The organism is Arcticibacterium sp. (assembly GCF_055134445.1).
Window position 1 is genome coordinate 1 of record NZ_JBSRVI010000110.1, and the last position, 49,814, is coordinate 49,814.

A 49,814-nucleotide genomic window follows, 5' to 3' on the forward strand; every position below is an offset into this window, starting at 1 on the left:
ATGGTGTTCCTGCACTTTCTGGGAACCAAGCAGGAGCAAATGTTCCTTCTAATCCGCTAGGAGATATTAACCCTTCGGATATTGAGTCGATAGAAATCTTAAAAGATGGTGCAGCGACAGCTATTTATGGTTCTAGAGCCACAAATGGTGTCATTTTGATTACCACTAAAAAGGGAGCTAAGAATCAGCCTATGAAGGTTAATTTTGACATGCAATATGGTGTAACGAATCCTGTAAACCGTTTTGATTTATTAAATGCGGAGCAGTTTGTAGAAATTGCCAACGAAAAGGTTAAAAACGCCAATGGCACTACTACTCCAGCTGCTTTGGATGCAAATAACACCAATACCGATTGGCAGGATGTGATACTGAAACAAGGTACTGCTCAAAACTATAATTTGAGTTTTTCTGGTGGTATGGACAAAACCAATTACTACTTCTCTTTGGGATACAATAAGCAAGAAGGAGCGGTAGTTTCTAACGGTCAGACGAGATACAACTTCACGACAAATTTGGATCACAAATTTAACAAGTACGTATCTGTAGGAACAAAAATGCAAGCGGCTCGCACAGAAAATATGGGACTGAACTCAGGCTCGAATGCATTATCTGGTAACTTATCGGCAGCAGCTAGGATGTTCCCTAACGTGCCAATCTTTAGCGATACGCATTCTACAGGTTATAATATCTCTCCAGATGGTGCCGTATTAGGACAAGGTGCTAACACCAGAAACATTGATAATAATTACACAAATATTGCCTTTGTACTTGCTAACAATAAATTTAGCAATCAAATCGGCCGTGTACTTTCTACTAATTACCTTCAAATCAATCCATTCGATGGCTTGGTTTTAAAGTCGATGATCGGAGTAGATTACACAGATCTTCGTTCTTTTGCAGCTCAAGACCCGCGTCATGGCGACGGTCGTGGCTCGAAAGGAACGGTGAACCAAACGTCTAGAAACGTTACAAGATGGAACTGGCAAAATACAGCCAACTATATCAAAGATTTCGGATTAAACGCTCTTAGCTTAACTGCCGGTCTGGAATATCAGAAACAACAGGTATCCTCATTTACTTCAAGTGCTGCCAATTTCTCGGATAAATTTTTCCAAGGAGAGAACATCATTTCTGGAAGCTTTTCTGTTCCAGCGGTGTACGGTGGTGGTGTAAACTCAGGATTCGATTCTTATTTTGGACGTATTCAATACGATTACGACAATAAGTATTTCTTTACTTTTTCTGGTCGTAACGATGGATTGTCTGATTTACCAGCGGCAAGCCGTAGAGGTAACTTTTTTGGAGGATCATTGGCATACAAGGTTTCAAACGAGGATTTCTACAGAAAATCTAGTCTAGCAGACGTTGTTAATGACATTAAATTCAGAGCCAGCTACGCCCAAGTAGGAAACGTTTCTATTGGAGACTTTCCTTATTTAGGACTTTTTGGAGCTGCTCAGTATGGTTCACAAAATGGTGTAGGATTTACACAAGCAGGAAATTCTGAACTTAAATGGGAGTCTAGTACTCAAACCAACTTTGGTATAGATTTAGGCATTTTGGATAACAGAATTTTATTCAGTGCAGAATATTATAAAAATGATGTTTCGGATCTTATTCTTGCTGCTCCTACTGCTCCATCACTTGGAATTCCAAATAACTCGATTTCTAAAAACGTTGGGTCTTTGTATAATAAGGGTTACGAATTCAACCTTTCATTTGATGTGTTAAACAAAAATGATTTCTCTTGGGATATGAACTTAAACTATTCTACTCAAGAGAATAAAGTTACGGGTTTAAACAAAGGCTTGGATGGCAAAGACCAGCCAATTTACCCAAGTGCATATCATATTGTTAGAGTTGGCGATCCTGTCGCTTCTTTGTATGGCTACCAATCTGCCGGAGTGAATCCAGCAAACGGTTTCCCATTATTCTTGAAAGGAGATGGAAGTGTTGTTCAGCGTAATGTAAACAACGGAGCCTATTCGTTCTACGACGCTGCTAACCCAACGGTAACCACAAATACTACTGGTGCTTCTCTAGCTGCGGCAGATATTGCTGATGGTGGAGACAGAACGGTTTTAGGAAATACAAATCCTTTATATTTCGGTGGTTTCACTAACACGTTCAAATACAAAGGTGTTGATTTAGAGATTTTCACTCGTTTCTCTGGTGGAAACAAAATCATGAACGTAACTCGTCAGGAGACACTTTTAAACCAGGACTTCAATAATAACGGTGTAGAAATAATGGATCGTTGGAAGAGCGAAGGTCAGGTAACAGATGTTCCTAAAACGGTTCTTAACAATGGTAACATTATCAACTTGAATGGTAACGCTATCAGTCGTTTTGTTGAAAACGGAAGTTTTGTAAGAATTCAGAATATCGTTTTAGGCTATTCTATCCCTACTTCTATTTTGGATAAAGCTAATATTGGTATTCAGAGTGTACGTGTATATGGTCTTTTACAGAATGCCATCACTTTTACAAAATACTCTGGTCTTGACCCAGAATTGAACGCCAATGGAGATGTAAACCAGTCATTTGGTCTTGATTATAATACCAATCCACAGTTTAGAGCATTCACATTTGGTCTTAACGTGGGACTATAATTCATCAAAAAAATTAAAGAGATAAAAATGAAAATATCAAAATATAGCAAATACTTAGCCTTTGGGCTGCTATTCGCAGGTGCGTCGTGCGACGTGACCGATTTGGCACCGATTGATGCCTTATCTGAATCTACTGCTTTTCAAACTCCAGAGCGTATTGAATTAGTAGTTGCAGGTGTTTACGATGGAGCTCAATCAGGGTATTACACTGGAGGACTTAGTGCAGGTGTAGTAAGAGGGTATCCTTTCGGTGCTGCTCATTTACAGCAGGGCGATTGTCGTGGAGAAGATATGGTAAGCGTTGCCGCTTTCTATGGTGTTACTTACGATGGTACCTATGATGCAAACTCTCCTAATAATGGGTATTTCTGGCAGACCATTTACGCCATGATCAATCGTGCCAATGTGGCTATTGCTGGAGTTCAAGGGGCACCTATCGAGGGTTCTCTTACTCAGGAAGTTAAAAATGGCTATGAAGCGGAGTTAAAACTTCTTAGAGCTATGGGCCACTTTTATTTATTGGTAAACTATGCTCGCCCTTATGGCGATAACCCAACTGCTGCCGCTGGTGGAGTGGTATATCGTACCGAGCCTGTAGGCACTAGTACTGGACTTACTGCTGATGAAGCGGGTAAACTGGGAAGAAATACTGTTGCAGAGTGTTATGAGAAATTATTGGCTGATTTAGATTTTGCGGAAGCAAATCTTGCCGCTACGCATCCTAAGAACAAGATTACTCGTGCTACCAAAGGTGCTGCCATTGCTCTTAAAACAAGGGTAAGACTGCATCAAGGAAACTGGGCACAAGTAATTGCAGAGGCGAACAAGTTGATACCTGCATCTGGTGCCATCACGAGTCCAATTGGTGGATATCAGCTTACAGCTACGCCAATGGGAGCCTTTGGTGCAGCCAATAAAACCAATTTGGAGTCTATCTTATCGATGGAAAACAATGATGTGGACAATGCTGGCGTCAATGGTGCCGCTCCATCTATGTACTCTACTTCTGTTAGTGGTGGACGTGGGATTATAGGCATAAGCCCAGTGATTTGGAATCAATCTTTTTTTGCAGCTGACGACTATAGAAAGTCTAGCAATATGGTGGCTCAAGACGGAGCTACATCTCCCGGTCGTGGAGCTTATTTCACTAAGAAATACGCTGATGCTACTGCCCGTACCGATAATGCACCAATTATTCGTTATGCAGAAGTTATCTTAAATGCGGCTGAGGCTATGGCCCGTGCTTCTTCTGGTGTAGATGCCAGAGCCCTTGAGCTATTGAATACGGTAAGAAACAGAGCCTTACCAGAAGGTTCTGCGGCTAGGTATTCTGCTGCAAGTTTTACTTCTAAAAAGGAGTTGATAAAAGCGATTTTGAATGAGCGTAGAATTGAATTTTTGGCGGAAGGTATTCGTTGGATGGATATTCACAGATTGAGCACAGACACTGACTTTACAACCGGAGGAATTCCAGCAAAAGCCAGCCGTACGCTTACTTTTACGAATTTGTATACCAATGATGCGGCAACAACATTTACTATGCAAGCTGCCGTACCTTATTCAAATTTGAAATTCATATGGCCATTGCCAATTGAAGAAATTAATAATAACCCGACTTTGAAAAGCCAGCAAAACCCTGGTTACTAAAAGTTAAGAATTTATTAAATGCCTTTCCATGATATGGAAGGGCATTTTTTTTGTCCGATTGGGAGATGTCTGGTTTACCGGAACTGCTTATTATAAACCCGCTTTATGCATTAGGCAATCTTCCGATTTTATCGGGACTGTAGCTAAATTGCTTCAAATCAGTACACTTCGTCAAGCTCGGCACAGGCTACAGCCATTTTAACTCAATCACCATAGCCCATCGACATTAGCTCAGGGTAAACGCTCTGCCAATTTTCTTTAATTGTCTGATTTCTTGCACTTTAAAACTCATAACGATTCTCAAACGTATAATCCGTAAAAAAAGAACGTGCGTTAAAAACGCCAGCAAATCATAAATGTCAAAGTTTGCTAAGATAGCCTTTGTTATATTAAAAGGTTACACCATGGATGCCGCTGGAAACAATAATTTCATTAACAATTTTGTGGGTGCAGTTGCCAGATCATGACAAGCTATCTGTTTTCTAAAATATTCTGAATAAAAAAATGGTGCCATATTTTAATTCGTCTCAGACTGCCAATAACAAAATAGATATTTCAACGGAAAACTATTTTTTTTACATATCGTATATAAACTGACAGGGATTAAAAAAGAGGGAAGCCAAAATTCAGTATAAACAGTCTAAAACTTTATAACACATTATGATTCAACTATTAAAAGTATTTTGCTTACTCCATATCTGTTTACTTACTTCCTGTGCCTCAGACCAAGATTCCGGAAAAGACCCCATAGATTCTACCGACGGAAAAGTTGAAGTTTTTAACCAAAAACAATTTGATGATTATTGGTATTCCGGCAAAGCTGAACTGAATAGCTATGAGTTGAAACAATCTCGATATGGAGAAATCCGCGAAGGTGAAGTAGTATTGGTATTTGTGACAGAACCATTTTCATTAAGCAAACAAGTCAAACTAGATAATCCGAAAGATGCAGGAAAAGACATGGTCTCCGTGATGAAATTGAACCATGTTAGGAAGTTTACAACTGGTATTTATGATTACGCTATTGTTACCTCTAGTTTCACACCGGTTGATTTCAAAAAGTATCCACACACATTAAAGTTGAATACCAGCATTCAAGAATGGTGTGGACATACTTTCACACAGCTAAATCTCAAAGAAGAAAACTATCAGTTCAAACAGTTTTCTTACTTCGAAACGGATGGAGATACCGAAAAAAGTATACCAGTAGCCCTATTAGAAGAAGAACTAATGACGCGTATTCGTATAAATCAAGGACAACTACCTCTAGGAGAAATGGATTTGATTTTTTCTACTTTATATAGTCGTTTTGCCTACAAAGATCTGCAAGTCACCAAGGCTAAAATCAGTAAAACAGCATCTGACACATCTTCAAAATATAAAATTGAATACTTAGATTATGATAGGACTTTTACTATCGATGTGCAAAAAGAATTCCCATATAAAATATTGGGATGGACGGAAGACAATGGCGATGGATTGATAACGGAAGCTCACTTGAAAAAAAGTATGAAAGAGCCCTATTGGGAGCAAAAAAGTTTAGATGATGAAGCCAAGAGAAAAGAACTCCAATTGCTGAAGTAAAAGATTTAAAATATAAAATGCCTGTGGCGTTAGATATAATAACTGCTCTGCCTTATCACACTATAGATATTAAACCCGCTTTATGCATTAAAAAGTCTCTCGATTTTATCGGGACCGTAGCTAAATTGCTTTAAATCAGTACGTAAACTTAGTTAAGCTCAATCACCAGAACCCTTCGAAAAAAAGCTCAGGGTAAAATGCTATGCTTATCTCGTTTAAAGGTCTGATTTATTCCACTTTAAAACTCATTACAATCCTCCAATGCATAAACCGGGTTAAAAGAATTACACCCTAGTTATCAACGATTCGATTTTGAAGTTTCATTCCTTCAAAAAATGAATGCATATTTACGGCACGGAAGGCGTACCTCATTTTTTCGAGGTACTTTAAGCCTCAAGATTTCAGGATTTAAGATAATTATGAAGGCATCTAACATTAATAAGTATACACCGTTTCAACCTATAGCTTTAAAGGATCGAGAATGGCCAAATCGCACACTAACACAGGCTCCTATATGGTGTAGTGTAGATTTACGAGACGGTAATCAGGCACTTCCAGTGCCGATGAACATTGAACAAAAGGTCACCTTATTTAAGACTTTAGTGGCCATCGGATTTAAGGACATTGAAGTAGGCTTTCCGTCCGCTTCTGATACGGAATTCAATTTTTTAAGAACGCTTGTAGAAGAAAACCTCATTCCTGACGATGTTCGCATTCAGGTACTGGTTCAGGCCCGTGAACAACTTATTCGCAGGACTTTTGAAGCCTTAGATGGCGTAAAAAATGCCATCGTACATCTGTATAACTCCACTTCTAAACTGCAGCGTAAGGTCACTTTTGGTAACGCCACCAAAGAGGAAATTAAGGCTATTGCTGTGGATGGTACACTTTTGGTAAAATCACTTATCGGAGAATTGCCAAACACCAATATAACACTAGAATATTCGCCAGAAAGTTTCTCTGATACAGAAGAAGATTATGCCATAGAAGTATGCGAAGCCGTGATAGATAGCTGGCAGCCAACCCCTGAGCATAAAATAATACTCAATCTTCCGTCTACGGTAGAATGGAATTTGCCCAATACCTATGCAGACCAAATAGAATACTTCTGCCGAAAAATCAAAAACAGAGACTCCGTAGTTGTCAGTTTACATACCCATAATGACCGAGGTACGGGCATAGCGGCAACAGAGTTAGGTTTATTAGCAGGAGCCGACCGTGTGGAAGGCACCTTGTTTGGGAATGGCGAACGCACGGGCAATTTGGACTTGGTGACATTGGCTCTAAATATGAATAGCCATGGTATTCAAACTGGACTAGACTTCTCCAATATCGATGTCATAAAAAAAGTTTATGAAAAAAACACCGGCATGAACGTTCACAAGCGTCATCCCTACGCTGGTGAGTTGGTATTTACAGCCTTTAGCGGAAGCCATCAAGATGCCATAAAGAAAGGAATGGACCTGAGAGGAGAAGATGAAATTAAATGGGAAGTGCCATACCTAACTATTGACCCAATAGACATAGGTCGTAGTTATGAAGCCATTATTAGAATTAATAGTCAAAGTGGCAAAGGTGGCGTGGCGTATATATTAAAGAGAGAATTTGATTACGATGTGCCTAAGAAAATGCATCCTGAAGTGGGCTTGCATATCAATGGCCTAGCAGATCAATATGGCAGGGAATTGACCTTCCAAGAAATCCAGACAGAGTTTCTAAAAGAATTTGTTAACCGCAAAGATGTTCTTGAATTGAAGAAATATGATATTCAGGAATTGACAGATACCGAAGTTCAATTGTTTATAACACTTACCCATCAGGGAAAAGAAATGACATTGGAAGGGAAAGGAAACGGCCCAATTAATGCGGTGGTTTATGCCATGCAGCAGCAAGGATGGAAGGATTTCCACGTAGATCAATATCGTTCGCATTCCATAGGACATAGCTCTGCTTCTGTTTCGGTTTCTTACGTACAGCTCTCCATGAAGTCTGATCCAACCATAAAGTTTTGGGGTTGCGGTGAGCACACGAGCATTCGTAGATCTGGCGTGTACGCCCTAATATCGGCATATAACAGAGCTCAGATTCTGATGAAGAAATAGAGATTGGTTTTACTGAGTACTACGTCTCTCATGATGTTGGCACGATTTCGACAAGCTCCGTTACCTTGTTAAAAAAATGTCATGTAAATTCTATTTAATGATGAAACTTGTAAAATAAACTTAGGCTTAAACCCAATTTATTCATTAGAAAATCTCCCGATTTTATCGGGACCATAGATAAATTGCTTCAATTCATCAACTTTAAAGGGACAGAATAAAAGCTTAAAGAATAATTGTGCTTCATTTCAACGATTCGCTACATACCAAATGGCAGTCCCATTACTAACCCAATTCACTATTTATACGTGCAAAATTTAAAAACCCATTATCACCCTGAGGTAACTACTTTAGAGCATAAATCCGTTTTTACACGCTTAGCAACAAGGAGTATTGCCATTCAAGGGAATTCCATTCTACTACTTTATACCGAAAGATATGAAGACTACAGTCTTCCAGGAGGTGGCTTAGATCTGGGCGAAGATAAAATAGAAGGAATGATGCGTGAACTTAGCGAAGAAACTGGAGCCAAAAACATTAGGAATATTAAACCCTTTGGTGTTTACGAAGAATATAGGCCTTGGCACAAGCCAGATTTCGATGTTCAGCATATGATTTCTTATTGCTATACCTGCGAAATCAACCCCGAGTTGGGCGAATCAAACTTGGAGCTTTACGAGACAAAAAATGGTATGAAAGCCATCTGGATTAATATTCATGAAGCCATCAATCACAATAAAAAGACCATGGCTACAAGTGCCAAAAAGGGCATGTCTATTGAACGAGAAACCTTTTTGCTCATGCTTATTGCGGAAAGAATTGGCTAGCTAAAACGATTCACGGCAGAGCCAATCATTCACTTCCGTTATATAAAAATCGCTTTAGAATATTTAAAGTAATGGCCGATTTACGGCTAAGCTTCTGTATATTAAACCTTTGCAACAGATGAATGAAAACCATGTCAAAGATTAGAAAATCATCCATTGAGATAGATAAAGAAGCGTTTAGGAAAATCGGGCATCAACTGATAGATGATATTGCCGACTTCCTTTCTTCCATTGATAAAAAACCTGTTACGCCAAACGAAAGTCCTCTTCAGCTCCAAAAACTATTGGGTAATGCCTCCCTACCTGAAAATGGCAGCCCAGTAAGTGAGCTTGTTTCAAAAGCGACATCATTGCTGTTTGAGCATTCCCTTTTTAATGGTCATCCTAAATTCCTAGGCTACATCACGTCCTCTCCTGCCCCACTTGGAGCCTTAGCCGATCTATTAGCCGCTGCCGTAAATCCGAATGTCGGAGCTCATATATTAAGCCCAATGGCCACGGAAATAGAGAAACAGACCGTGCAGTGGTTGGCGGAGTTTATTGGTGTTTCTCCTAGCTATGGTGGCATATTGGTCAGTGGTGGAAACATGGCAAATTTCACAGCTTTTTTAGCAGCTAGAACGGCCAAAGCTCCTAAAAGTATCAAAGAGGAAGGATTAAGCGGTTTACCTAAAAAACTAACTGTTTATTGTTCTAAAAGTACGCATACTTGGGTAGAGAAGGCCGCTATATTATTTGGTTTAGGGACTAAATCTATCCGTTGGATACCCACAGATGACTGCAACAAGATGAACAATGCCGTGCTAGAAGAAACCATCAAAAAGGACATAGAAAATGACTTTCAACCCATCATGGTGATTGGAACTGCGGGTGATGTCAGTACGGGCGTGGTAGATGATCTCATGGGCATTTCCACCATTTGTAAAAATTATGATTTATGGTTTCACATTGATGGTGCCTACGGCGTTCCTGCAGCGGTGCTTCCTGCATTTCAAAAGGTTTTTAAAGGCTTGTCTGAAGCCGATTCAATCGCACTAGACCCACATAAATGGTTATATAGTCCACTGGAAGCTGGATGTACTTTGGTTAAAAATCCACAGCATTTAATAGACACCTACAGTTCACACCCAGCGTATTATAATTTCACAATATATGAAGAAGAAAATGCTCAGAACTTTTACGAATATGGGCTACAAAACTCTCGTGGTTTCAGGGCGTTAAAGGTATGGTTAACCTTACAGCAAGTAGGCAGAAAAGGTTACGAAGAATTAATTGGTGAAGATATTGAGCTATCTAAATATTTATTTCAACTTGCCAAAAGTCATCCGTCATTAGAGGCTATGACTCAAAATCTAAGTATCACTACCTTTAGGTACATCCCTGATGGAGATTTGGATTTAGAAAATGACTATTTAAATAAGCTCAATGAAATCCTTTTAAATGTTTTACAAACAGGTGGCGAGGTATTTCTTTCGAATGCCATAGTGAATGAAAAATATTGTTTGAGGGCGTGCATTGTCAATTTCAGAACTTCAGAAGATGATATAAAGGAAATAATAGAAATCGTTGTAAGAGAGGGCCGAAATGCTCATCTGAAAATGAAAAAGGGTTCGAAGGTTTAAACCCGCTTTATTCATTAGAAAGTCTCCCGATTTTATCGGAACCGTAGCTAAATTGCTACAAATCAGTTTACTTCGTCAAGCTCAGCACAGGCTACACCCATTTAAACTCAAACACCAGAACCATTAGCTCAGGGTAAACCGCTATGTTAATCTCGTTTAAATGTCTGATTTATTACACTTTAGCTACTCATAACAATTCTCCAAGGCATAAACTGGGTTAAACGAGCTATGACCTGAAATCGTTTTGCAACTCACATAAATCACTTAGATTAGCGGAATCGATAAACAGGCTATGCCTATGTTAACCCTATTCAACCTTTGTGCCTAATGAGCAAAAAACGAGCTAAAGCATTGCATAAAATGAGCAAAAAAACAGCTTTGCTGATTATGTTTTTCATCCTTGGAATCGTTTTAATATTTCACATTCTGATCTTTTTTGAGCAAATATCATATGATAAAGTTTGGTCAGGAAAGCTTGATTCCGTAGAGGAAATGAAATCTTTTGAAATATTCTCAATACTCCTGAATATTTTCATGATGACTATTTTTTTCTTAAAGTACAAACTACTTATAAGAGCAACCTCCAATCGGGTAATTGATATTCTTATCTGGATTTTTGCGGTGCTTTTTGCTCTCAACACCCTGGGCAATCTGTTTGCACAAAGTATTATAGAATTAATTCTTGGAACCTTTTTGACATTGATTTCATGTATATTATGTATCATCATTGTTAAATCAAAAGCTCCTTAGATGAGACCTAAAATTTTAAGGAGAAGGCCCGCTTCATGTTCTAAAAGGCCGCATCATTCATGTGTCTTCTTATTGAAGCGAGGAAACAGGTTAGGACTTTTTAATAGGATACCGAGGTTTCAGAAGTATAGGAATCGTAATTATCACCAGAAACTTATACAAACATGTTTGAAATCATTTTTCACCATTAATAAATCACGTAGATTGGCCACGACAATAAGCAGGATATGCTTAACGTCAACGATATCCAATCTTATGTGCCACAAGTTCTCAAGCACAGAATTATTAATAAATGTTCAAACACCAAGGTAAAAGCCGAACTTTTAAGCATAATCTCCAACTGGCCACGGTCTTATCTTTAGTAGCAGGAATAGTCAATATCTGTGGATTCTTGTCTATACAACAACTTACCACCAATGTCACAGGGCATTTTGCCTTATTAATATACGATGTCGCTAATTCCCAATTTTTGAAAGCTGCTACCTATTTTGGATATATTTTTTCATTCTTTATTGGGTCCTTCACTTCCAGTTTTCTAATAGAGAGCTTTCTTGAAAATAAACGACTTAATGTATATGTTATTCCTACCTTCATAGAGTGTATTGTGCTACTGTTGGTGGTGCTGATGGGTTACACCAACAAACTAGAATATCCTAATGTTATCGCCTGTTTACTACTTTTTGCCATGGGGCTTCAGAATTCTTTTGTAACCAAAATATCAAAAGCCGTGGTTCGAACAACGCACCTTACAGGGCTTTTCACTGACCTAGGGATAGAACTCTCGCAGCTTCTTTTCCCAAAACGTTACCCACTGAGAAAAAAAATAAAGACTACTATTAAACTAAGGATTTACATCATCACGTCTTTTTTTATTGGAGGTTTATCTGGTGCTTACTTATTCATTGAATTAGACCTTAAACTAAAGACACTCATCATTGCCATACTTATTTTGTTATTCGTTGTCTTTTATGATGATTTCAAATATAGAATCTTAATAACCAAAAGGAAATTTACCCAAAAGACTAGCTAAGTAATTGTTTATAAATACAGTGCACCACAAATCACTGGCTTAGTCATAGATACTTTTTGATGATCGAAAGGAATACTTTAACCCGCTTTATTAGAAAACCTCCCGATTTTATCGGGACCGTAGCTAAATTGCATCCTATCGGCAAGCTCAGGGTAAACTGCTATGCTAATCTCGTTGAAATGTCTGATTTATTCCACTTTAAAACTCATTATGATACTCCAATGCATAAACCGGGTTTAATAAAGTTAATTGTGAGAAGTATAATTTTACTTGCCCTAATCTTTTTTGCAAGGGTACCATCAATAAATGCACAGACATTATCGTATAGCATCACAGCTAATAATACGCACCTCGGTCAGATTACCGTAAAAAAAAGTCTAGAAAATGATTTGATTAAAATTGAAGTCCACAGCGAAGTAAATGTTAAAATATTAATCGACATTGATTTGACCTATAAGCTCACTGCTTATTATAACAACGGTGAATTGGTGTCCAGTTCGGTTTCAACCTTTGTAAACGGAAAATTGCATTCTTCTAGCGTCACTGAAAAAATCAATGGCATTTACTCCGTGACAAAAGATGGCGAACTATCCAAATTCGAGAAAGACATTAACTACTCTGGAGCCATGTTATATTGGGATCAACCTGATAATGTTTCCAAAGTTTATTCTGAAATCGACAACATCGAGAAGCCTATAAAAAAAATAGGAACTGGGCAGTATCAGCTTACGGAGCCGAAAAGTAAACGCACGAGTGATTACTTTTATAGTAAAGGAACCTTGAACAGAGCAGTCATTCAACATAGGTTAATGACTTTTGAGCTGAACAAGAAGTAATGCGTTTTGAAGTATTCTGCTGTTATGGTTTCAAAACATTTCTTTACATAACACACCTAAATTAACCATTTCCTTCAAGAAAGTAGATTCAATGATTTTTTTGTAATCCGAGATCTATATGATAGCGTATTTTCAAAAAAAACTATTGAAAGTTATACATTCCTTGTAGTACAGTAAACCAGCCAATGGGTAAACTCAAATTATAGTTGTTCTAAAATGTGATAGACAAGGAATGTATATATATTTTTTAAAATCATTATCACCCATGAAGAAATACAGAAAAAGATCCGCCTTACTCATCATAGTCAGCTTATTGATTGTTTTCCGATTATTCCTTCCATCCATTGTTAAGAACTACTTAAACAATGTATTATCAGAGCTACCGGGCTATACCGGAGCAGTAGAAGACGTAGATATTGCTTTGATAAGAGGAGCCTATATTATTAGAGGCATGCACTTATCTGTGGTGGATGCTGGTACCGAAGTTCCTTTTATCCAACTACCAGAAGCCGATATTTCCGTTGAATGGAAATCCTTATTCAAAGGAAGGATTGTCAGTGAAATCATATTGAACACCCCCGAGATTATCTATGTCATGGAAGATCAAGCGGATGCCAAAGGGGCAGATCAAAAGGATTGGACAAAAGCCCTCACGGATATTGTACCGCTTAACATCAATCGTTTTGAGGTCCATGAAGGTAAAATTAGTCTGGTGATGCTGTCAGCAGACCCGGACGTTGACTTAACCATGGAAAAGGTAGAACTTACGGCCAACAACCTGAGTAATGTCATTGCGGCTGAGCAGACACTTCCTAGTGCATTTAATATGAGTGCGAGTACATTTGGTAATGGTACATTGGCTATGGATGGTAACCTTAATCTACTTAAAGAAATTCCTGATATGGATATCACTTTCAAATTAGAGAATTCTGATGTAACAGCACTAAATGATTTGACAAAGCATTACGGAAAAGCTGACTTTGAATCTGGGATTTTCAATCTTTATGGTGAATTGGCCATTGCAAATAGCTACCTGAAAGGTTATGTAAAACCATTCATCAAGAACTCAAAATTAATTGGTCCAGAAGACCATTTTGTGGAGTCGGTTTGGGAAGGTTTCATTGGCTTCTTTAAATTTGTTTTCAAAAATCAAAAGACAGATTCTGTAGCGATGAAAGTACCTTTCGAAGGTGATTTAAAAAACGTAGACACGGCTGTCTGGTCGACCGTGGTTAGTATTATAAATAATGCATGGATAGAGGCTTTTGTAGATAATGTCGATAATACCATAGAATTTCAAGATGCATTTCAGGATAGAAAAGAAATGACCAAAAAGAAATCTAAAGGCAGAAAAAAAAGCTGATGCCCACATTAAATCCCGTTGGACATGAAAGTTTGTTGCTTATGCTCTTTGGCGATGAACGTTAGGAAGTTATTTTTAATGAAGTTTGAATTAGTTGATTATAGAGCTCATAACATGGCTCAATAACCCATTTTAAAAACCTGTTGCCAAACCCAGCACAAAATTCTTTTTAAACGCCTTAAAGATATTGCCCTTTAATTGACATGAAATTCATAATGTAACCCATATTATTATTTATTTAGGACAGCATTGATCTTTAATGAAAAAATGTATTTCAAAGTATAATTATTCAAAATTTGCATAATTTAGTTTTTTTAATAACTACTCTTATTTTATGATAATTATTCAGATGACTGGTTTATCTGGTGCCGGTAAAACAACTATCGCAAACTTTACAAAGGAATATTTGACAAAACATAAAATCAAAACGGAAGTTATTGATGGTGATATTTATAGGGGACTTTTTTTTCCCGATTTAGGTTTTACCAAAGAGGAAAGGGTTCATAATATTAACTGTTTGTTCTATTTAGCTAAAAGATTCGCCGATCAAGGTATTATCGCAATTATTTCGAGTATCAACCCTTATGAAAAAGTCAGGCATGATAATTCTTTGGAGACGAAACACACTGTAAAAACGGTTTATATTGAAGCTGAATTAAACACATTAATCAAACGTGATACAAAAGGCCTATACAAAAGAGCCTTTCTAGAAGACGAGAACCCACAAAAACTTAAAAACTTAACAGGAGTAAGTGATGTTTACGACATTCCTGAAATTCCAGACTTATTAATTAAGACCGATAAGTTGTCAATTGAGGAATCTTCAACAAAGCTAATTGATTTGATTTTAGAAGTTTTGAAAAAGGATAATACCCAATAGTATATTAAGGAGATGAAACATATCGAGTCTACCAATTTAGAAGACAACAATAAAAGGATTGTCTATTATTACAGTTAGGCAAACTTTAAATTAACAGGAACTTTCTTAAAGTTATCAAATATTGTAATAAAAGCAACCTATAAATGTATCCATTCAAAGAAACTTATCAAATATTTATCTTAGGACACATGCGAAGTAGATCATCCTTGTTTGCCCATATACTCATGACAGATAAGAAGATATTTGGAATGGGTGAAAGTAATAAGGTTTATACAACTAAATTGGATATTGTAAAAATGAGAATTAAGACTCAGCAATACTTCGGCAAAATACTTCCATTGAACTTTAAATTTCTTGATCAAATTAATCACAACCAAAAAACACCCAATTTAGATTTAATCAAGTCCTTTTCTCGCATTGTGGTTTTGGTAAGGAAACCAGAAGAGACGTTCGAGAGCATTAGAAAATTGACAAAAGACTTTTATAAAGAATGGGGGCATGAAGAGATTGAGAAGTACTATATTGATAGATTGGAATTCTTGAAAGAGCTCAAAAAGACTAGTTTGAAATCGCAACTCTTAGTTGTTGATTCGGAAGATTTAGTTTCCAATACAGCTAAATGCCTAGAAGAAGTACGTTCTTTTCTGCATTTAGAAAATAAATTATCAACAAACTATGACCTTCATTCATTTACTGGAAAACATGGAGACCCATCAAAAAACATAAGTGTTGGTAGTTTAATTCAACCAGAAAAATCTTTATATCAAAAGGGGATTTCGAAAAAATCCTGGAAACTTTATGAGTCAATTATTAAATGAATAAGGTTTAGAAGTTTTTCATTTAAAATAAACTCAACTTGAGTTAGTTTTAATCCCTGGTTTAGCCCCCTAATAGGCAAACACTTTCCGAAGGTTTATTAAATGTATAAAATTGTTTTTCTTATACTACGATTTTAGCTGTTTAAGGTGCTTGTTCTCTGGTTTCTTTGTGCCAGCAGAGCTTTAGTTTCTTCTGATATAATTCTGAATTCTCCATTTGGTTTGATTTTATAATGAGGTATTCGTAATTGAATATTGTACTTGTGGTTAATCTTTTTATGCGGTTCTACCAATATCATTTCCTGCTGCCAAAGTTTAATAAATGCGTTGGGGTTTAGGTGCTTTAGACTTCCATGTAACCTCACGTTATTATTATAAGTATAATAGAAGTGTTCTAGCTGTTTCTCTAAGTCAGTTATGGTCTTGTATTCCTGGAGTTCTAGTGAGCGACCAAGTATGGCATGAAAGCTTTCTACATGACCATTTTCTTGGGGCGTATAGGGATGTGTAAATACCTGCTTGATGTGATTTTTAGTAAAGTATTCTTGGACTGTTTTGGCAGCAAATCTTGTGTCATTATCGTTACGAAGCTCTAGGGTTAGTTCTTGCTCCAGCAGACCTGCTGGTTGTAATTCTTGAAGGATAATTTGCTCCCAAGCAGCTTTAATTTGGGCTTGTTTAATGGAGTAAGCCACCGTCCAATAAAGTACCTTTCTTGTAAAACTATCTATTACTGTAAGAATGAATGCATAGCATTGATGTTCTATAACCCACTGGAACTTTATATCCATCTCTAAGACCTCTAAAGGCCTTTTAAGATTAACCCGCCTATATTTTACATAATTCCTAGCCGCTCTTTTATGTCGGTCACCAAGCAGTTGATATTTATACATTAGGCGATATACCTTTTTGTGATTAATCAAAAAACCTTCGTGCTGTAAGGCCGCGGTCATAACTCTATATCCATAACTGGTCTCTGGCAACAGCAGGGTGTTAATAATTACACCAATGACAAGCTCTTCGGCTACTTCCACCAAGTCGCCATGCCCATTTATTTGATTAGTGATACAAGTAGGTTTCCTACCTGCTTTTTTACGTTTGCCTAACTTCCTGTAGTACTCATATTTAGTGAGTTTACAGAGCTTTAAAGTAAGTTCTAATTTCATCCCCCATCCGACGTACTTTCTGACTAAAGCTTGTTTCTCAGATGGGGGTACTTCTTTTTTAGCAACTCATCTTTTAGCTTACTCTCCAACTCTTTCTCAGCTATGATTTCCTTCAAAGCTTTGTTCTCTTTTTCCAGTTTCTTGATGATAGCAAGGCGTTCCTTAGTAAGGCCATGAGTCAAGCCAACCTCACCCATCTCTTCTACCTTTTACTTCCAGCCTGCCTGTCGGCAGACAGGTAATAAAAGGTAGCTGGATAAAGTGCATACTTATCCAACGTGATTTTTACGCCTTTCTCTGAGGCTTCTTTTACAATAGCCAGTTTTTCGGCTTTGCTATACTTCTTTCCCATACTCATAATTACAAAAATTATTTCGTAATCACGTTTGATATATTAAGGGGCTGAAACAATCCCTAAAAAGGTAAAACTACACGATCAGTAAATTTATAATTCAAATTTTGATAAAAGATTATTTGCAACTTCTTCAATTCTCAATCCTATGGCATTGAACGAAAGGTTATTCTGAAATTGAAGTAAAACTTGTTTACGCATATCGTCTATTTTAACTTTTTCACTTTCTCTTAATTTACTAAATAAATCCATTTCATTAGCTACCTCAAACAACATCCCACAATCACCATTATTCGTCATAGTTCTAAATGAAGCAATATTAGTTCCTATCGGAATACAACCACAGCTCATCGCCTCACAAAATGCAATACCGCTACCTTCATAATGTGAAGCAGAAATAAAAAAGTCACTGGAATTGTACCAATTTTCTAACTGGTCATGAGAAACTTTCCCTAAAAGAATAACAGATGAAGTCATGTTATTTTTCTGAATGAATGATTTCACCTCACTTTCAATAATGGCACTCGCATAAATCATAGTTAGCTTAGCAATAGGATTATGATTAAGATATAAGTTAAACCCTTTCAGCATGGTTATGGGGTCTTTGTTGGCATCAAGACGGCCAACCCACAAAAAAGAATGAGCAGGACGCTCCATATTTTTATTTACAAAGCAACTGGAGAACTCCATAACCTCATTAATACGACAGGAGTCTTTAATAATATTGTAATCCTCAAACGGACGTGCTAGCTCACTTGACGCAAATAGATATGCATCTGCTCTTGAATAGACTATTTTTTGTAACCATCTTTTAAAAATATTTTTAAATGGCTTTTCAGCATGGTGTTGAACGATAACCTTTGTTGACTTATCTAGGAAAAAAAACAAACTCAACAATTGAATTGGGAAAATGAAGCCGTGTACAAACACAATGGAAGGTTTTTGCTTTTTTATAAACAAAAAGAGTGAAAAAGGGAAGAATCTGAAGAGCCCCCTTTTTACATTAAAATGAATTTCATTTTTAGCATTATTGTCAATGACAATAGGTCGTGTTTTTACTTTCAAATACTTAACACTATATATTTTTTCTAAGGACTCAAAGATTGGGGCAATGAGTGATTGAATCAATCGTAAAAAATCATTTTCACTTTGGAGCATAACTCTGAAAGTAATAATTACAAAAAGAGGTTTACTTTGTGATATTTTTTTTTTCATGTTTCAAAGAATACTTTTCCCAAAATTAGTGCTAAACAATTTCATTATAAATAATATATAAAGCTAAAGTTGAGCTGAGCAACTTGAAAGGATCTAATCGGAGGAACTATTACAAAAATTCCTAAAAAAAGGGTAAAAGCAAAGTGAGTTGGAATATCTTTAATTATAGAGAAGACTGTCTAGTAATATGAAATACAAGCATGGATTAAAAAATCTCATATTTCTAAAGAATAATCATTCTCACCAAAAATGAATAAGCATAGAATATTAAGACTTTTTATTCTAACATCAATAACTCTAACTATTAGTCATGATACTAGAGGTTTTCTTATCTTTTTTTACGAAAAGAATCTAAGGTATTAAATTAATACCCTAGGCTTAGCGTATCAATATAGTTTTAATTCGAAATATGCTAAAACATGTCCAATTTGATTCATGTTAAGATTAATAGTTTAGGTGCTAAATCAGCTGAAATTACGGAGAATCACCAGAGAAAATTATAGTTGTTGGAAGCTTACACTACAACCTCTAAACGATAGGCCATTTATTAAAATTACCTTTTAAAGACATACTTTAAAGAATATAGAATGAACCGAAAAGCTAGTAGCATATGGGCCTATGTTGAGCTCAAACTTACCAGATATTTGGCATGAGAAAACAATTGAATGTCTTTTTATTTCGTAGTTTAGAACTGTGTTTTGGGTTCCGAAATCTCACATGTTTTTACTTGTACCATAATATTTTGATTAAGAGCATAATTTAAGATGAACAAAGTATATCTCAGCTTAATTTGGGTGCGTTCAACAAAACCTAAACTACATTAAAACCCAGTTTGGCTAAAATATTATTGCACATAAATCATAGTAATCCCAAATGATAAAATACATTTTTTCTATAAATACAGGAAGATCTGGTTCCCACTATCTTTCCAACATACTGAAAGAGTTCGAAAACATTAATGCTTTTCACGAACCAAATCCCTCTATGCTTGGTAAACCAATGGTTGAATTTCTTCGTGGTAGACCGGAAAAGTTAGAGAAGAAAATGAAAGAGAAAATCATTGCGATAAATTCAGCCATTGATGAAAAAAAACATTACATAGAAACTAATCACACTTTCATTAAGGGATTTGGCTGGTTAATACCCTCTTTAATACCACATGAAGAATTGGGTATAATTATACTTAAAAGAGATAAAGATGAAATCATCAAAAGTTTTTATAGAATAAATTGTACTCCTTTAAATTATAACGGATTGGTGACAATCATGAATCCATTAATGAAAAACCCCATTAATCCAGTTTCTAATTTTGATAAAGTTAAATACCGAATTCTACTTTTTATTTCAAGACTGTCAGAAAGCAAAAAAAACCCATTCCCCTTTAACGTAAAAAAACTAAAAGTCATTCGGGAATTCGAATTGAAATATTTAGAATGGTACGTAAAAGAAACACATGCTCAAGGGCTAAAATTCAAGAGTAAATTTACTGATATCAAAATTTATGAAACAACAATTGAAAAATTAAATTACGCCCATGAATTTAAGAAAATGTTTGATTTCTTTGGAATCGACTTTCTACCAAAGGATTCATTCTATCCAAAGTTGAATATTAAAACAAACTAAAACTTGCTACAATCGAGCAGCCTGCCGTAAGCCAAAAACCTTATAGAAGGATCATGCCAAGAAATTACCCGAACAACCTATCACTACATTGCAACTCGATTTGTCTATAAATTGAATTGTTTTTTTAGTATGTTTCAAGATGATTTTGAAAGATAATTCCTTTGGAATTTATTCTTTTTTGAATGGCCAAGTTTCTAATTTTGAAGGGATCGTCTCATTTATTGTAGGCTATCCAGATGGCAGTGTTTCAGAAACAGTCAAATGATAAAAAATTACGAAAACAGAATACAAAGTTTGTCACCTTTATTTCCCTAATGCTATATATAAACTATTGGTAAAGCAAAGTAAACTATCCTGAGAAATTTATAGACACAAGTTCTAATGATTTTGATCCAAGCCTAATAAATGAAGATATTGTACAAACAAGCATATAAGTCTTCTCTGATATATCCTGATTATGATAAATTCATTTTATACATTCCATAAAAAAACTAGTTATCTTGTTCGCAGAATTGGTATTGGTATGATATCTCATTTTTGTGGAACCAACTGGTTATTGAGTGATCGACCAGGAAAATGTATTCTACTTTATCATGGTGTTGATTATATAGGGCAAACCTCTATAAATACACGTTTTGTTTCGGAACAGCTCTTTGAACAACAATTAGATTTTTTACAAACCCACTATAATTTAGTTTCGCTGTCTGATTTAGTATCCGATAAAATCGATCCAAATCGCATGAATATTGCCATCGTATTTGACGATGGATATAGAAATAATTTACAAATAGCTTTACCAATTCTTGAAAAAAAACAGATACATGCTACGTTCTTTGTCACAGCCATTAATCACACTAAATATCCGATGCTTTGGACTGACTATTTAGACCTTGCATCTTATTTAAGCAACGCCAACATAACCGTTGGAGGTGATGAGTATTATAAAAAAAAAGGAGTCTATCAAAACATCGATGGTTTAAGCCTAAAAACTAGGTGTAAAGCACAGAATTGGACTTTTAAAAAGCAAGTTTATTCCGCCTTTCCAGAAATTGAAGACATGACAAAATTAGAAGATTGGGAAATTTACTGGAAAACCCTGTCTGACGAAGAAATAATTAAATTAGACAAATCTAAGTATGCTACTGTAGAATTACATGGATACTACCATGAAAACCTCGGGATTTGCGGTCATACTGAAGCAGTTCGATTAATAATTAAGGCGAAGCAATATTTGGAAAACCTATTACAAAGAGAAATTCGGAGTATTGCTTATCCTGATGGGTCTTATACCAGAGATTTAATTATATCTTGTTTCGAAATGGGCTTAAAAAACCAATATGCAGTAGATTATCTATTTCCGGAAGATGTGACCGATTCTAGAGTTCACTCAAGGCTTACAATTAACCCTTTTACCAATTTGTCACATCAAGCTTGGGCTATATTAAATAATAAATATTAGATAAATTGAGTACACAAATAACGGTCAAAATTCGCGAAAGGATGTGAACAGAACTGGCTAACTATTTCGGTCAAAATTAATAATTGAAGATAATATCAAATATTACATAAAATATTATTCAAAAGACTAGTTCTAAGAAAACCTAAACTGATTTAAAAGAAGCTTTAGCAAAGCCCTCAGCTATATGAAAAAAATATTCCCTAATATATTATTGATTCTATTTGGTCTTTTAATTGGCTTGCTGATTGCTGAATTAATATTAAGGATTTATAATCCTCTTCCTACCAGAGTTGTGGGAAATTCTTTACGCTTATTAAAAAACTATGAGAAAACTATAATCATCGATAACCCATCTCAACAAGCAGGACTAGATGATACAATTTATTATAGCACCAATTCCATAGGTTTTAGGGGGATAAACCCGCCGTCTAATTTGGCAGACTACTATTCCATATTTACAGTAGGCGGCAGTACAACTGAATGCTCCCTTCTTGACAATACGAAGACTTGGACACATATATTAAATTCAAAGTTATCTCAGACAAAGGACAGTGTTTGGGTAAACAATGCCGGAATTGATGGGTGTTCCTCTTTTGGTCATTCAGTTCTATTAAAAGAACATATTTTTTACTATAACCCTGATATGGTATTGTTTTTAGTTGGACTCAATGAAATGTATGTAGTAAAAAATAATGAAGATTCATTTTTAGAAGATTCACGTGAGTATCGACTTAGAAAGTTCGCTCAAAAAAGCAAGCTATTTTCTTTCCTATGGAATCTACGCAGGCAATTGCTAGTAAGAACATATGAGATGGGGCATATGTCAAAAAAGTCTCCTGAGAATTTATCAAAAAAAGAATTTAAAGAGAAAAGTAAACTTTATTTAAACAACCAGAAAGAATATAAGCAAAGATTATATAAGCTTATAAATCAATGTATTAATAGGAACATAACACCTGTACTCATTACTCAACCAATATATAATCTTACTGATTTGCATCCACTTTCTTTTGTTAAATATTATAACCAAACAACCATCCAAGTTGGACTGGAAAATGATGTATTAGTGATTGACCTAGCATCTAAATTAGAGGATAATCCTGATTTTTATTATGACTTAGTACATTATACTAACATTGGAGCAGAAAAAGTAGGATACATCATTTATGAAGAGCTAATAAATGAACTCCCATTCTCTAAAAAGAATAAAGTGCATTAAAATGCTCTTTATTTAAACATGATTTGTTTATTAAACTCATTGAATGGCAAAATACATATTTTGGTCAAGGGACTAATGTTTTAAATAATACATTAATAATTCAACGAATATGATAATTCAATTAGCAAAATAAGTCCTCAAACATCATGAATAAAAAAAGAATCGCCATTATTACTTTTGGAAGTGTAGGTACTGGATTTAGATCAGAGGGAATTCCTCACCAAGCGATTCTTATTGAGGAGCTGGCTAATATTTATGACATAACAGTTTATTCTTTTGCCAAGGTTAATGAAAACTTTGTTGCGAAAAACTATAAGTTAATTGACGTATCCTTTTTTAAAAATCAGCGACTTTTCATTCGCTTCTTCTATCTTTTTTCTTCCATACTATCTAATCATTTAAAACGGCCTTATCACCTATTTCTGGGTTATTGGGGCTTCCCTTGCGGTTTTTTATCCGTTTTAGTAGGTAATATTCTAAAAAGGCCAGTGGTAGTAGGCTTTATGGGAGGAGAAGTTGTTCGTTTTCCTGAAATAAACTACGGCGAATTTCATAAAAAATGGTTTAGAAAAATACTGAATTATACAGCTTGGAATGCTGATTGCATACTGGTCTTATCTAAGTATCAAATTATTAAAATCAAAGAAAGTGGTATAACATTTAAGCAAATTCAATTAATCCCTTTTGGGGTGGATAACCATAAATTTAAATTTATAAATAATCCACTAACACTTCCATTACAAATAATCCATGTAGCTAGTATAAATTTGGTAAAAGACCAAGTGACATTGTTAAAAGCATTCAAAAAAGTCAATCAAGAAATAGATGCTCATTTGACAATAATAGGATTAGATACACTTAATGGGAAAATACAACAATTAGCAAAAAACATGGGTCTGACTAATAATATTTCCTTTCTTGGGAGGGTTGCTTATAAAGAGCTACCAGAATACTTTTCTAAATCACATATCTTCCTACTTACTTCATTATATGAGAGTCAAGCTGTTGTAGTTAATGAAGCCATGTCATCAGGCTTGGTTGTGGTTGGAACTCGAGTTGGTTTGATTGCAGATTTGGAAAACTTCTGTACACTTGCCGTCGATATAAAAGATTCAGACACATTGGCACAAAAGGTAATTTCACTTTTAAACAACCATCATCAATATACTGATTATCAAACAAAGGGATTAGCATGGTCTAAGAAACATGATATAGATTGGACTGTGAGTAAGTATCAAGAACTATTTGATAAGCTTATAAAAAACTAAAAAGTGTCAGAATCGGCAAAGGTTAATTTCAATTTTTCCCATGGTATGCCTGAACCTAAATCTTTATAAAAAATGGTAGAAGATACTTTAGCATCATAATTATTATCAAAATACTGTTGAAGATTACTACCAGTCTGGGTTTGAAAAACAATTTTCCTTAGCCCCAATTTCCTACATATTTGACAAATTTTATCCATTGCAGATAATAGCTCTATTTCAGAATCCGTCTTAATATCTCCAATACAGAGTTGACCATAATTTATTTTTACCCAAAAAGTTACTTCTTCTACTTTTAAAAAGATACTACCAAAGTTCAACTTGTACTCCATATGCTCCTTATTTCTATCAACAATTAAATATTCTTCATGGCTAAATGAGTTAAATAAAACGGGCTTAACCAAGTGTTTCTTCAAGAAATACATTGCAGATTTTGTGTAAAATTGACCTAGACCTAATCTGTTGAAAATACTCCAAATTGGCAATGTCTTTATTGATATTTCATACCTTTTAAAGGGCTCTAAAACTGTCCAATTTAATTTTGAGACTACACCACTACTAGACTTATTAGCAATCCCAAAAAAACCTGACATTTTCTCTTTAATTCCTATAGAAGTGCAGTATTCAAATAATTGTGAAGAGAGCCCCTTTCTAAAATACTCCGGATTAGTAACCGTATCACAACTTTGGGCCGCCAAAAACTTTTTTCCTTCGTAACTTAATAGATAAGGTAATTGAGCAATGTATGCTACAGGTGTATTACTATTTTCATAAATAGCCACCCCTAAAACCGTTTTTTTTAAATGTTTACAATCATATTTTTTATAGAAATCTATTTTTTTTTGACCTGATGCTTCAAAAAGCCTTGCCATACCTAGATAGTGTACTGCGGTTATTCTTTCGATTCTATAGTTACTTTTTCTTTCCATTGCTAGATTAATTCAAGAATAAGGTCCTGATAAATTTACTATTACAAACCTTCCCTTCATTTACTATTTTTTCATAAAAAATCAAATTGATTAATAGTCCTTACGTTGATTTCTTTACGCTCTTTATCAAAAAACCAGCCCCATTTATTAAAGTACTTGATGGCAGAATGAACGAAAAGCATAAATAACTTCAGGTCTTTCCCTGCCCCATTCTGGTAGGCATGATATACTGAAACATCTGGATAGTAAATGGTCTTATACTTTTGATAAATTCTACGAGATAAATCTGAATCTTCGAAATACATAAAAAAACGCTTATCATACATTCCTAATTCCCTGATCACTTTCAAATTTAACAAACTAAAACAGCCAGAAACACGTGGTGCAATATACGTTTTGGTTTGAGGTGCATTTCTCAATTCGTATAAATTGATAAACTTATTAAAGGCCTTTCTTGGAATCTTTATTTTTCGCCAAATCATATAAAAAGGAGATGGCGGAAGCTTCGGCAAAAATTGAATACTTCCATCATAATTCAATACTTTAGGCATCATTAGGCCAATTTCCGGGTCATTTACCATAACATTTACCATTGGAAGCAACACCTCTTCCTTAAAATAAATATCGGGATTTACTACAAAATGATAGGCCGATTCACTTTCAATTGCTGCTTTTATCGCAATATTATGTGCCTTTCCAAAACCCAAGTTTTGTTTATTATGTAAATAAACAACTCGCCTATCGTTTGTGATATTTTCAAATTCGTCAGTGTCCGAATTATCAATTAAATAAAGTTTTGTTAACTCTTCTGATCTTAACACACTGGAAATAGCCTTTATCAAGACATTTCTCTCATTGTTATAAATTACGATAGAGGCTGTTATAGTTAGTTTCAAATTATAATTTCCTTAACAGGAATGTCATTTTAAATTAATTCAAAAGAAAACGATTTCATTACGTAGGAAAGTTTTTTTAATTCAAAAGTAATTTGAACAGTTCCTCCCAATTTTCTGCTTTTGGAGCCGGAATCTCAGCAGATCCGTTATTTTCATAATCAATTTTCTCTTTTAAAATCACCTTTTTCATAACCGCAGCCCAGGCTTGCGGGTTATTTGTTTCTAAGAAACGGACTTTTCTATATGCTCCAACTGTTTCTTTGGCATAAGGCAAGTCGGCTACCAACATTGGTTTTTGAAAGTCTTTAAATTCCGAAATAGGTAAACCCCATGTTTCTAATCTTGAAGGGAAAACAAGTGCAGAACAATGACCATAGTGCTTAAAAACCTTTTCCTTGTCCAAAAGTCCAACAAATTCAATTTGAGGAATACCTCCAAATTTCTTAAAAAGACTTCTGCTAAAACTATTGTCGTTCTCATCAATGGTTAAAATAATTTGAAAATCAGTAATTCCTTCTTTCAATAATATTTCAGCAGCTTGGCCTAGAACAGTGAAATTCTTATGTGTCCTTGGTAAGCTTGGATAGAAAAAAGTTGGTGTTTCACTCGCTTTCTGTAAACCAGCTTCTTTTAGAACCTCTTTCCGAATTGGCTGGGCTACAACTATCTTGTTTTTAGGAATATTAAACCAAGAGCTCACCTTCTCTTTTAACCAGTACGCCTGAACTACAATAAAATCGTTTGATTTATGATTAAACTGTAAGACATAGCGATACAAAAAGGAATGAACAAACAGTTTTGTATTCGAAAGTAACTCACCAATATTGGCCTTATAAAATGGACTTGGACTTTGCCAATAAACAGCTTTCTTTTCTGCTTTTAACTTAGGGCTAATGTCATGTAGCGAAAACCATAAATAGACATTTTTAAAGGAACTATCACTTTTAATAAGTCTACTGAAGTAAACAAATTCGTAATAAAGTCTAAACAAATAACTTTTCCTTGATTTAGGAAATTCTCTAAACAGTATATTTCCTGGGTATTTTTTTATCTCAAAAAGTGAAATCTTGTGCACTAAAACAATGATTTTAAAATCTGAATATTTAGCATTTGCCAACTCATTCAAACAATCCATCAAAATTGTTAGTGGACCACCCTCAAAATAATTAATAGCGGAAAGTACAATTATTCTTTTATTCATAACTCTATCAATACCATGTATTTCCCTTCGCTTTTTAAGTCCACTATTTTGTCAATTATGTTTTCTTCAAATGGCGTTTTTGATAGATTTATTTTCCTGAAAAATCCGGTCAAAATATTTTCATTTTTATTTAATTCAGGAAATGAGGTTACTAACAAATACTTACTTTGACTTCTTCTGAAATTTTGTAAAGCTTTCATTACAAGTTCATCAGATAAATGACTCAAGCCATCTCTACATAATATCACATCAACTTTTGGCAATTCATCGCATACCATGTCTAATTTTTGAAATGATATATTTTCTTGGGTAAATTTTTGCTGACATGTAATAACCAAATCCTCCACAATATCGGCTCCCTTGTAATCAATACTTTTTAAGTCAATTGTTTTAAACCAATTAAAATCTCCGCACGGAATATCCAAAATCGATTTTATCAAATATTTTTCAAGTAATTCAGGTAATTCTTCCCTTAATGAATGAGTAGAATTATACTTTGATCCGCTACCTGAAACTGTTTCATGGTCACCCCAGATTTTTCTTCTATATATCAAACTAAAAACCTCTTCTGGCGTGTGAGTTTTGTAATACTCCAAAATTCTATTCTCAATCCATTTTTTTCGAATATTTAAAATAAAATCAGGAATGAGTGTCTTGATAAGTCGTTTTATTTCTTTTGAAAACTCGTCCATACGAAAGGGTTCTGTTTTTTACCGAGTATTTTATTCAAAAAGTAAAACTTAAGACGTTTATAAGTTGGCGAAAATGGTGTAAAATCGTCCAAACTATGATGAAAGTAAAATTCTGCCATCTCGGTACAGCCAATCGACTTATAATACTTCATTGTTCTATTCCTTGCTAATTCTACTTCACCTTTTTTATAAAAAGGGCTATCTAAAATATGAATTTCACCACCTGATTTTAGAATTTCAAATAAGTGCCAAAACAATTCAGGAATAGACGGAAAATATTGTATTGCCGAATTAATTACTACCATATCGAAACAATCTTTACCAAATAAATCTTCAAAAATATCCCCATAGGCAAACTGAAGCCTATCATTACTAAAAAGGCTTTGTGCTTGTTTTAATTCATATAAATTTAAATCTAAACCCAGCACTTCATTCTTCTCTATTTCGGCCATCTTAGAAGAAAACCAACCATTACCACAACCTAAATCTAAAATTTTCAATGGCTCTTTCTTCATCTTTAAAAATTCACAGAAACTATCTACTGTATCTTTTCTTAATTGCCATTCTTCAAAATGCGGATGTTCTAATGGTAAATCAGGCAATTTTTTAACTAAGTCATCACTTAAAACTCTACCTTCTTTACTCCTCAATTTTAAATATAAATCTTCTATCTTGTTTTCACCTTTATACTTTGAGAGCAGCCCCACACCATCTGTGTAATCAATGAGTGGATGATTCAAAATATTATTCCAATATTTCATATCAACTCTGCCCCCTCTATTTCTGGTTGACGGTATTTAAGCCAGAATTTCTGTAATACCTTAAGTTCATATGGAGCTTTATAAAAGTTCGTTTTGTATCTGATATTTGCTATTCCTGAAATGAGTTTTCTTTGGAAACTACTCAATTTTATATCTTGTGTTGTTGGATATCGAGCATTCAAAACTACCTCGAAATTTTGGATTTTATCAATCATGGCTCTCGTTAGCCAAGGGGTAAGCGGATTCTTTCGTAAATCAAAATTTTGCCAACTATCATCTAGCCAATCCTCTAAGGTTTTAGGAAAACGAAAACCTGAATCCTTCACCTTTTCATACATTTCAGAGCCTTCTTGTGGCACTGGACTATAGACATAAATAATAATTTCGGTATCTGGATTTATCTCCTTTATTTTTTTAATATAAAGTATCTCTTTATCTATTTGTTGCATTACCTTTTCTGAGCTTTCAGCCGGAAAACCCAATACGAAAGAATACTCTGGAATGATATCGAAATCTTTCATACGCTTTGCAAATCCTAACATTTGGTCTCCCGATTGCGTGCCACCCTTATCAATTTCGCTCAATAATTCGTCATTGCCGCTTTCTGCTCCCAAAAAGATCATCTTACAACCCGATTCTCTTAGTAGGGCTAATGTCTCATCTGAAAACTTGTCCATTGTGTCAATCCTTGCTTCTCCCCACCAATTTATTCCATGCCCATTTATCAATTTTGAAAACTCAACTACCCTTTTTTCAGAAACAAAAAAATTATTATCAGTGAACTCCACTGAATCAATTTGGTATTTTTCTTTTTGATATATGATATCCGCAAACATCGTTTCGGCAGATTTCCCTTTCCAACGAGCTTTAAAAATAGGAACAATGCCACAAAACGAACAAGTGAATGGGCAACCCAAACTACTATGATACTGGGTGGTTCGCTTACCCAAATGGGTTTTCCCTATATAACCGTCCATCGAATAAAATTTCTCAAGGAAAGTATATGGCAACCTAGGAATGGTATCCATATCAATCATCGTAACCTTTGGCGTTTTTATGATTTCTCCTTTTTCAAGGTAAATCAGGTTCTTGATCGACTTCAAAGACTCTTTTGCTTCCAATGCATCAATCAAAGCCGGAAAAGCAATATCACCAATCCCATTAACAAGATAATCCACAGCATCAGATTCAATACAAACTTGATACTGGTTAGAAGCGAAATAACCACCCCAAATAGTAATAATTTCAGAAAACTTCTCCTTTATTTTTTTTGTAAATCTTATTGCCTGATCTAATTGTGGACCTGGCATTACAGTACAAGCAAAATACTTAAATTCCCCAGAATTTAGATAGTTTTCAATCTTAGAATATGGGTCAGTTTCACGATTTCCATCAACAAAAACGAATTCATACTTCCCCCACAAAGCCGCTCCCAACTGCATGATAGTTATAGGTAGTCGAGGCTTACTTTTTGTTGCCCTTGGATTAAAAATAATTACTTTATTCATAGTTAATAACACGACTTTTTCAAAATATTTTTCGGGTAAAACTTTGCTTTTAGTGCTTGAGAGCTTCTTTCCTTATCATTTTGTTGCACTAATTAATACACCACTCATGTATTTTTTCCCTTTTACAAATGGTGGATTTATAGAGTCTAACTTTAACACATTCCTTCTAATTTCTGGAAATATGATTATTTTCAAACGTCCAATGAAGGAATACAGCTTTGAAAGCCTTTCTTACAAATTTGAAATCTTTTTGGAATAATTATTTTTTTTCATTTCAGTCAATTTAATATTGTCAAAACCGATTTGGTATAGTAGAGCTTGCCAATTTTCAGGATATGCAAATTCTCCACTTGCTTGTATTATGCCATAGTTTTCTAAACAAAAATCATTTACAATCTTAACCTCTTCTCCTGTTGTATCAGTGAGCCATAAAGTTTCGTTCAACACTACTTTTCCTTTTAAAGTCAATACTCTATGAATTTCTTGTAAATAATTCACTAAAACCTCAGCATTTTGTATGGCTAAAACTGATTCTATATAAACAATATCAAAAGAATTATCATCAAAAGGTAGTTTCCCTAAACCCTCAATCAGTTTTAAAGTTATACGATTTTTCAGCCATGAAAACCTTATACGTGACTTTGCCTTTTTTAACATAGATTTTGAGATATCAACTCCAGTTAACTTTATGGATTTGTTTCTGGCTGCTAATTTCACCAAAGTAGCACCAGTACCAATTCCAATTTCTAAAATTTTGTCATATTCCAAATCACCTATTTCTTCTAAAAGTAGTTCCGTTCCATCCTCTGAATATGCATGTAGAAAACATCGATTAAGTGTAGCGTAATGGTTAAATAAATTATCTGAAGATATCATACGCTATAAAAGCTCAAAAATAAAATTCAACTCACTCATAATTCTTTTCCTTTCTACTTCTTTCCACTTAAAGTCCTGATATAAAGCTAATTTCATAATTACATCAATCTGACAATCCTCTGAAAGTACCATGATAACTTTACCATCTTTCTCCAAGAACTCAGGCAACTGTTTGAATAGATTTTTGAAATACTCAAAATCTTCTCCACAAAAAAAGGCTCTTTCCGTATCATCATTTGGGTATTTTGGGTAATAGGGCGGATTAATTACAATTAAGTCAAATAAGCTCAATGGGAAGTTTGTAAATAAATCCGATTGAAGCACTTGGAGCTTTACATCATTTAATAATGCGTTTTTAGATACGGTCTCACAAGCCACTGCATTAATATCAGAAGCAGTCACCTTTGCCCCTTTCTTTGCCATAAATATTGACAAAAGTCCAGAACCTGCACCTAACTCTAATACATTTTTAGGAATAGGCCCCTTTTTAGTTTCTTTATAGAACTCTTCCTTTTCAAGAAACTCCAACAAGAAAAGAGTGCTGAAGTACAGTTTAGGGTGAAATACACTTGGTGGAACAGATATTTTCATACCCTGAACTTCCACTTGTTTCTCTTTCGACAGATAAACTCGCAGCGGAAAAATAACAATTCCATACAAAAGCTTCTTCATTATATTTCTAAGCACTCCTATCATTTCATTTAAACAGTTGCATCTTATTTATTTTTATATTTAGATATGTTCTTAACGTCGTTAAAAACGGATTCTAGAGAATTGAAAACTGGAATCCCAGAAATAAAAACCGTTACTAACACAATGGAAAAAGAAAGAAAGTTAGTTTAATTAAATTGCAGCAGTTGATAAGATTACCTTTTTTCGATCATCATCCCGGCACGAGCCTTCATTGATTTCAATTTTAATTTTAAACTACCTATTGAATTCCCTTTTCGTTGAAAATATGCCATTTCATTTACTACCCAGTGGACGGCATAATTGTAATACTTTTTAGAATAAGTCCTTTTAAAATCAATATTTCTATCCGTCGTTGTAGACCAATCTAAATCATTAATGGTGCTATGAGCTTCTACCTCTTCGTATAATTCAGTCCCTTTAATCGGATAGGTTAAAGTAATGGTAAACTGATCCGGGTTGGCAGTTTTAAGATGATTTAAGGTGTTTTTAATATCTTCTTCGGTTTCATTTGGATAACCCAACATAATAAAAGTACCTGCCTGAATTCCCGCTTTTTGGCTCAATTGAATCATTTCTTGTACCTTTTCAACTTTCACTCGCCTATCCATCAAGTCTATTATCCTCTGAGAGCCACTTTCCGCACCAATCCAAAGCCTAAAACAACCTGATTTTTTAAGTAAATTTATTACCTTTTCATTCATACGGTCAGCACGGCTAATGCATTCGTAACTTATTTTGACTTGCTGTTTATCCAGTTCCTCACAGAATCCTTCAAGCCATCGGTGGCTAATGGTAAACACATCGTCCACAAACCAAAAATTATCAGTTTGGTATAGGCTCTGAATTTCTTTTATCTCCTCCACCACTTTTTCTGGCGACCGTCTCCTATAACTTAAGCCATATACGCCGCGGCTACACCAGTGGCAAGTATAAGGACATCCCCGCATAGTGCTGAGCGTCATAGAACTTTCTCCGTGATGTTTTTTCCAAGCTTTCAAATACAAGTTCAAGTCAATTGCAGCTCGGTTAGGTAATGGCAAATCATCTAAATCTTTACGCAAAGGGCGGTCTGGATTGATAATAATTTCACCTTTTCCATCTTTGTATGCTAATCCCGCAATTTGAGAAAGCTCTTTTTCTGGAAAGCCGTCGCTGCTATTTATACAAGATTCACATACTTCATAAAATGTTTCTTCTCCTTCCCCTATCACTAAAAAATCAGCTCCGAAATTCAATAAATTTTCAGTATTATATTTTACATCTGGACCTCCTAACACAATTTTCGTATGACTTAATTCTTGATAACTTTTCACAAACTTAATCATTTCCAAAACGTTCAATTTGGTCATCAAATTGATATAAATGGCCAAAACTGCCGGCTTTCGTTCAAGTAAATGTTTATAAAAAATACTTTTCGTTGAGAAGGTGGTATCAAAAACTTCATGCTCCATATCCTTCTCTTTCAGATAACCAGACAAATACAGAATCCCTAATGGTGGATAGGGTTTCATAATTTGCTGCTCTTTAACATCATCAGCAAGGAAGTAAGCGTGCGTTAAAATAAGTCCAGAAGCAACAGGTGTTCTAAATCCAGACGGGGGGGATTGTTCGAGATTCATAGTCATCGCTGTTTTACTTCAATTAAAAAATGGTCCGACATATTGGATAAGAATGGAATTTGGATCGCCCAATTTTCTAATTTCTCTAAAAAACGTAAAACGGGTTTTCTTTTTTCAAAAACTCCGTTTAAATATGATGGAGGTATGAAAAATCCAATCGCTTGTTTATGACTAATTATTAAGTTTTTAGGAAGCATATTTTCTATACTTTTTGGTGAAAAATACCAAGTTTTGATAGTTGATCCATGGCCCAAATTAGCTTCAAGTGCCTTTTTTGATAACCTTCTAAATGCCTTTTTAAACTGCAATTTCATCAGAAAATAAAAGCTTTCCCACACACAAAACTGCGGCATAATTACTCCAATAAACTTACCATTTGGCTTTAATAAACATGACATTTTCTCGTAAAAAAAAACTTTCATTTTTTTAGGGCTCAAACAATTAAATCCACCAAAATTAGACAAAATCAAATCAAACTTCTGCTCATTAAGCACTTCTCCAATTAACTCAATATCCAGCACTTGAAATTTCACTTTTTCACTCAAACCATGTTTCACAGATTTAGCCCCTACTTCTTTGACCATCTCTTCAGAAATATCTGTTGCCAAAACACGGTATCCTTTTTTTGCTAACCAAATGGCATCTTCGCCTGTTCCACAGTTCAACTCCAAGACGGATACTTCTTTTTTCACTTCCAGTATTTTTTCGAGATATTCCCAAACTAGTTTACGCTGAGCCCTTCCTACAGCTGTATACGTAAAGCTTTCGTCATATTCTGTGGCGATATAGTCAAATGCGTTTTTCAAACTTTCGCAAGTTGTTTAAGTTTTTTACCACTCATTTTCTCTTTTGCCCAAACTATCGGAAATTTCAAAGCTCCTTTTACTGTTAAAGTATTTTTTAGTTTCTCTTTTCTATATACGTTATGCGTGTGAGCATGCAATTGCCTATAAAATGAAGACGAATAAGTGGATTCATACATCATGTCTAAATCATTTGAATCTTGCCAATTCTGTTTTGTTATTAATTGATTCTTTACTTTCTTATGAAATAATGTACCCGGCAAAGGATATGAAACCGAAATACCAATATCATCTGGCATTAACTTTTTGACCATCTCTAAGGTTTTTTCAATATCCTCCCAGGTTTCGCCCAAATAGCCGTATTGCAAGAAAAAAGCTACTTTGACGCCTTTTTCTTTCAATAACTGTGTTGATTTTTCAATTTCTTCAATGGTAGTTCCCTTATCCATAGCATCTAAAATGCTTTGTGAACCACTTTCTGCACCAATCCAAACCTCAACCAAGCCTGACGCTACCAAATCATCAATAGTACTTTCTTTTAATAACAAATCGGCCCGAGACTGAATTTTTAAGCAAGGTTTTAAATTTTCCTTTTGCAATAGTTCTTTAAACTCATTGGGCCAGTCAGGTTTCAAGCCAAAAATATCATCACAGACCCAAAAATGTTTTACACCCTCATTTTGCATTAAAAACTTTAATTCCTCTACCACCAATTTAGGAGAACGCACATTGTAACGATTACCATAAATAGGTTTGGCACACCAATTACATTTAAAAGGGCAGCCCCTTGTGGTAGCTATATTTAAAGAAAAATAACCATGAGCCTCTTCCCAAACAGCTCGATATTCCGATAAATCTATTAAATCCCAAGCCGGCATGGGTAAGGTATCAAGGTCAATAAACTGACTCCTTGGATTTGTTTTTATTACCTTGTTATCCAGCAAAAAAGTAATACCTTTTATCTCATCAATAGACTGAAAATCATTATTAAACAATTCCATCAAAGCATTTTCTGCTTCACCTAAAAGAACAATACAGGCACCTTCTTCCAAATATTTTTCAGAATGGTCTGTGGCATCCGCAGAATTTACTAACACCTTACAACCCGCCCTTTTACCTAAGTGTATTAACTCAAAACAAGCTTCTCGCATCACATTGAGACACATTTTGCTCAAATAGTTAAAATTATCGTCAAAAATCACCAAGTAATCTGGCTGAAAATCTGTGAGATATGACTGAATTTCACTTGGCGAATACCTCAGGTTGCTATCAAAGAGAACCACTTCATAACCTTTTTGACGAAGCAATGCAGCCGCCAAAATTGTCCCATAGGGCGGATAAGGTTTTTGTGTTTTCCACTGTTTTTCATCAAAACGATAGAAATAAGCATTCGCTAAAAGGATTTTTTGAGGTTTCATGTTTAAATGGAGTGGTAAATCATTTAAATTAATTCCATATCGTCTTTTCTAAGTCTGATATTCTTTGTTGATATTGGTTTAATATTCTTTCGTAATTACCACCAAAATGGGCTTTTGCAATGTGTCTATTTATAAGTAAATTTTCTCCATTTATTCCAAACATTTCCGGTTTGTGATTTTTTCTCCAACGTTTTTCCGTCTTTTTCATTAAAAAAACATCTAACCAATCTCCTAAACGATTATTTAAACACTTTTCTAGTGTTTTTTTAATCCAACTATTAAATGTTTCCAATTTAGAAATATCATGGATAGGATAATTGGGATAATGTTTTCGAATCCATTCGTTTTTTGCCTTAAACTTTAGATAAAACTCTCTTCCATAGGTGGGAATAACCGTAGCAATTTCAGTAGCTGTAAAAATACTTTTGTCTGTCAATTCAAGTGAATCGGCATCAATCATATAATTAAAACATAAGAATTTGGTTCTATTTAAGTAGACTATTTTTTGTGTTAAATAGAAACATAAACGAGCAATCCAAAGCCGATTAGGAGCAGTGATAATAAAATAATCAATATCACTTTTTTCATCCATGTAGTTTTTGGATAAGGAGCCAGAAATCATAACAGAACGCACGTAAGGAAACTGGCATATAAAAGATGTTATCCTTTGAGCCTTTTTCAAGTAAACTTCCGATAATTTATTCCCTTTTAATCTACGCTCCAGTAATGAAATATCTTCATTCAAAGAATAATATTTCATTACTTGATAAAATATTTTATTGTTTTGAACTAAACCATCTAAAATTTCCTCTACCAATTTAATCGAATCAACATCACTTCTTTCATAAACTTCTTTAGCAGTAAGTGGGTAATTAAATAAATCAAAATAACAAAGGGTATGAAGCACATTTTGAATATCCGCTTTACTTGCATTCGAAAATTGTATACGCTCCTTAGTGGCAGAATTAGGCATTATTAGGGCTTTCGCTATAGACAAATATATGACTTGTTTATTTTTAAAAAATGTAAAACATAAATCAGGTTAGAAATAAATATAGCAATCAACTTTAGTTAACTAAATGCTAGCAGTTTATAAAAAAAAAGAATTTGATTAATACTTCTTCGACCAAGCATAAACTGGCACCAGCCTCAATGTTATATTTACACCTTGTATTAAACTAAACCATAACACATCTCGATTACCTTCGTAACCTTCCTTTTTTAAAGGAAGAAATATTTAAACTTTATACTAAGCCCAAATAATTTTATCACAGTCCCAAAGCCTATAGATTCGTTGTAATACATTAGATTTACCAATCTATTAGCCATTAAAATACCAACCCAATTGAAACACCAATTCTTGAATACCAAGGGAAGCCTGACAATACTTTTTTCCCTATACGTTGCCGCTGCCATTATTTCTCCCTTACATGCCCAGGTAAATCTTGCCAAAGGCACAGTTTACCTTGATGCCAATGAAAACAAAATGTTTGACAATGGAGAGAAAGGGATTGAGGGCGTAAAAGTCTCCAATGGTCTGGATGTGGTTATAACCAATGCCTTGGGTCAATATCAAATAGAACTGCAGCCTGAAAGTACACTCTTCATTTCAAAACCTGCCAACTATCGTGTACCACTAAACGAAGTGCAGTTGCCACAGTTTTACTATAGCCATTACCCAAATGGTACTCCCGGAAAGGCAGATTGGAAATGGTCGGTATTTGGCCCTACAGGACCATTGCCTGAGGCCATAAATTTTCCACTTTTAAAGGGAGAAACAGTAGATGAGTTCAAAGCCATGGGCTTTGCCGACCCTCAAACCGCCAATGACGAACATTTAGATATGTTAAGGAAAGACATCATAGATGAGCTTTTTGGTAATCCTTTTGGTGCAGCATTTGGATTGGTAGCTGGCGATGTAGTACACGACAATCTGGGCCTTTATGAACGTCATAACAGGTTGATGTCACAAATTGGCATTCCGATGTGGAATGTCCCAGGTAACCACGATTTAAACCTAGAATCGCCAAACCATAAGTATGCCACACAGACCTTTAAAAGTATATTCGGGCCAGATTACTACTCATTTGACTATGGTCAGGTACATTTTCTTGCTCTTAATAATGTAAGTTATAAAGGGAAAGGAAAAGGGTATAGTGGTCATATAGACGCAGACCAAATGAAGTGGATTGAGAATGACCTCAAAGACGTTTCTCCCGATAAACTCATTATGGTCATATCGCACATTCCCCTACTCACTTATGCCAATAATCGCTCATTCTCTGCAGGCACCAACACGGTAAATTTCAATGAACTGCTCCGTATTTTAGGTCGTTTTAAAAATGTTTACTCCATAGCTGGTCATGATACCAGTAATAGCTGGAAAGTGGAAATTAACCATACACACGGCTGGCATGGCTACCCATTTATTACGCATACCTTGGCCGAAGCTCGAGGAAGCAGTTGGAATTCTGGTCCAAGGGACGAAAGAGGGGTTAGGCCTGCTACAATGGCAGACGGAAACCCAAATGGTTATTATGTATTTTATTTTGAAGGTAATACAGTAAAACCAAGGTTCATCCCTGCCGGAGGAAACTCAGACGACCGTTTAAGGATTTTGCTGGATCCGCAACTAAGCCATCCAAACAGCCCTGTTCAGACGCATCCTCTAGGTCTGGATCGAGGTTTTCAGGTAGACAATATGTTTGTGGTCGTTAATTTCTTTGATGGTGGAGAACGTGACGTTGTCACGATAACACTCGATAAAGCAGCACCAGTGACCATGGAACATATAGAACGTACAGATCCTTTCTACGAAAGGCAATACCAAAAATATAAGGATACGGACGATTCCTTTCCATCACCTGCTGTTTCTTCGCACATCTGGAGTTTTGCCCTTCCCGCTAATTTGAAACCTGGCATCCATGCCGCTCGAATAAAAGCGGTAGATGAATTTGGTTTTGAAGACGAAAAAACTTTCACTTTTGAGATCATGGCAAAGGAATAATTAAGATTAAACTTTATTTCATTGTTGGCTTATTCATTTTGAAAGGTTACCGTTTAGTATTATCAAAAACGGAAGCTATACCATTGACAGAAGTCCAATTCTCCTTCGGGAAAAGTAACGAAGACATAGACTTGGTGACCGAATTATACAGCGAATCTGAGTTAGGAAAAGGAGACAACTTTATAAAAGTTGGTTAATAATGCGACTACTTGAGCTTTATTAAAAGTGATTTTATCAGGATTTACGCCAGTCGTAGGTGTAAAGAGGTTATGCAGTGGATTTCTTCCAAAGGTAATTCATATTCATGCATGTAGAGAAACCCTTTAAGAAATCCTCACTGATTTTAAAAGTACCCTTAATGGAATCTATTTATCAAGTACGTTTAGGGAGAAATGTAGGCTGGGAACCAGATAAAGTTATAAGGCATAGTTTTAAACCATATCTCTTGAAATTTAAAGAAAATACAGAAATTAATTGGCTAGGCCACCTATGTTTCAAAGGCCTGTTTGCATAAGTTGAAAACAAGGACGGTCGAGCAAAGCAAGCTCTTTAGTGGAGTACGGATCGAATTATTCTCGAAAAGCATGGACAAAGACAAAAAAAAGCTTGGAGAAAATCAATCAAAAACTGAAGGAAATAGCGGAAAAGAACTGAGCCCCTTAATTAAGAGCGTGAACTTAAATCCTTCGGGAGCTTAAATAGTTATAGCCCCCATGTTACGCCGATCTGAGATTTGATTTTTAGGCATTTACGTTTCAATCATTCCAAATTTTAATATATTTAATCTGGTTTCCAAATCATTTATAATTAGTTTGATAGGTTCCGATTTATATGAAAAGCCAATTATTTCTTTCAATAGGCATTCTCTCGATCTTACTCGTTACTGGATGTCGTAATAAATCGCATAGACCTACGCTTACCATACCAGAGTGTAAAAATTGGATTAATAGGTTTGGCTCACTTACATCCAAAGAAAATGTGAGTGCCAGTCTAAGGCATGCCTACGCGGACTCGGTATATTATATACACTTGGACGGCTTTAAGCGTGAATGGAATTTCGCCGGAGCTAAAAACGACGAGCATCTGTCATCAGAATTATTAAAATACGATTACTTCTACATCAACGGTGGCGATACCATTCCATTTCAAAAAACGAATTTTCTTAACATCATGCCAGATAGCACCCTAGCTATCAACTGTGTGCTTTATTTTGTTACTAAAGAGGAGCTGGCGAGTATTGATGATATGGAAATAGGATATGAACGAATCGACGTTACCCATCAGCTTTTAGGGTTTAGTATAAAAGGAGGAAGAGTCTATGCATATCGTGCTAAACCAGAATATATTTATCGACATGAAACCGACACCTTAACGGCGATTATTGAAAAGGAATATGCAGAGCTGGTATGGGGTGCCTATGATCGTTTAGGTACCATGGCAAGAAAAGAATTCGATGCTTCCACCACACCTATTGATATAGACCTCTTAGATCCAGTGATTAGAGTTAAAGTTCGAGATTAAGAGAAATATATGTTAGTAAAATAAAAATTTACTGATTAATTAAACCATATGACACGAATTGACGCCATCATTGCGGTAAAAGATGTAGAAGCCAGTGCAAAATGGTATCAGCAAGTTTTTGGATTTAAAAATGCCCATGGCGGAAAAGATTTTGCAGTCTTAAAAACCGAAGAGGATGAAATTATGCTTTGTCTTCATAAATGGGGTGAACATGACCATCCATCCTTAACAGACCAAAACAATACAGCGGGTAATGGTCTACTACTTTATTTTAGAACCGACAATTTGGAAATCATTAGAGATAAGATTGACCAAATGGGTGGCAGAATTCAGGAAGACATTCACCAAAACAAAAATTCGTTGAGAAAAGAGTTTTCTTTAAGAGATTTAGACGGCTATTATCTTACCGTAACGGAGTTTCACCAATATGAAGGATAATCCATTTTATCCCGCTTTATTCATTAGAAAATCTCCCGATAGCTATCGGGACCGTAGCTAAATTGCTTAAAATCAGTACGTAAACCCATTTAAACTCAATCACCCGAACCCTTCGACAAAAAGCTCAGGGTAAACGCTATGCTAATCTCGTTTAAATGTCTGATTTATTAACACTTTAGCTACTCATTACAATTCTCCAATGCATAAACCGGATTTAAGCTTTGCAATTTTATATAAAACGGTCGTTGAAAAAATGGAAATAGTTCGGACATTGCCTAAACGGTCATTACCCATAAAGTGTTACGCATTAATAGTACGTTTGAAGTACGTTGAAAGACCACGGAGATATTAGTAATTAAATAATAGTTTGAATAAAAGATTTCCTTCATTGCTTAAATAAAGGCTCAATAGACCCCAATAAACCGACCCAACTTATAAGCTTAGCATACAGAGTTCCCTTCGTATAGCCTTGTATTCTTATTAACTTGTTGTTTTGTCTCAGTAATGACCTAAATTCGGGATTAAAGAAGCCGAGAACCGAAATTCATTTTATCAAAACCCTATAGCCAATCCGCCCAAAGCGATATGAATAATATAGTTTTATCCGTCATCCTCTTATCGTCTCTATCATTTACCAGTTACGGCCAAATAAACATATCATCAGATCCTACTTTGGAAGAGACCGCCTTAAAGAAGGTGGTACCTCTAGAAGAAATGGAGCGAATTTTCGATGAGATTAAAACGCCTTTTAAATATGGTGTGGTAATGGAACAACCTGAAAGCACAAAAATGGTTGATTCTCCTACCATTTACCGAAAAGGTGGTGTTTGGTATATGACCTACATTGTGTTTGATGGGCAAGGGTATGAAACCTGGTTGTCGGAAAGTGACGACTTGCTGCATTGGAAATCAAAAGGCAAAATATTATCGTTTACCGAAAACACATGGGATGCCAATCAAAAAGCCGGATATGTATCCCTGGTAGATATCCATTGGGGTGGAGATTATTCTGTAGAAAAATATCAAGATAAATACTGGATGACCTACTTGGGTGGAAACTCAGCAGGTTACGAAAAAGGTACTTTAAAAATTGGCCTAGCCCAATCCAACACTATAACCCAAGCCCATGAATGGATTAGAAGCAGATCCCCTCTTTTGTCCCCTGAGGACGAAGACGTTCGTTGGTTCGACAACAAAACCATTTATAAAAGTTTAGTCATTCGCGACACCAAACGACACACGGGTTACCCATTCGTAATGTATTATAACGCTAAAGGAGATACAGCCAACTATGAAAGTATTGCGATGGCAGTATCTGATAACATGCTTAACTGGAAACGATATGGAGAAAACCCAGTTATAAGCAAAGGAAAAGGCATTTGTGGTGATGCACAGATTACAAAGATAGGTGATATATATGTGATGTTCTATTTCGGAGCATTCTGGAAACCTGGTGCTTTTGAAAGGTTTGCCTGCTCTTACGATTTAATAAACTGGACAGACTGGGATGGAGAAGACTTATTGGCTCCCTCTGAAGGTTTTGATAAGAAATATGCACACAAGCCATGGGTCATAAAATGGAATGGCGTGGTTTACCATTTTTACAATGCCGTGGGAGATAAAGGTAGGGTGATTGCCTTAGCTACATCCAAAGATTTAAAAAAGTAAATACCATCATCGTATAAAAAGGCTTATGTAGCTTCTTAACTTAACACGCTTAAACAGACTTGCTTTGTTGATTCCAATAGATATCAGGTCATTAGGTCTATTGGGTGAAACGGCAGATATCCTTATCCGTAATAAACAACTCTTTTAGCACCAAGTGATAAATCAAGTGTTTTTCAGATTAAAATACATTAAAATGCAATAGAGCTTAAAATATTATTTTAAAAAAAGAATATCGTATGCCAATATATATGGATCGCCATGATGTGTCTGAATTAGTTACTGCAGAAATTGTTGCAGAGCTGCATAGAGAAGACCTAAAAATTCAGAAGGATTATAACTGCCGGGGTTTAACGTATTGGTATGATGACATTAAGAAAATAGCATTTTGCTTAGTAGATGCACCCAATATAGAGGCCATAAAGAAAATGCACAGTCATGCCCACGGTGAGGTACCTAATGAAATACTTGAGGTTGATTCAAATCTTGTTGAGGCTTTTCTGGGAAGGATTAAAGATCCAGTGAGCTCAAATCAAAACGAATTGAATATCATAAACGATCCAGCCCAGCGAACATTAATGGTCATGCGATTTATCACACTTTCCTTAGATGGTTTTAGTATTTCACAATCAGCTAATGGTATGCAGAGAGCCATTAAATTAATTGGCGATTTGCTCAAACGTTTCGATGGAAAACTGGTACAACAAAATGATGGTTATTTATTAGTTTCTTTTAAGTCCGTTTGTAAGGCTGTATTCTGTGCTTTTGAAGTACAGAAATTAAATAAAGCATTGAAAGATGGATTTGGTAATCCCAGTATCGACTTGAAAATAGGATTGGCTACGGGTATGCCCGTTAATCGGGGTAAAAGCCTCTTTGAAGATACCATAAAAATGGCCAATGGTCTTTGTTTAATCAATAAGAAGGACATTATGGTGTCTACTGAAGTTAAAAATGCTTTCATTACAGAAAATACGGATGACACCTTTGAGATAAACAAATTAGATAGTTTAACATTGGCAGATGAAAACTTTCTAAATATATTAATGGGTTTTATCGAGAAACAATGGCAAAATCAGGAGCTAAAAGTACAGGATTTTGGTTTTTCATTGGGAATGAGCAATACATTAATATATAGAAAAATGATGTTGCTCACAGGTAGTTCACCGAGTAACTTTATTAAAATATATCGTTTAAACCGTGCTTTAAAAGAGATGAATTTGAAAACGAAAACAATCTCAGAAATAGCCTTTGAATCAGGTTTTAACAGCACCTCTTATTTTTCGAAATGTTTTCAAAAACGATTTGGACATTTGCCCTCTGTGTATTTAAAGTCCTAAAGTGAAAATAATTCAATATTGACCCAAAAGTTCACTTATTATAACCAAAATTTCTATTCTTCCCCTCTTTATGTATTTATTTTTGTTGACAGTATTGAACTCTTAATCAATAACTTAAATTCAGAAATATGAAAATTTCAAGGGACAAAATCGAAATTAAAATGGAGATTCCTGGAGCTATTATCCGTCAAAAAACTGATTTTGGCGACGCTACTGGTCTAGCTAAGATAAGCGGCGAGTATTTTAGTCTTTCTAAAGGCGTAGATACTACACCACTATTTATGGGACTTGAAGGGAACATGTGTCAGTGCCCACATTGGGGTTACCTTATAAGCGGTCAAATTACAACAACGGATGCAGAAGGTATGGAAGAAATGGTCAATGGAAAAGATCTTTTTTACTGGCCATCAGGACATAATGTAAAGGTCAATGAAGATGCAGAAATCGTTATGTTCAGTCCACAGAAGGAACATACCCATGTTATCAATCATATGATTGAAATGGTAAAAGAGTAGTAGCTTAACTAAAAAAATGGCAGTTTTACTTAAACAGAAAGTGTTGTGCAAACTTTATTAATTCCATATTTAGGTTAGAAAACATTTAATCCGCCTTTAATTTAGACCGAATAAAGGTGAATTATTAAAGGTTTGGTCATTTAATAAAAAAGTGACCTTCTAAAAAGTTAATAATTTCAAAATCTGGCAAACTCTTGTTGGAGAAAAGTGAGAAGTTTGCAAAAATGTTTTAAAAAATCGGGTGAAAACCTGGTGTTAAATAAGACCTAATTTATCTCTTTCAGAATGGGTAATGGACGGCAGTCGCCAGTTGACTCTGCCCATGGCGAAACTTATGATGTTCAATAAAGTAACTAAAACACTTCATTTAAGCTCAAAAAAACTTTTTTTGATAGATGGATTGGGTGCAATTTTATCTACTTTTTTATTGGGGATTGTGTTGGTAAAGCTTGAACACATTTTTGGAATCCCTTCTTCGACATTGTATTTTCTTGCCTTGTTTCCATTCTTATTTACAGGATATGATTTTTATTGCTTCCAGAAAGATGCACCCAATTCCACGGTATTCTTAAGAGGCATTGCCTTTATGAACCTGCTGTATTGTTGTTTAACTATCGGAGTAGCCTTTTATCATTATAAAACTATATCGCATTTCGGATGGATTTATATGACACTTGAAATTATGATTGTAACCACCCTAGCCTATTTTGAACTTAGAATGGCGGCAAGAGAAATTGACAAGGGTTAAATACGGATACTAAATAGAATATCCGAAATTCTGACAATATAGAACGCATGGGCTTGTCAGGGCCTCATCCAAAAAAATATGTCTGATCATTTGCGTAACTTCAAAGTTACGCTTAAGTTTACGTAACCTTAAAGTTACATAACAATGAAGACAGAAATTAAACACAAGTGGTTTTTTAAGCAGTCAGCCGAAGAAATTTGGGAATATCTTACAAAAGCCGAGCTAATTGAAAAATGGCTGATGCCTAACGATTTTAAACCCAAAATCGGGCACGAATTTAAGTTTACTACAAATCCGATTCCCAGTTTAGACCTTGATGGAACTTTCTATTGTCAAGTTTTGGAGCTTATCCCACTGAAAAAACTTGTTTATAGTTGGAAAGGTGGCACAAGCCAAAATAATCCAAGCCTTGACACCACCGTGGAGTGGACTTTAGAAACCAAAGAGGACGGCACTGAATTAAGGCTAACACACAGCGGATTCAAAGAAGAGAACGCTTCCATTCTCAATGGCATGTTTGATGGTTGGGAAAAAAACATTCAAAAAATGTTCCATCATTTAAATTCGTTCTAAAAATGGCAACTCCTACCCTCGATGCCTTTCAAGTCATTGCAGACCCAAGCCGAAGGCAAATATTGGGGATGCTTACCCAAAGCACCTATAATATAAATTCGTTGGCAGAAAATTTTGATATGAGTAGACCTGCCGTTTCAAAACACATTAAGATATTACAAACGGCAGGTTTTATTTCCATTCAAGTAATAGGCAGAGAAAGGCACTGCATTTTAAAACAGGAAGGTTTCAATGAATTAAAAACTTGGATAAAACATTTTGATAGATTTTGGAATGATAAACTTAAAAATTTAGAGACTGTATTAAATCAAAAAAACAATAATTAGCACATAAATAAGGCCGTTTCTACGTTCGCCCAAAATGTTCTTTTTGCCAATAAACACGGTAATTACATCATGAAGACGAAGTGTTGGCTTTCAAAAATAGTTGGCGAAAAGGCACTCACTAGCAGATTTTTCTCGATTACTTTGCAAAATGAATACCTTCGAAGATTTTAAAATTAAAAAGCAATTAGGTAATGCCGTTGCCGATTTGGGTTTTACAGAGCCAACTCCTATTCAGCAAGCGTCCTTTTCCACCATTTTGGGTGGCTCTGATTTTGTGGGCATTGCACAAACCGGAACAGGAAAAACGATTGCTTACTTGCTGCCTATCTTACAGGATTTAAAGTTTTCCGATCAACCGCACCCTAGGGTCGTAATTTTAGCCCCTACTCGGGAGTTAGTGATTCAGATAGTAGAACAAATAGAAAAGTTAACGGCCTACCTCACTGTAAGAGTATTAGGGGTTTATGGTGGTACCAATAACATAAACGCCCAAAAAGTGGCTGTTATAGAAGGTGTAGATATCATTGTAGGCACGCCAAGAAGGTTATATGACCTCACTATTAGCAATGTATTGCGACTAAAATCAATCAAAAAACTGGTGATTGATGAAGTGGACATAATGCTGGATTTTGGTTATAAAACACAGTTGAAAAACATCTTCGAACATCTACCCACAAAAAGGCAAAACATTCTCTTTTCTGCCACCATGACCGACTATGTCGATGATTTAATTGGTGATTTTCTGGTTAACCCTGTTAAGAAAACCATTTCTCTCAGTGGTACACCTTTGGAGAATATCAGTCAGGTAGCTTATCCTGTTCCTAATTTTTATTCCAAGGCTAACTTACTAAATCATTTATTTGAAGATAAAGAGGAATTTAACAAAGTTTTAATTTTTGTTGCGACCAAAGTCAATGCCGATAGGCTAGCAGAAACATTGGATTTTCAGTCTGAAATTTCTGTCATTCATTCTGGCAAAGAGCAAAATCACCGTTCTACTTCTATAGAAAAATTCGGGAACGGTACGAGTAGAATTCTTATTGCCACCGATGTGATAGCCCGCGGAATAGATATTGAAAAAGTGAGTCATGTCATCAGTTTTGATACACCTTTCTATCCAGAAAACTACATGCATAGAATTGGCCGTACTGGTAGAGCGGAAGAAAAAGGAAAATCCATCCTATTCTATAATGAGAACGAAGTAGCCTTAAAGGAATCCATTGAAAGTTTGATGAGCTATACCATTCCTATAAATGCATGGCCTGAAGAAGTGGATATTTCTTACCACCTCACCCCAGAGGAAAAACCCAAACCTGAAGAACCCGAAGAACTACTGCATAAAAGTTCAAGTAAAGATCTTGGAGCTGCTTTCCATGAGAAATCTGCGAAAAACAGTAAAGAAAATGCGGAAAGAATAAGTTACAGTAAGGCTATAAAAGATAGATATAAAAAGCCGGTTAGGCGTGGAGACAAGATTCAAAACATGAAAAAGAAAAGGAAGAAGTAGTAATTAGGCGATCGGTTTAAGATTTTTCTAAAATATTACACCGCTAAGCTCATCGCTAAAAAGCACGACATTTGGGTTAAATTCAAACCCACGTTTTTGGTTACAGTGAAGCAGCTGTTTTGCTGTAAGCCAAGAGATATATGATAGAATTTCGAACATGCAATTTGACAGCATGGTTCACCTTACCCTCGGTTATGCCATGGAGCTTTCAAATGAAACCCTAGCTTTGGAAACACAAAAATCATTGCTCGATTATGATCACTCCTGTATTTCTGAGTTCAACCCGCATTATGCATTAGGAAATCTCCCGATTTTATCGGGACTGTAGCTAAATTGCTTCAAATCAGTTTACTTCGTCAAGTTCAGCACAGGCTAAACGCATTTATACTCAATCAACATAGCCGTTTGACATTAGCTCAAGGTAAACACTATGCCAATTTCCTTTAATTGTCTGTTTTATGCCATTTTAATCCACCACTGATTACGATTCTCCAATGCGTAAACTGGGTTTAAATATTATTTGTTATGATTTTGGAATATTTTACAAAAAAGTTGACTTTGAGGTAGAATGACTTGTCATGAAGCCTATAAAGCAACCAATACCGAAGCATTAAAATAGTGATGGAAACAGTAAATAATGAAAAATTAGCTTGGAACGATTTTCTGAAAGTAGAAATGAGAGTAGGAACCGTCATTTCTGCCGAGGCGTTTAAAGAAGTAAGAAACCTTGCGTATAAATTAATCATAGATTTTGGAGCGTATGGGGAAAGAAAAACTTCCGCTCAAATCACAAAATTATATGAACCTCAAGAGCTGGTAGGAAAGCAAGTAATCGCCGTACTTAACTTTCCGCCTAAGCAAATTGCCAATATGATGAGCGAGTGCCTAGTATTAGGTGGCATAGGAGATAACAATGAAGTCACTTTAATAGAACCCGGAAAAAAGGTAGCAAACGGTACACGAATTTCGTAATAACGGCCGTCAACACTTTGGCCGTGTAACCTAATTCTATAAGAGCTTTAACTGGGTTTAATTATTAGTTTCTACCCTTCATTGTCTTTCAGTAGAGCAACATTTTTATTGTTTGCATTTGAATATTGCTACTTTAGCCAAATGATTTCAATCCGCAATAAAGCATCATGACAGATTCATTTCCTAATGAAGGGCAAATTCAGCACGTCACGAATTTTAAAGACCTCATTTCCACCCCTTTTCAGGGAATAATTAATGCCATTTGCTGGAAGCGTGAGCTAAGAGGTGATTTCTCTGAGATTGTTAATGCAATAGCATTAAAAGACAATATAAGAGAAATTGATGCTGCCGAACTTCTTGAGCTAGAACTTAGTGAGCAGGGACAGCTTGCTCGCGAAATCCTTTTAAACGACTTAAAGATGCTAAAGGAAAATGGGGCATTGCCGAGTCTCAATCTAATCCAATATTATGAGCGAGATGATGCCTATCCGTTTTTTCCGACCGATGTTTATTCTTACCATGTAGACCGCTCTCCAGTGCCCACAAACACCTATTTCTGTACTTACTATGGCGAGCCAAGTGACATATTACCCAATGCACAAGGCATTCAAAAAGTGCTTGTTCCAGAAATACGAGCTGAACTCAAAAAGCTATATGACGGAGCAGACCATGGCTTTGAAGCCTTTTTAAGTGAGTACTTCTTTGACCTCCATTATCAAGCCAAACCCGAGGCACAGCCCATCAGCTTAGGTGTAGGTAACCTATGGCGATTAGCCGTTGACTATCCAGAAAGTCCGGTTCCTCCTTGCCTTCACCGTGCCCCAATGGAAAAAGATGGCCAGACCCGCCTTTTGATGATTTGTTGAAAAATGTAAAATTCTGGGTTGCCTTCGTTAACAATACTTTTTCCTGCATCCAAAAAGCATTAGCTTAGTTGTACCGATAAGCATTTACAACCCTAGTAACTGAGTAGGCCAAAAGAATAAAATTATACATACTTAATGAATAAAGAATTCATTTCATCAAGAAGGTATTTCCTAAAACACTTAGGTGTTGCCACGAGCACTCTTGCACTTCCAATTCCTCTTACTTCGAGTATCAAAACGAATAAGATTATTACTAACGAGTCTTCTCCTTTAGTATTTGGTATAGTCGCAGATGTTCATGCAGACTTAATTCCTGACAAAATGGAAAGACTGGAAAAATTCATCAATGAAGCCATCTCTAAAGATGTTGATTTTATCGTTCAGTTAGGAGATTTTTGTTTCCCTAAAAAAGAGAACTTAGATTTCCTCAATTTATGGAACAAGTTTAAAAAACCTAAATACCATTTATTAGGAAATCATGATATGGATGTTTCCTCTAAACAAGAAACAATGGATTTTTGGGGAATGAATCAGAAATACTATTCTTTTGACGCCAAGAATATTCATTTTGTG

The 49,814-nt window shown here is 35.4% G+C and carries 45 protein-coding genes; 30 read left to right on the forward strand and 15 right to left on the reverse strand.

The window, feature by feature from the left end:
* The 12 genes from ACTBZY_RS14340 to ACTBZY_RS14395 all read left to right on the forward strand — a co-directional run.
* A partial coding sequence (locus ACTBZY_RS14340) for a SusC/RagA family TonB-linked outer membrane protein (protein WP_463047027.1) occupies positions 1–2,612 on the forward strand: 2,612 nt, incomplete at its 5' end.
* Between the two features lie 27 nt (positions 2,613–2,639).
* Positions 2,640–4,259 carry a RagB/SusD family nutrient uptake outer membrane protein gene (locus ACTBZY_RS14345; RefSeq protein WP_463047028.1) on the forward strand — a complete coding sequence of 540 codons (1,620 nt, stop codon included), beginning with the start codon at positions 2,640–2,642 and terminating at the stop codon, positions 4,257–4,259.
* 660 nt (positions 4,260–4,919) lie between these two features.
* Positions 4,920–5,843, forward strand: a complete 924-nt coding sequence (locus ACTBZY_RS14350) for a hypothetical protein (RefSeq protein WP_463047029.1) — start codon at positions 4,920–4,922, stop codon at positions 5,841–5,843.
* Between the two features lie 419 nt (positions 5,844–6,262).
* Positions 6,263–7,945 carry a 2-isopropylmalate synthase gene (leuA, locus tag ACTBZY_RS14355; RefSeq protein WP_463047030.1) on the forward strand — a complete coding sequence of 561 codons (1,683 nt, stop codon included), beginning with the start codon at positions 6,263–6,265 and terminating at the stop codon, positions 7,943–7,945.
* A gap of 305 nt (positions 7,946–8,250) precedes the next feature.
* Positions 8,251–8,769, forward strand: coding sequence for an NUDIX hydrolase (locus tag ACTBZY_RS14360; RefSeq protein WP_463047031.1), 519 nt, complete (start codon positions 8,251–8,253; stop codon positions 8,767–8,769).
* Between the two features lie 131 nt (positions 8,770–8,900).
* Positions 8,901–10,391 carry a pyridoxal phosphate-dependent decarboxylase family protein gene (locus tag ACTBZY_RS14365; protein WP_463047032.1) on the forward strand — a complete coding sequence of 497 codons (1,491 nt, stop codon included), beginning with the start codon at positions 8,901–8,903 and terminating at the stop codon, positions 10,389–10,391.
* Between the two features lie 360 nt (positions 10,392–10,751).
* Positions 10,752–11,141 carry a hypothetical protein gene (locus tag ACTBZY_RS14370; protein WP_463047033.1) on the forward strand — a complete coding sequence of 130 codons (390 nt, stop codon included), beginning with the start codon at positions 10,752–10,754 and terminating at the stop codon, positions 11,139–11,141.
* 292 nt (positions 11,142–11,433) lie between these two features.
* Positions 11,434–12,171, forward strand: a complete 738-nt coding sequence (locus tag ACTBZY_RS14375) for a YoaK family protein (RefSeq protein ID WP_463047034.1) — start codon at positions 11,434–11,436, stop codon at positions 12,169–12,171.
* 251 nt (positions 12,172–12,422) lie between these two features.
* Complete coding sequence (locus ACTBZY_RS14380; RefSeq protein WP_463047035.1) at positions 12,423–13,007, forward strand: DUF6134 family protein; 585 nt, start codon at positions 12,423–12,425, stop codon at positions 13,005–13,007.
* Positions 13,008–13,272: 265 nt separating this feature from the next.
* Positions 13,273–14,370 carry an AsmA family protein gene (locus ACTBZY_RS14385; protein ID WP_463047036.1) on the forward strand — a complete coding sequence of 366 codons (1,098 nt, stop codon included), beginning with the start codon at positions 13,273–13,275 and terminating at the stop codon, positions 14,368–14,370.
* 334 nt (positions 14,371–14,704) lie between these two features.
* The gene (gene cysC / locus ACTBZY_RS14390) at positions 14,705–15,250 is read left to right on the forward strand and encodes an adenylyl-sulfate kinase (RefSeq protein ID WP_463047037.1); all 546 of its coding nucleotides are present in this window, start codon (positions 14,705–14,707) and stop codon (positions 15,248–15,250) included.
* 143 nt (positions 15,251–15,393) lie between these two features.
* A complete protein-coding gene (locus ACTBZY_RS14395; protein WP_463047038.1) occupies positions 15,394–16,068 on the forward strand; it encodes a hypothetical protein in 675 nt (224 codons plus the stop codon).
* Between the two features lie 134 nt (positions 16,069–16,202).
* Here the strand turns inward: ACTBZY_RS14395 and ACTBZY_RS14400 are convergent, their stop codons facing one another.
* From ACTBZY_RS14400 to ACTBZY_RS14410, 3 genes are all read right to left on the reverse strand, one after another.
* The gene (locus ACTBZY_RS14400; RefSeq protein ID WP_463047039.1) at positions 16,203–17,234 is read right to left on the reverse strand and encodes a transposase; all 1,032 of its coding nucleotides are present in this window, start codon (positions 17,232–17,234) and stop codon (positions 16,203–16,205) included.
* Between the two features lie 202 nt (positions 17,235–17,436).
* Complete coding sequence (locus ACTBZY_RS14405) at positions 17,437–17,586, reverse strand: hypothetical protein (protein ID WP_463047040.1); 150 nt, start codon at positions 17,584–17,586, stop codon at positions 17,437–17,439.
* Positions 17,587–17,679: 93 nt separating this feature from the next.
* Positions 17,680–18,801: a glycosyltransferase family 4 protein gene (locus ACTBZY_RS14410; RefSeq protein ID WP_463047041.1), complete on the reverse strand. Its 1,122-nt coding sequence runs from the start codon at positions 18,799–18,801 to the stop codon at positions 17,680–17,682.
* Between the two features lie 873 nt (positions 18,802–19,674).
* On the opposite strand from ACTBZY_RS14410, the gene ACTBZY_RS14415 reads away from it, so the two are divergent.
* The 4 genes from ACTBZY_RS14415 to ACTBZY_RS14430 all read left to right on the forward strand — a co-directional run bounded on the left by ACTBZY_RS14415 (position 19,675) and on the right by ACTBZY_RS14430 (position 24,370).
* Positions 19,675–20,424 carry a hypothetical protein gene (locus ACTBZY_RS14415; RefSeq protein WP_463047042.1) on the forward strand — a complete coding sequence of 250 codons (750 nt, stop codon included), beginning with the start codon at positions 19,675–19,677 and terminating at the stop codon, positions 20,422–20,424.
* A gap of 457 nt (positions 20,425–20,881) precedes the next feature.
* Entirely contained in the window at positions 20,882–21,883 is a 1,002-nt protein-coding gene (locus ACTBZY_RS14420; protein WP_463047043.1) for a polysaccharide deacetylase family protein, read from the forward strand.
* A gap of 184 nt (positions 21,884–22,067) precedes the next feature.
* Positions 22,068–23,102, forward strand: coding sequence for a GDSL-type esterase/lipase family protein (locus tag ACTBZY_RS14425; protein ID WP_463047044.1), 1,035 nt, complete (start codon positions 22,068–22,070; stop codon positions 23,100–23,102).
* Between the two features lie 146 nt (positions 23,103–23,248).
* Entirely contained in the window at positions 23,249–24,370 is a 1,122-nt protein-coding gene (locus ACTBZY_RS14430; RefSeq protein ID WP_463047045.1) for a glycosyltransferase, read from the forward strand.
* Here the strand turns inward: ACTBZY_RS14430 and ACTBZY_RS14435 are convergent.
* The 12 genes from ACTBZY_RS14435 to ACTBZY_RS14490 form a co-directional block, all read right to left on the reverse strand.
* On the reverse strand, positions 24,367–25,296 hold the full coding sequence (locus ACTBZY_RS14435) for a hypothetical protein (protein WP_463047046.1): 930 nt from the start codon (positions 25,294–25,296) through the stop codon (positions 24,367–24,369). The two genes, ACTBZY_RS14430 and ACTBZY_RS14435, sit on opposite strands and share 4 nt — an antisense overlap.
* Positions 25,297–25,367: 71 nt before the next feature.
* Complete coding sequence (locus ACTBZY_RS14440) at positions 25,368–26,192, reverse strand: glycosyltransferase (RefSeq protein ID WP_463047047.1); 825 nt, start codon at positions 26,190–26,192, stop codon at positions 25,368–25,370.
* Positions 26,193–26,268: 76 nt separating this feature from the next.
* Positions 26,269–27,393: a glycosyltransferase gene (locus ACTBZY_RS14445; RefSeq protein ID WP_463047048.1), complete on the reverse strand. Its 1,125-nt coding sequence runs from the start codon at positions 27,391–27,393 to the stop codon at positions 26,269–26,271.
* On the reverse strand, positions 27,390–28,085 hold the full coding sequence (locus ACTBZY_RS14450; protein ID WP_463047049.1) for a class I SAM-dependent methyltransferase: 696 nt from the start codon (positions 28,083–28,085) through the stop codon (positions 27,390–27,392). The genes ACTBZY_RS14445 and ACTBZY_RS14450 overlap by 4 nt, the downstream gene beginning before the upstream one ends.
* Positions 28,061–28,846 carry a class I SAM-dependent methyltransferase gene (locus ACTBZY_RS14455; RefSeq protein ID WP_463047050.1) on the reverse strand — a complete coding sequence of 262 codons (786 nt, stop codon included), beginning with the start codon at positions 28,844–28,846 and terminating at the stop codon, positions 28,061–28,063. The genes ACTBZY_RS14450 and ACTBZY_RS14455 overlap by 25 nt, the downstream gene beginning before the upstream one ends.
* Positions 28,843–30,354: a B12-binding domain-containing radical SAM protein gene (locus tag ACTBZY_RS14460; protein ID WP_463047051.1), complete on the reverse strand. Its 1,512-nt coding sequence runs from the start codon at positions 30,352–30,354 to the stop codon at positions 28,843–28,845. Before ACTBZY_RS14460 ends, ACTBZY_RS14455 begins: the two co-directional genes overlap by 4 nt.
* Before the next feature lie 231 nt (positions 30,355–30,585).
* Complete coding sequence (locus ACTBZY_RS14465; RefSeq protein WP_463047052.1) at positions 30,586–31,230, reverse strand: class I SAM-dependent methyltransferase; 645 nt, start codon at positions 31,228–31,230, stop codon at positions 30,586–30,588.
* A gap of 3 nt (positions 31,231–31,233) precedes the next feature.
* Complete coding sequence (locus tag ACTBZY_RS14470; RefSeq protein ID WP_463047053.1) at positions 31,234–31,902, reverse strand: HemK2/MTQ2 family protein methyltransferase; 669 nt, start codon at positions 31,900–31,902, stop codon at positions 31,234–31,236.
* Between the two features lie 194 nt (positions 31,903–32,096).
* A complete protein-coding gene (locus ACTBZY_RS14475; RefSeq protein WP_463047054.1) occupies positions 32,097–33,542 on the reverse strand; it encodes a B12-binding domain-containing radical SAM protein in 1,446 nt (481 codons plus the stop codon).
* Positions 33,543–33,544: 2 nt separating this feature from the next.
* On the reverse strand, positions 33,545–34,348 hold the full coding sequence (locus ACTBZY_RS14480; protein ID WP_463047055.1) for an SAM-dependent methyltransferase: 804 nt from the start codon (positions 34,346–34,348) through the stop codon (positions 33,545–33,547).
* Positions 34,345–35,763: a B12-binding domain-containing radical SAM protein gene (locus tag ACTBZY_RS14485; protein ID WP_463047056.1), complete on the reverse strand. Its 1,419-nt coding sequence runs from the start codon at positions 35,761–35,763 to the stop codon at positions 34,345–34,347. Before ACTBZY_RS14485 ends, ACTBZY_RS14480 begins: the two co-directional genes overlap by 4 nt.
* A 28-nt stretch (positions 35,764–35,791) precedes the next feature.
* Positions 35,792–36,736, reverse strand: coding sequence for a hypothetical protein (locus tag ACTBZY_RS14490; RefSeq protein WP_463047057.1), 945 nt, complete (start codon positions 36,734–36,736; stop codon positions 35,792–35,794).
* Positions 36,737–37,108: 372 nt separating this feature from the next.
* On the opposite strand from ACTBZY_RS14490, the gene ACTBZY_RS14495 reads away from it, so the two are divergent.
* From ACTBZY_RS14495 to ACTBZY_RS14560, 14 genes are all read left to right on the forward strand, one after another.
* On the forward strand, positions 37,109–38,770 hold the full coding sequence (locus ACTBZY_RS14495; RefSeq protein WP_463047058.1) for a calcineurin-like phosphoesterase C-terminal domain-containing protein: 1,662 nt from the start codon (positions 37,109–37,111) through the stop codon (positions 38,768–38,770).
* 38 nt (positions 38,771–38,808) lie between these two features.
* Complete coding sequence (locus ACTBZY_RS14500) at positions 38,809–38,967, forward strand: hypothetical protein (RefSeq protein WP_463047059.1); 159 nt, start codon at positions 38,809–38,811, stop codon at positions 38,965–38,967.
* 634 nt (positions 38,968–39,601) lie between these two features.
* Positions 39,602–40,291, forward strand: a complete 690-nt coding sequence (locus ACTBZY_RS14505; RefSeq protein WP_463047060.1) for a hypothetical protein — start codon at positions 39,602–39,604, stop codon at positions 40,289–40,291.
* A gap of 48 nt (positions 40,292–40,339) precedes the next feature.
* Positions 40,340–40,729, forward strand: coding sequence for a VOC family protein (locus ACTBZY_RS14510; protein WP_463047061.1), 390 nt, complete (start codon positions 40,340–40,342; stop codon positions 40,727–40,729).
* Between the two features lie 585 nt (positions 40,730–41,314).
* A complete protein-coding gene (locus ACTBZY_RS14515; protein WP_463047062.1) occupies positions 41,315–42,397 on the forward strand; it encodes a glycoside hydrolase family protein in 1,083 nt (360 codons plus the stop codon).
* A 236-nt stretch (positions 42,398–42,633) separates the two neighbouring features.
* Complete coding sequence (locus tag ACTBZY_RS14520; RefSeq protein ID WP_463047063.1) at positions 42,634–43,734, forward strand: nickel-binding protein; 1,101 nt, start codon at positions 42,634–42,636, stop codon at positions 43,732–43,734.
* Positions 43,735–43,862: 128 nt separating this feature from the next.
* Entirely contained in the window at positions 43,863–44,249 is a 387-nt protein-coding gene (locus tag ACTBZY_RS14525) for a cupin domain-containing protein (RefSeq protein WP_463047064.1), read from the forward strand.
* 322 nt (positions 44,250–44,571) lie between these two features.
* Complete coding sequence (locus ACTBZY_RS14530; protein ID WP_463047065.1) at positions 44,572–44,997, forward strand: hypothetical protein; 426 nt, start codon at positions 44,572–44,574, stop codon at positions 44,995–44,997.
* A gap of 144 nt (positions 44,998–45,141) precedes the next feature.
* On the forward strand, positions 45,142–45,570 hold the full coding sequence (locus ACTBZY_RS14535; RefSeq protein WP_463047066.1) for an SRPBCC family protein: 429 nt from the start codon (positions 45,142–45,144) through the stop codon (positions 45,568–45,570).
* Positions 45,571–45,572: 2 nt separating this feature from the next.
* Entirely contained in the window at positions 45,573–45,896 is a 324-nt protein-coding gene (locus ACTBZY_RS14540) for an ArsR/SmtB family transcription factor (RefSeq protein ID WP_463047067.1), read from the forward strand.
* Between the two features lie 148 nt (positions 45,897–46,044).
* Positions 46,045–47,403, forward strand: a complete 1,359-nt coding sequence (locus ACTBZY_RS14545) for a DEAD/DEAH box helicase (RefSeq protein WP_463047068.1) — start codon at positions 46,045–46,047, stop codon at positions 47,401–47,403.
* A 621-nt stretch (positions 47,404–48,024) separates the two neighbouring features.
* Positions 48,025–48,375, forward strand: coding sequence for a tRNA-binding protein (locus ACTBZY_RS14550; protein ID WP_463047069.1), 351 nt, complete (start codon positions 48,025–48,027; stop codon positions 48,373–48,375).
* A gap of 167 nt (positions 48,376–48,542) precedes the next feature.
* Entirely contained in the window at positions 48,543–49,241 is a 699-nt protein-coding gene (locus ACTBZY_RS14555; protein ID WP_463047070.1) for a hypothetical protein, read from the forward strand.
* 135 nt (positions 49,242–49,376) lie between these two features.
* Positions 49,377–49,814: metallophosphoesterase family protein (locus ACTBZY_RS14560; RefSeq protein ID WP_463047071.1), on the forward strand; the 438-nt coding region annotated here is incomplete at its 3' end.

Bases quoted from the DNA above. Each gene is read 5' to 3' on its own strand.
- ACTBZY_RS14460 (WP_463047051.1), bottom strand. From the start codon at position 30,354: ATGAATAAAGTAATTATTTTTAATCCAAGGGCAACAAAAAGTAAGCCT.
- ACTBZY_RS14420 (WP_463047043.1), top strand. From the start codon at position 20,882: ATGATAAATTCATTTTATACATTCCATAAAAAAACTAGTTATCTTGTT.
- ACTBZY_RS14465 (WP_463047052.1), bottom strand. From the start codon at position 31,230: ATGATATCTTCAGATAATTTATTTAACCATTACGCTACACTTAATCGA.
- ACTBZY_RS14545 (WP_463047068.1), top strand. From the start codon at position 46,045: ATGAATACCTTCGAAGATTTTAAAATTAAAAAGCAATTAGGTAATGCC.
- ACTBZY_RS14455 (WP_463047050.1), bottom strand. From the start codon at position 28,846: ATGAAATATTGGAATAATATTTTGAATCATCCACTCATTGATTACACA.
- ACTBZY_RS14550 (WP_463047069.1), top strand. From the start codon at position 48,025: ATGGAAACAGTAAATAATGAAAAATTAGCTTGGAACGATTTTCTGAAA.
- leuA (WP_463047030.1), top strand. From the start codon at position 6,263: ATGAAGGCATCTAACATTAATAAGTATACACCGTTTCAACCTATAGCT.
- ACTBZY_RS14400 (WP_463047039.1), bottom strand. From the start codon at position 17,234: ATGAAATTAGAACTTACTTTAAAGCTCTGTAAACTCACTAAATATGAG.
- ACTBZY_RS14395 (WP_463047038.1), top strand. From the start codon at position 15,394: ATGTATCCATTCAAAGAAACTTATCAAATATTTATCTTAGGACACATG.
- ACTBZY_RS14415 (WP_463047042.1), top strand. From the start codon at position 19,675: ATGATAAAATACATTTTTTCTATAAATACAGGAAGATCTGGTTCCCAC.
- ACTBZY_RS14520 (WP_463047063.1), top strand. From the start codon at position 42,634: ATGCCAATATATATGGATCGCCATGATGTGTCTGAATTAGTTACTGCA.
- ACTBZY_RS14375 (WP_463047034.1), top strand. From the start codon at position 11,434: ATGTTCAAACACCAAGGTAAAAGCCGAACTTTTAAGCATAATCTCCAA.
- ACTBZY_RS14385 (WP_463047036.1), top strand. From the start codon at position 13,273: ATGAAGAAATACAGAAAAAGATCCGCCTTACTCATCATAGTCAGCTTA.
- ACTBZY_RS14510 (WP_463047061.1), top strand. From the start codon at position 40,340: ATGACACGAATTGACGCCATCATTGCGGTAAAAGATGTAGAAGCCAGT.
- ACTBZY_RS14535 (WP_463047066.1), top strand. From the start codon at position 45,142: ATGAAGACAGAAATTAAACACAAGTGGTTTTTTAAGCAGTCAGCCGAA.
- ACTBZY_RS14345 (WP_463047028.1), top strand. From the start codon at position 2,640: ATGAAAATATCAAAATATAGCAAATACTTAGCCTTTGGGCTGCTATTC.
- cysC (WP_463047037.1), top strand. From the start codon at position 14,705: ATGATAATTATTCAGATGACTGGTTTATCTGGTGCCGGTAAAACAACT.
- ACTBZY_RS14445 (WP_463047048.1), bottom strand. From the start codon at position 27,393: ATGAATAAAAGAATAATTGTACTTTCCGCTATTAATTATTTTGAGGGT.
- ACTBZY_RS14515 (WP_463047062.1), top strand. From the start codon at position 41,315: ATGAATAATATAGTTTTATCCGTCATCCTCTTATCGTCTCTATCATTT.
- ACTBZY_RS14410 (WP_463047041.1), bottom strand. From the start codon at position 18,801: ATGAAAAAAAAAATATCACAAAGTAAACCTCTTTTTGTAATTATTACT.
- ACTBZY_RS14405 (WP_463047040.1), bottom strand. From the start codon at position 17,586: ATGGGAAAGAAGTATAGCAAAGCCGAAAAACTGGCTATTGTAAAAGAA.
- ACTBZY_RS14350 (WP_463047029.1), top strand. From the start codon at position 4,920: ATGATTCAACTATTAAAAGTATTTTGCTTACTCCATATCTGTTTACTT.
- ACTBZY_RS14435 (WP_463047046.1), bottom strand. From the start codon at position 25,296: ATGGAAAGAAAAAGTAACTATAGAATCGAAAGAATAACCGCAGTACAC.
- ACTBZY_RS14530 (WP_463047065.1), top strand. From the start codon at position 44,572: ATGGCGAAACTTATGATGTTCAATAAAGTAACTAAAACACTTCATTTA.
- ACTBZY_RS14485 (WP_463047056.1), bottom strand. From the start codon at position 35,763: ATGAAACCTCAAAAAATCCTTTTAGCGAATGCTTATTTCTATCGTTTT.
- ACTBZY_RS14370 (WP_463047033.1), top strand. From the start codon at position 10,752: ATGAGCAAAAAAACAGCTTTGCTGATTATGTTTTTCATCCTTGGAATC.
- ACTBZY_RS14525 (WP_463047064.1), top strand. From the start codon at position 43,863: ATGAAAATTTCAAGGGACAAAATCGAAATTAAAATGGAGATTCCTGGA.
- ACTBZY_RS14365 (WP_463047032.1), top strand. From the start codon at position 8,901: ATGTCAAAGATTAGAAAATCATCCATTGAGATAGATAAAGAAGCGTTT.
- ACTBZY_RS14450 (WP_463047049.1), bottom strand. From the start codon at position 28,085: ATGGACGAGTTTTCAAAAGAAATAAAACGACTTATCAAGACACTCATT.
- ACTBZY_RS14540 (WP_463047067.1), top strand. From the start codon at position 45,573: ATGGCAACTCCTACCCTCGATGCCTTTCAAGTCATTGCAGACCCAAGC.
- ACTBZY_RS14555 (WP_463047070.1), top strand. From the start codon at position 48,543: ATGACAGATTCATTTCCTAATGAAGGGCAAATTCAGCACGTCACGAAT.
- ACTBZY_RS14430 (WP_463047045.1), top strand. From the start codon at position 23,249: ATGAATAAAAAAAGAATCGCCATTATTACTTTTGGAAGTGTAGGTACT.
- ACTBZY_RS14470 (WP_463047053.1), bottom strand. From the start codon at position 31,902: ATGAAGAAGCTTTTGTATGGAATTGTTATTTTTCCGCTGCGAGTTTAT.
- ACTBZY_RS14505 (WP_463047060.1), top strand. From the start codon at position 39,602: ATGAAAAGCCAATTATTTCTTTCAATAGGCATTCTCTCGATCTTACTC.
- ACTBZY_RS14425 (WP_463047044.1), top strand. From the start codon at position 22,068: ATGAAAAAAATATTCCCTAATATATTATTGATTCTATTTGGTCTTTTA.
- ACTBZY_RS14475 (WP_463047054.1), bottom strand. From the start codon at position 33,542: ATGAATCTCGAACAATCCCCCCCGTCTGGATTTAGAACACCTGTTGCT.
- ACTBZY_RS14490 (WP_463047057.1), bottom strand. From the start codon at position 36,736: ATGCCTAATTCTGCCACTAAGGAGCGTATACAATTTTCGAATGCAAGT.